General features: G+C 42.3%; 44 protein-coding genes (2 of these 44 cut by a window edge). 18 read left to right on the top strand and 26 right to left on the bottom strand.

Features of this window, described 5'->3' with window-relative positions; all coding sequences use genetic code 11:
* Positions 1-1123, bottom strand: partial view of a serine hydrolase domain-containing protein gene (locus D7Z94_RS00495; protein ID WP_120709559.1) — the 5' portion only. It extends 167 nt beyond the left edge of the window; only the first 1123 of its 1290 coding nucleotides appear in the window; it begins with the start codon at positions 1121-1123; its stop codon lies beyond the left edge, outside the window.
* A gap of 180 nt (positions 1124-1303) precedes the next feature.
* Here D7Z94_RS00495 and D7Z94_RS00490 point away from each other — a divergent pair, with 180 nt between their 5' ends.
* The 9 genes from D7Z94_RS00490 to D7Z94_RS00450 all read left to right on the top strand — a co-directional run bounded on the left by D7Z94_RS00490 (position 1304) and on the right by D7Z94_RS00450 (position 19809).
* On the top strand, positions 1304-2317 hold the full coding sequence (locus D7Z94_RS00490) for a GntR family transcriptional regulator (protein ID WP_120709558.1): 1014 nt from the start codon (positions 1304-1306) through the stop codon (positions 2315-2317).
* 306 nt (positions 2318-2623) lie between these two features.
* Positions 2624-5728: a SusC/RagA family TonB-linked outer membrane protein gene (locus D7Z94_RS00485; protein WP_120709557.1), complete on the top strand. Its 3105-nt coding sequence runs from the start codon at positions 2624-2626 to the stop codon at positions 5726-5728.
* A gap of 34 nt (positions 5729-5762) precedes the next feature.
* Complete coding sequence (locus D7Z94_RS00480; protein ID WP_120709556.1) at positions 5763-7301, top strand: RagB/SusD family nutrient uptake outer membrane protein; 1539 nt, start codon at positions 5763-5765, stop codon at positions 7299-7301.
* Between the two features lie 226 nt (positions 7302-7527).
* Positions 7528-10962, top strand: coding sequence for a VCBS repeat-containing protein (locus tag D7Z94_RS00475; protein ID WP_158594563.1), 3435 nt, complete (start codon positions 7528-7530; stop codon positions 10960-10962).
* Positions 10959-14501, top strand: a complete 3543-nt coding sequence (locus tag D7Z94_RS00470) for a VCBS repeat-containing protein (protein WP_120709554.1) — start codon at positions 10959-10961, stop codon at positions 14499-14501. The genes D7Z94_RS00475 and D7Z94_RS00470 overlap by 4 nt, the downstream gene beginning before the upstream one ends.
* Positions 14482-15816: a vanadium-dependent haloperoxidase gene (locus tag D7Z94_RS00465; RefSeq protein ID WP_211341731.1), complete on the top strand. Its 1335-nt coding sequence runs from the start codon at positions 14482-14484 to the stop codon at positions 15814-15816. The genes D7Z94_RS00470 and D7Z94_RS00465 overlap by 20 nt, the downstream gene beginning before the upstream one ends.
* Positions 15817-15881: 65 nt before the next feature.
* Positions 15882-17636: a glycoside hydrolase family 36 protein gene (locus D7Z94_RS00460; protein ID WP_120710813.1), complete on the top strand. Its 1755-nt coding sequence runs from the start codon at positions 15882-15884 to the stop codon at positions 17634-17636.
* Between the two features lie 26 nt (positions 17637-17662).
* Entirely contained in the window at positions 17663-18205 is a 543-nt protein-coding gene (locus D7Z94_RS00455; RefSeq protein ID WP_245967113.1) for a sugar O-acetyltransferase, read from the top strand.
* A gap of 32 nt (positions 18206-18237) precedes the next feature.
* On the top strand, positions 18238-19809 hold the full coding sequence (locus D7Z94_RS00450; protein WP_120709551.1) for a sodium:solute symporter: 1572 nt from the start codon (positions 18238-18240) through the stop codon (positions 19807-19809).
* 249 nt (positions 19810-20058) lie between these two features.
* On the opposite strand, the gene D7Z94_RS00440 is transcribed toward D7Z94_RS00450, so the two are convergent.
* The 4 genes from D7Z94_RS00440 to D7Z94_RS00425 form a co-directional block, all read right to left on the bottom strand.
* Complete coding sequence (locus D7Z94_RS00440) at positions 20059-20577, bottom strand: ferritin (protein ID WP_120709550.1); 519 nt, start codon at positions 20575-20577, stop codon at positions 20059-20061.
* A gap of 55 nt (positions 20578-20632) precedes the next feature.
* Positions 20633-21376 (bottom strand): phosphatase PAP2 family protein, encoded by a 744-nt coding sequence (locus D7Z94_RS00435; RefSeq protein ID WP_317125754.1) that lies wholly within the window; start codon positions 21374-21376, stop codon positions 20633-20635.
* A 180-nt stretch (positions 21377-21556) separates the two neighbouring features.
* A complete protein-coding gene (locus D7Z94_RS00430) occupies positions 21557-22594 on the bottom strand; it encodes a nucleoside hydrolase (RefSeq protein WP_120709548.1) in 1038 nt (345 codons plus the stop codon).
* Between the two features lie 121 nt (positions 22595-22715).
* Positions 22716-23618 (bottom strand): histone deacetylase family protein, encoded by a 903-nt coding sequence (locus tag D7Z94_RS00425; protein ID WP_120710811.1) that lies wholly within the window; start codon positions 23616-23618, stop codon positions 22716-22718.
* A gap of 125 nt (positions 23619-23743) precedes the next feature.
* Here D7Z94_RS00425 and D7Z94_RS00420 point away from each other — a divergent pair, with 125 nt between their 5' ends.
* A complete protein-coding gene (locus tag D7Z94_RS00420; protein ID WP_245967112.1) occupies positions 23744-24727 on the top strand; it encodes an L-threonylcarbamoyladenylate synthase in 984 nt (327 codons plus the stop codon).
* Here D7Z94_RS00420 and D7Z94_RS00415 read toward each other — a convergent pair.
* The 4 genes from D7Z94_RS00415 to D7Z94_RS00400 all read right to left on the bottom strand — a co-directional run bounded on the left by D7Z94_RS00415 (position 24724) and on the right by D7Z94_RS00400 (position 32289).
* Entirely contained in the window at positions 24724-26865 is a 2142-nt protein-coding gene (locus D7Z94_RS00415) for a Tex family protein (RefSeq protein WP_120709547.1), read from the bottom strand. The genes D7Z94_RS00420 and D7Z94_RS00415 overlap by 4 nt on opposite strands.
* A gap of 18 nt (positions 26866-26883) precedes the next feature.
* Complete coding sequence (gene metG / locus D7Z94_RS00410) at positions 26884-28968, bottom strand: methionine--tRNA ligase (RefSeq protein ID WP_120709546.1); 2085 nt, start codon at positions 28966-28968, stop codon at positions 26884-26886.
* A 124-nt stretch (positions 28969-29092) separates the two neighbouring features.
* Positions 29093-30784, bottom strand: a complete 1692-nt coding sequence (locus D7Z94_RS00405) for a DUF1501 domain-containing protein (RefSeq protein ID WP_120709545.1) — start codon at positions 30782-30784, stop codon at positions 29093-29095.
* Positions 30785-30795: 11 nt separating this feature from the next.
* Entirely contained in the window at positions 30796-32289 is a 1494-nt protein-coding gene (locus tag D7Z94_RS00400; protein WP_120709544.1) for a DUF1800 domain-containing protein, read from the bottom strand.
* Between the two features lie 193 nt (positions 32290-32482).
* On the opposite strand from D7Z94_RS00400, the gene D7Z94_RS00395 reads away from it, so the two are divergent.
* Both D7Z94_RS00395 and D7Z94_RS00390 read left to right on the top strand, forming a co-directional pair.
* On the top strand, positions 32483-32842 hold the full coding sequence (locus tag D7Z94_RS00395; RefSeq protein ID WP_120709543.1) for a YraN family protein: 360 nt from the start codon (positions 32483-32485) through the stop codon (positions 32840-32842).
* 86 nt (positions 32843-32928) lie between these two features.
* Positions 32929-33588 carry an aspartate kinase gene (locus D7Z94_RS00390; protein ID WP_120709542.1) on the top strand — a complete coding sequence of 220 codons (660 nt, stop codon included), beginning with the start codon at positions 32929-32931 and terminating at the stop codon, positions 33586-33588.
* Here the strand turns inward: D7Z94_RS00390 and D7Z94_RS00385 are convergent.
* The 4 genes from D7Z94_RS00385 to pdeM all read right to left on the bottom strand — a co-directional run bounded on the left by D7Z94_RS00385 (position 33585) and on the right by pdeM (position 40631).
* Entirely contained in the window at positions 33585-34907 is a 1323-nt protein-coding gene (locus tag D7Z94_RS00385) for a TlpA family protein disulfide reductase (RefSeq protein WP_120709541.1), read from the bottom strand. The two genes, D7Z94_RS00390 and D7Z94_RS00385, sit on opposite strands and share 4 nt — an antisense overlap.
* A gap of 61 nt (positions 34908-34968) precedes the next feature.
* Positions 34969-36423 carry a Gfo/Idh/MocA family protein gene (locus tag D7Z94_RS00380; protein WP_120709540.1) on the bottom strand — a complete coding sequence of 485 codons (1455 nt, stop codon included), beginning with the start codon at positions 36421-36423 and terminating at the stop codon, positions 34969-34971.
* A gap of 54 nt (positions 36424-36477) precedes the next feature.
* Entirely contained in the window at positions 36478-39894 is a 3417-nt protein-coding gene (gene mfd, locus D7Z94_RS00375; RefSeq protein ID WP_394347387.1) for a transcription-repair coupling factor, read from the bottom strand.
* Positions 39895-39995: 101 nt separating this feature from the next.
* Positions 39996-40631, bottom strand: a complete 636-nt coding sequence (gene pdeM / locus D7Z94_RS00370; protein ID WP_120709538.1) for a ligase-associated DNA damage response endonuclease PdeM — start codon at positions 40629-40631, stop codon at positions 39996-39998.
* Between the two features lie 83 nt (positions 40632-40714).
* Here pdeM and rbsK point away from each other — a divergent pair, with 83 nt between their 5' ends.
* A complete protein-coding gene (gene rbsK / locus D7Z94_RS00365; protein ID WP_120709537.1) occupies positions 40715-41620 on the top strand; it encodes a ribokinase in 906 nt (301 codons plus the stop codon).
* 4 nt (positions 41621-41624) lie between these two features.
* A complete protein-coding gene (locus D7Z94_RS00360) occupies positions 41625-42620 on the top strand; it encodes a GRP family sugar transporter (RefSeq protein ID WP_120709536.1) in 996 nt (331 codons plus the stop codon).
* A 17-nt stretch (positions 42621-42637) separates the two neighbouring features.
* Here D7Z94_RS00360 and D7Z94_RS00355 read toward each other — a convergent pair whose 3' ends face one another.
* From D7Z94_RS00355 to D7Z94_RS00345, 3 genes are all read right to left on the bottom strand, one after another.
* Positions 42638-45106, bottom strand: a complete 2469-nt coding sequence (locus D7Z94_RS00355) for a ligase-associated DNA damage response DEXH box helicase (protein ID WP_120709535.1) — start codon at positions 45104-45106, stop codon at positions 42638-42640.
* A 159-nt stretch (positions 45107-45265) separates the two neighbouring features.
* Entirely contained in the window at positions 45266-46873 is a 1608-nt protein-coding gene (locus D7Z94_RS00350; RefSeq protein ID WP_120709534.1) for an ATP-dependent DNA ligase, read from the bottom strand.
* Positions 46870-47895 (bottom strand): ligase-associated DNA damage response exonuclease, encoded by a 1026-nt coding sequence (locus tag D7Z94_RS00345; protein ID WP_120709533.1) that lies wholly within the window; start codon positions 47893-47895, stop codon positions 46870-46872. Before D7Z94_RS00345 ends, D7Z94_RS00350 begins: the two co-directional genes overlap by 4 nt.
* A gap of 99 nt (positions 47896-47994) precedes the next feature.
* Here D7Z94_RS00345 and D7Z94_RS00340 point away from each other — a divergent pair, with 99 nt between their 5' ends.
* Positions 47995-48417 carry a tellurite resistance TerB family protein gene (locus tag D7Z94_RS00340; RefSeq protein WP_120710809.1) on the top strand — a complete coding sequence of 141 codons (423 nt, stop codon included), beginning with the start codon at positions 47995-47997 and terminating at the stop codon, positions 48415-48417.
* 23 nt (positions 48418-48440) lie between these two features.
* Here D7Z94_RS00340 and fbp read toward each other — a convergent pair whose 3' ends face one another.
* Positions 48441-49448, bottom strand: coding sequence for a class 1 fructose-bisphosphatase (gene fbp / locus D7Z94_RS00335; protein WP_120710808.1), 1008 nt, complete (start codon positions 49446-49448; stop codon positions 48441-48443).
* Between the two features lie 112 nt (positions 49449-49560).
* Between fbp and D7Z94_RS00330 the strand changes: the two genes are divergently transcribed.
* The 3 genes from D7Z94_RS00330 (at position 49561) to D7Z94_RS00320 (ending at position 53288) form a co-directional block, all read left to right on the top strand.
* Positions 49561-50046 carry a GNAT family N-acetyltransferase gene (locus D7Z94_RS00330; protein WP_120709532.1) on the top strand — a complete coding sequence of 162 codons (486 nt, stop codon included), beginning with the start codon at positions 49561-49563 and terminating at the stop codon, positions 50044-50046.
* Positions 50047-50132: 86 nt separating this feature from the next.
* Positions 50133-51383 (top strand): aspartate kinase, encoded by a 1251-nt coding sequence (locus D7Z94_RS00325; protein WP_120709531.1) that lies wholly within the window; start codon positions 50133-50135, stop codon positions 51381-51383.
* An 87-nt stretch (positions 51384-51470) separates the two neighbouring features.
* On the top strand, positions 51471-53288 hold the full coding sequence (locus D7Z94_RS00320) for a GNAT family N-acyltransferase (RefSeq protein ID WP_120709530.1): 1818 nt from the start codon (positions 51471-51473) through the stop codon (positions 53286-53288).
* A gap of 1 nt (position 53289) precedes the next feature.
* On the opposite strand, the gene D7Z94_RS00315 is transcribed toward D7Z94_RS00320, so the two are convergent.
* From D7Z94_RS00315 to D7Z94_RS00275, 9 genes are all read right to left on the bottom strand, one after another.
* Positions 53290-53781: a GNAT family N-acetyltransferase gene (locus D7Z94_RS00315; protein ID WP_120709529.1), complete on the bottom strand. Its 492-nt coding sequence runs from the start codon at positions 53779-53781 to the stop codon at positions 53290-53292.
* Between the two features lie 9 nt (positions 53782-53790).
* Positions 53791-54279: a DUF6428 family protein gene (locus D7Z94_RS00310; protein ID WP_120709528.1), complete on the bottom strand. Its 489-nt coding sequence runs from the start codon at positions 54277-54279 to the stop codon at positions 53791-53793.
* Between the two features lie 16 nt (positions 54280-54295).
* Positions 54296-54619 (bottom strand): ArsR/SmtB family transcription factor, encoded by a 324-nt coding sequence (locus D7Z94_RS00305; RefSeq protein ID WP_120710807.1) that lies wholly within the window; start codon positions 54617-54619, stop codon positions 54296-54298.
* Between the two features lie 83 nt (positions 54620-54702).
* Positions 54703-55149 (bottom strand): TM2 domain-containing protein, encoded by a 447-nt coding sequence (locus D7Z94_RS00300; protein ID WP_120709527.1) that lies wholly within the window; start codon positions 55147-55149, stop codon positions 54703-54705.
* Positions 55150-55202: 53 nt separating this feature from the next.
* On the bottom strand, positions 55203-55589 hold the full coding sequence (locus tag D7Z94_RS00295) for a VOC family protein (RefSeq protein WP_120709526.1): 387 nt from the start codon (positions 55587-55589) through the stop codon (positions 55203-55205).
* Positions 55579-56052 (bottom strand): DUF1801 domain-containing protein, encoded by a 474-nt coding sequence (locus D7Z94_RS00290; protein ID WP_120709525.1) that lies wholly within the window; start codon positions 56050-56052, stop codon positions 55579-55581. The genes D7Z94_RS00295 and D7Z94_RS00290 overlap by 11 nt, the downstream gene beginning before the upstream one ends.
* A 5-nt stretch (positions 56053-56057) precedes the next feature.
* A complete protein-coding gene (locus tag D7Z94_RS00285; protein ID WP_158594562.1) occupies positions 56058-56567 on the bottom strand; it encodes a DUF4199 domain-containing protein in 510 nt (169 codons plus the stop codon).
* 97 nt (positions 56568-56664) lie between these two features.
* Entirely contained in the window at positions 56665-57081 is a 417-nt protein-coding gene (locus D7Z94_RS26120) for a response regulator transcription factor (RefSeq protein WP_120709523.1), read from the bottom strand.
* A 9-nt stretch (positions 57082-57090) separates the two neighbouring features.
* On the bottom strand, positions 57091-57671 hold the 3' portion of the coding sequence (locus D7Z94_RS00275; RefSeq protein WP_120709522.1) for a 2-hydroxyacid dehydrogenase. The gene runs 361 nt beyond the window's last position; only the last 581 of its 942 coding nucleotides appear in the window; its start codon lies off the right edge, out of view; it ends in the stop codon at positions 57091-57093.

The following is a 57671-nucleotide window of genomic DNA, read 5'->3' as shown; positions in this document are numbered from 1 at the left end:
CACCGCCATGGTCCTGGCCTTTTGGGGTTACCACCCCAAAGGCTAACCCATAGTGCTTTATGTCATCGCCCCATAGATCTCCGGTTTGGTTCCCCATAATGCTTCTTACCGTAGTTCTACTTAAAATACGTTTCCCATTAAGTTCGCCATGGTTTAGATACATCTGCAAAAAGGTTGCATAGTCCTTCGCGGTGCTGGACAATCCTGCACCTCCCGAGAAAAACCGTTTGGCGCCTTTTATGGGGTAATCCGGATCGTAAAAAGTTACAGGATATTCTTCCCATTTGCTCCCTTTTTTTTGCTGTACGGTCACTAGCCGATTTTCCTTTTCATTGGGGAGATAAAACCAAGTATCGTCCATGCCCAGAGGGTCAAAAAGTCGTTCTCGAAGAAATTCGTCGAACGGCATTCCGGAAACAACTTCGATAAAATAACCGAGTACGTCCAAGCCTTCGCTATATACAAAGGCCTCTCCCGGATTATGATGCAATGGCAGTTTCGACAATTTTTTTACGCTTTCCCCAATGGATATATTCTTTGTTGTAAAAAGATCGGTAATACCTGCTTTAGCGTATATTTTTTGAAACCTTTCATCGCCATCGATCACGCCGTAACCTAATCCCGAGGTGTGGGTCAAAAGATGGCGAATGGTAATTTGGTTTTCCGCTGGCTTTGTAGTGTAGGTGGAGTCCCTTTCGTTGAAGCTATCCAGAATTTCGGCTTTTCCAAAATCTGGGATGTACATGGAAATAGGATCGTCCAATCGAAATTTTCCTTCTTCCCATAACATCATTACCGCTGTAGAGGTTATGGCCTTGGTCTGGGAGGCGATTCTGAAAATTGTGTTCTTTTCCATATCCTTATTGGACGTGTTATCTGCCATACCATAAGCCTTATGGAATATGATTTTTCCGTTTCTGGCAATCAGGGCGACCGCTCCCGGGATGTTGTTTTTTCCAACAGCTTGGTCCAACATCAAATCTATTCGCTCTAGTCGCTCAGGTGACATCCCCTCATCAATTGGGGAAGCCTCGGAAAGTGGGGAGGAGGATTGTATGGATCGGGTCTGTGCCTGCAAGATCACAGAGGACAAAATGAATAAAAATGCAATTCGGTTTTTCATTATTTCTGATTTTGATTTACAATATATTCATAATGCTTCATTTTTGACATAATCTCCTTGAAAATAGATGTGAAGATCTAAGAATATATGGGATACGAAGTGTGATAAAATAGGGATTCATTGGTATATTTTGTAATATTAGGGCACCATTTTGGTATAACGGAAAAAGTATAGCCTTTTATGTCATTGATAGACAGAATAAAGGATTTGGCCAATATTAATACGCTATCCAAGCATGAACAGTTGGTGCAAGGTACGATGGAATCCATAGATTCGGGTATTTTGGTAACCGGTGACAAACTGCCCTCAATTAACCAGATGGTAGACGAGCTGGGTTTTGCAAGAAAGACTATTGTAAAAGCCTACGAAGAGCTCAAAGATAGAGGCTTGGTGGAATCCAAAAAGCTTAAGGGATATTTCATAATCAGTGAGGAAACCAAGGTTACCCTTAAAATAGCATTGCTATTGTTCTCTTTCCAACGTTTTCAAGAGGAGTTTTATGATACATTTAGAAAGGAATTGGGCAAAAGATTCCAAATCGATGTTTTTTTTCATCACAACAATGTTTCCGTCTTCGAGAGTATCTTCAATACAATTCGAAGTAAATATGGCATGTATGTGGTCGCTCCAATTCCCCATAAAAGTATACGCCCGTTATTGCAATCTATAGAGCCGACCAAGCTATTGATAATAGACAGGTATTTGTCCATGCCCGAAGAGTATTCCTATATATCACAGGAATTTGAGGAAACTACATACATTAAATTGGTTGAGCTACTGCCTCGTATAAGACAGTTTGATAAGTTTGTTCTTTTCTTTAGGAAAGGGTCCGATTATCCAGAGGGAATTTTAAAGGCCTTCAATCGATTTTTGGTGGACTATAAAATTCTTGGGGCCGTAGAAGAGGAATACCGCCTGGGTTCCATCAAAAAGGGACATCTATATTTCTTTATTAGCGATACCTATTTATGGGAGGTTTTAAGAGATTGTCGCAATGGAGAATATGTTGTTGGCAAGGATGTAGGTATCCTATCTCACAACGATCATGTGGTAAAGCAAATTGTCTTTGGAGGCATCACTACCATCTCCACAAACTTTAATGACATGGCCATAAAGGCCGCGAAGCACATTAAACAAAAGGGTAAAACGCAAGTAATTATGCCCTTTAACGTCATTAAGCGTAACTCACTGTAAGTATTCTGACAGATTTTTCAATCAATTTGCTGAATAGGCAATTACGCACTCTTTTATTGTTAAAGTTTCATTTTTCACACAGTATTTTTTTGATATAAGCAAAATTAATTTAGTTTTGTTTAGTAGCATAGACTATCATAGATTACATACTATTTTTACTATTAACTAAATTTTTTTATCATTTTTCAGTAAAAAGTAACTAAATTGGACGAAGAGAACGCTACCCCATGTACTTCTAAGTCCGTTTGGAAATTGTATGTATTGCGCGTCTCTCTGCATGTAAACAACTAACTTAAACTAGTGATTATGAAACAAAATTTTACGAGACCCGGCGGGATATGGGTATTTGCCCTGGCATTCGTAGTTTTAGTATGCTTTGGAATTCAATCGGCATCTGCTCAGAATACCGTTTCGGGTACGGTTACGGATGATGTGGGACCATTATCGGGAGCAAGCGTTGTAGTTAAGGGCACTACGGTTGGAGCTGTGGCCGATTTTGATGGAAACTATACGATTGATGTGCCGGAAGATGCGACAACGCTTGTTTTTTCATATGTAGGCTATTCTGCTCAAGAAGTGCTTATAGAGGGGAGATCTACTATCAATGTTATTTTGACCGAGGACGCACAGGCCTTGAGCGAGGTGGTGGTCGTAGGTTATGGTACCCAACGGAAAGCTGACCTTACGGGAGCGGTAGGCTCTATTGGCGCCGCTGAAATTATATCGAAACCAATAACAAGCCCCGATCAGGTTTTGGCCGGAACAATTTCCGGGGTAAATATAACCAACCGGAGTGGTGATCCTGGAGCACCGATTAGTGTACGAATTCGTGGTATCGGCACCCCTGGGGTCAATGATCCCTTATGGGTAATCGATGGTGTTCCCATTGTTCAGACTACCAACATCACGGTAAATACATCATCTACCACAGATTCCAATCCGCTCGCAGGACTTAATCCCAATGATATTGAATCCATCGATGTATTAAAGGATGCAGCTTCGGCAGCAATTTATGGGGCCAGAGCCGCCAATGGTGTCATTATTGTTACTACAAAGAGAGGGAAATCTGGTGAGGCAAGGGTGACCTATGATGGGTATGCCTCCGTTGCAACGGTAAGGGATAATATAGATGTGCTTAACGTGCAGCAATTTATTGATATTCAAGGGCAATTGGGAAGAGACCTTTCACAATTTAGTGGCCAGCCCAATGTAGATTGGCAGGATGCAATTTTTCGTGATGGCTTTGTGCAAAGTCATAATGTGGCCGTTAGTGGTGGTAATGAAAATGCCAATTACTTTATTTCCGGAGGTTACTTTGACAATGAGGGTATTGAACCATCGCAAGATTTCGAAAGGTTTTCATTCAAAGCCAATTCTGATATTAAGGTAGGGAAACATTTGCGTTTTGGAGAATCCATATTGATAAGCCAAACTGATAGGACAACACAGAGTGAGGGTGCTTTTTTTGCCGGGTTCAATTCGGCGCTAAATGCGCCGTACTTTCAAATCTTCAATCCGGACGGTCCCTTGGGGTATAATCAAGAGACTGCTGAAAATTTAGGAGGTGCCAGAGGCATCAATTATGTTTTTAGGAATGATTTAAGGACACAAAGTACTACGGTAAGGAACCGCAAGGTTTTGGGAAATTTCTATGGAGAGGTCAATATTATTGAAGGCTTAAAGTTCAGGACTTCCTTAGGCTTGGATTATAATGTGGCTCGTGGTGAATATTTGCAATCGGATATATCCTATGATGGCAATGATAGACAATCCCTGTTGGTTTCTTCAAGACCTGAGGAATTGACGTTGACTACTGCCGCAACACTTTCATACGACAAAACCTTTGGTGGAGACCATAATATATCCGCTATTTTCGGATTTGAGCAAACCAAGTTTCGATTTGATAAGGTAAGACTACAGGGCCGTAATCTTTTCAACCCTAACTTTGCCGGTAGTGGTACTACCGTTGCCGGGGCCAATGAAGGTGATATTTGGACGTTACAGGGTTGGTTGGGCCGTTTAAGTTATAATTACAAAGGAAAATACTTGATGACGGCCAATATTCGTAGGGATGCTACTTCGAGGTTTGCCGAAGAAAATAGGGATGGAATTTTCCCGTCAGTTTCTGCAGGTTGGCGAATTTCACAAGAAGACTTTTTTCCTCAAAGCGATGCAATAGATGACATTAAACTTAGGGTAGGTTGGGGACAATCCGGTAACCAATTTACCGGTTTGAATTTTGCTTTCTTAAGTGCCCTGAACAATAACATTTTTTATGTAATTGGGGACGGTCAAACCCCTGTTCTCGCACCGGCACCGACAAGTTTTGCCAATGCCGACCTCAAATGGGAAACCAGTACACAATTGGACATAGGCTTGGATGCGAGCTTTATGAAAGGGAAATTGACCGGTACATTTGATTATTATAAGAAGACTACCGATGATGTATTGCTTGGATTGCCCATTCCATTTGTTTCTGGGTTCTTCTTGCCTGCCGATGCCAACATTGGTCAGATTGAAAACTCGGGTATTGAATTAGCGATCAATTGGAGCGATGAGATTGGGGATTTTAAATATAGCATAGGTGGAAATCTGACTACGGTTAAAAATGAAGTAACAAGTTTGGGTCAAATCCCCGATATTATTTCAGGTATTGGAGGAAACCAAACCCATAGAACGGTTGTTGGCGAAAGCCTTGGACATTTTTATGGATATAAGACGGACGGTCTCTATCAAACCGCTGCTGAAGCTAGTGCGGCCCCGACGGATGCCTTCTCCAGTGGTGCGGAACCCGGGGATATACGTTTTGTGGATGTTAATGGGGATGGACAGATAGACGCCAGTGATAGGACATTTTTGGGAAGCCCGTTCCCAGGGTTCTTCTACGGCTTCAATATTCAGGCTGAATACAAGGGCTTTGATTTTTCAGCCGTATTGCGAGGGGTTGGCGATCAGCAAGTTTATAATTCGGCTAGGATAAATCTTGAAAACCTTAGGGCTTCCAACAATAGCAACTTTAGCACCCAGATTTTTAGTCGTTGGACCGGGGAGGGTACTACCAATTCCAGTTCTAGTCCCAGGCTGACCTTAAGTGATCCGAACGACAATGATCGTTTTTCAGATCGTTGGGTCGAGGATGCCGGTTATTTAAGGATTCAAAATATATCTATTGGCTATAGCATATCTCCCGAAAAACTGAAAAGCTGGACTAATAATTTTGTTACAAGAATGCGCTTTTATATAGGTGCCCAGAACCTGGCGACATTTACCAACTATTCCGGATACGATCCTGAAGTAGGACGTACCCAAAGTTTCCAAAAAGGTGATTTTACCTTGGCCAGTGGTCAGGATGGAGGGCAGTCTCCCTTACCTAGAATAGTTCAGTTGGGATGGTCTGTAAATTTTAATTAGTCCGTAATTTTAATATCTTTATAATAAGCCTATTATGAAAAAAATATATGTATTTATCACAAGTCTTTGCATCCTAGGTACGTTTTCGTGCAATGATGAATTAGACCTCTTGCCTTTAGATAGGGTAACCGCCGATACATTCTACAAAACAAGGGCGGATTTTGATGGAGCCATATTCGCTTCCTATTCTTCCATTCAGGATTTTTGGGGGACCAGTACGGAAACCCTTGCCGAAAACGGTGAGTTTTGGAAAATCACACTAGTAATTACGGATGATGTTGCCGCGGATATTGCCGCCGGTGCGGATGGTAGATCACAAGACGCGGATGCGCTACAAATTAGGGCAAGTGATATTCCTTATGCAGCGATTTATACCCAAATTTATGAGGGTGTTTATAGGGCCAATCTGGTTATTGAAAATTTGCAAAGTGAAACTGAATTGACCGCTGAAGAGACTACTGTTTTGGATGCCGAAGCCAAATTTCTTCGTGCCTGGTTTCATTTTCAGGCCCTAAAAATGTTTGGAACACCCCCCTTGGCTACAGAAGTATTGACCGATATCAATAACCTGGCTTTGCCAAACGCCACTTCGGAAGAGCTTTACACGGCTATCCTAGCTGATTTTGGAGCTGCTGCTGCAGGTTTGCCGGAGTCTTGGGATAGTGGTAATACCGGAAGGGCTACTTCTTGGGCCGCTAGATCCTATATAGGCAAGGTAAATGTGTTCAGGGAAGATTGGCCAGCCGCAATTACGGCCCTGGCCGATGTGGTGGACAATGGTCCTTATTCGCTTGTTCCCAATTATGAGGATGTATTCTCCTTTGCCAATGAGAACAATTCCGAATCCATTTTTGAAGTGCAATATGGAGGTCCCCGTTCCGATGATAACCTTTGGGTATTTGATGATACCCATTCCGAAAACTTCAAGGCTTCCCAAGGAACGGGAAGAGGATGGTATTGGGACGCTCCAAACGCGTCCGGTGCTCCAGGAGGCAAACGGGGTTGGTGGGCGCCGACCCAGAGTTTGGTCGATGCCTTTGAGCCTGGGGACACTAGGGCGGCAACAATATTCTATCAAGATGGGGATACCTATTATACGTATAATCCATCGCAAGTAGAAGTGCCCTATGACCCCGCATGGTCCGAAACCAGTTATACCCTCAAAAAGTACAGAGGGCCCTTGAATACGGTCGATGCAAATCACTCTCCCAATAACCAGGCGGATTTTAACAATGAACGATGGTTCCGGTTCGCAGAGTTAAAATTGTTATATGCTGAGGCACTTATCGAAGGAGGGGGCGACTTGGGAGTTGCGGAACAACAGATAAACGATATACGGCAACGTGCAGGGTTGGCTCCATTGGCAGGTGGTGCGGATTTGACCCAAGCCATGAGACAGGAGAAAAGGGTAGAGCTTGCCTTGGAGCCCCATCGATGGTTCGATATAGTAAGATGGGATTTGGGCCCTACTATCTTCGGCGGTGCATGGGATCCCAGATATGAAGTATTCCCGTTCCCGCAATCCGAGGTAGATCGTTCCAATGGTGTGCTGAATCAGAATTCCGGATACTAAGACTTTTTTTAAGCCTTTGCGTAGGCTAGTTGAGTAGAGTTAGTTTATTTTATTATTTTGCCTTTTCTGGCTGTTTAGGGAATCCAATCACTGCGATTGGATTCCTTTTCTCTAAGGGTTCTTACCAATACATATGTTCCACAAAAAATCAATAGAACACCTCCAAAGCATCTTTATTCTCTTTTTGGCGTTAGGGATAGCAAGTTGCAAAAATTCCGAGGGAACCATGTTTACCGAATTATCCTCAAAGGACACCAATATTGATTTTTCCAATAATCTGGTCTATTCCGATAGTCTTACGGTGCTTGAGTTTGAATATATGTATAATGGTGCCGGGGTGGCTGTGGCCGATTTTGATTTTGATGGTTTACAGGACCTTTATTTTACAGGGAACATGGTCAGTAACCGCCTTTATCGGAATCTGGGAAATTGGAAATTCGAGGATTTGACCGAATCTGCCCAAGTAGGTTCTACCAGTTGGTCCAATGGGGCGGCCATTGTGGATATAAATCAAGATGGTTATCCGGACATCTATGTATCCAGAGGTGGGCCCAGAGGCTCCAAAGGTAAAGATCGGGCCAATTTGCTGTTCGTGAACAATGGAATGAAGGATGGAAAATTATCCTTTACCGAAGAGGCCACAAATTGGGGTTTAGCCGATGAGAGCTATTCCGTACAGGCCGCCTTTTTTGATTATGATAAGGATGGGGATTTGGATATGTACCTTCTAAGCAATGCCTTGGTGGATTTCAACCGAAACACATCCCGTCCCAAAGACCGGACGGGAAAAGCGCCATCGGCCGATAAGCTGTTCCGAAACAATGGAAACCAAACGTTTACGGATGTTTCCAATGAGGCCGGGATTCTAATAGAAGGTTTTGGATTGGGAGTGGAAGTTTGCGATATCAATACCGATGGTTGGCCGGATATTTATATTTCCAATGACTTTCTCACGGATGATTTATTGTACATCAATCAACGGGATGGTACCTTCAAAAACGAAATCACTCAATATTTTAGGCATTTGACCTTTAATGGTATGGGTAATGACATAGCTGATATCAACAATGATGGTCATATGGATGTCGTTGTCCTTGATATGCTTCCGGAGGACAATAAGCGATGGAAATTAACCATGATGGGCAACAACTACGACGAATTCCAAACAGGGCTGTCCTATGGTTATCATCCACAGTATATCCGAAATACATTACAATTGAATAATGGCAATGGCTCGTTTAGCGAAGTTGGTCAATTGATGGGGATATCGGCCACAGAATGGAGTTGGAGTGCATTGTTTGCAGATTTTGATCATGACGGGCTAAAAGACTTATGCATCACCAATGGTTATAGACAGGATATTACCAATTTGGATTTTATGGTCTATGGTAATCGGGTGTTAAGTATGGGCACGGAAGAGGCCAATCAAAAACAGCGTCTGGAGGAATTGAATAAACTGCCCGGGATTAAACTGCCCAATTACTTCTTTAAAAATACGGGCAATCTTAAGTTTGAGGATATTTCTAAAGCTGTAGGGTTCAATAAACCCACCTATTCCAACGGAATGGCCTATGCCGATTTTGACAATGATGGCGATTTGGATCTTGTGATGAACAATTTGGACGACCCCGCCGGAGTTTATAAAAACAATATCGTATTGGACTCGGCAAACAGCTATCTAAAATTCCGGTTCAAGGGAGAAAAACCGAATTTGGAAGGCATTGGCAGTCAAGTTGAATTGCATTATCAAGGAAAGCTTCAAAAACAATATTTCACACCCTTTCGTGGCTATTTGTCCTCCATGGAACCCGCATTACATTTTGGATTGGGCAATATTCAAAAGGTGGATACGGTTTTGGTGAGCTGGCCCAATGGAAAAAAACAACTATTGACCGATGTAACTACAAATCAAGAGATTGTTTTACATCAAAAAGAGGCGGATGAACTTGAAGTACAGGATGAAGTAATGCCTATGTCACCTGTACTTTTTCAAGAAATGGACAGTACCCTTATTCCCTTTAAACATCGGGAAAATGAGTTTGTGGATTTTAAGATACAACCGTTGTTGCCCCATATGCATTCCCGAAATGGCCCCGGCCTGGCCGTTGCCGATGTTAATGGAGATGCTTTGGAGGATGTATATGTGGGAGGAGCTTCTGGACAACCCGGCGTTTTGATGCTGCAAGGAGAAAATCAAAAATTCAAGGAAATCCCGTTTCCTGATGGAATCTCGGAGGACATGGGAACCCTATTTTTTGACGCTGACAATGATGGGGATCGGGATTTATATGTCGTTAGTGGAGGTTCCTCATTTCCGTTGGGCGATAGGGCTTATCAAGACCGTTTGTATGTAAATGATGGTACCGGAGCTTTTACCATGGCAAATGCACTTCCAAAATCCCCAATAAGTGGATCGGTAGTCACCGCAGCCGATTATGACAAGGACGGTAAACTGGATTTGTTTGTTGGGGGTAGAGTAAGACCAGGAGAATATCCGTTGGCCCCGGAGAGTGTTTTGTTAAGGAATAAAAGCAATGGGAATACCCTAAAGTTTGAAAAGGACGATCAACCTATTCACTCCACTTTTAAGGAATTGGGCATGGTGACGGCAGCACTTTGGACAGATTTCAACAACGATACATGGCAGGATTTGATTGTTGTGGGAGAATTTATGTCCGTCCGTGTCTTCCAGAACAATTCCGGAAACTTAGAGGAGATAACCCAACAAGCTGGTCTTGAGGATACGCATGGTTGGTGGAACAGTATCCAAGGAGGGGATTTTGACAATGATGGCGATACCGATTATGTTTTGGGGAACCTTGGGTTGAACAGTAGATATACGGCAAGTAAGGATGAACCCCTTTGTATTTATGCCAACGATTATGATAAAAATGGGTTGATAGATCCCGTGATGTGCTATTACGTTGATGGTGAGAACTATGTAGCACACTCCCGTAACGATTTGATCGAACAGATCAATGCCATGCGGGTCCGTTTCCGCACCTTTTCGGACTATGCCGATGCCACTTTTGAGGAATCATTTTTAAAGGAGGAATTGGCCGATGCCTATGTAGTGAAGAGTCAGACCTTTGCCAATAGTTATCTTGAAAACTTGGGTTCGGGGAAATTCAGAATAAGCGAGTTCCCCCGATCGGTACAGACGGCGCCTATATATGGCATGGTGGTGAAAGACTATAATGCCGATGGAAATTTGGATGTATTGGCCGTAGGCAATTTTTATAACGGAGAGGTTTTTTCGGGTCGATATGATGCCTCTATTGGATGGGTATTGGCCGGTGATGGGAAAGGAGGTTTTAATCCCTTAAAAGTCGAGGAAAGCGGTTTTTTTGTTCAAGGTGATGCCAAAGGTCTGGTAAATCTGTTTACCGAAAAGGGGGAGTTGGTCCTAGCGGGCATTAACGACGATGCTACAAGGGTATTTTCTTTTTCGGAAAATCGGCAACGCTTGTATACACCCGAACCGGATGTTATATCGGCCTTAATCGAATATGCAGATGGGAGGCGGCAAAAAATAGAATTTTACCATGGTGCCGGATATTTGTCCCAACCCTCCCGTAGTTTATCCATTCCTAAGAATGCCGTATCCATAAAAATTATGAATTCCCAAGGTCAACAGACTGAAATCCTTTCCATGCCATGAGGAATGTACTACTATCATTTTTAGTGGTTTGTTGTATGCTGGCTTTGAGTTCCTGTGGGAATGGCGATACACGTTTTAAATTATTGGACAGTTCCCGGACGGGGATTGATTTCAACAATAAAATCAAGGAAAACGACAGCATCAATGTCTTCGAATTTATGAATGTATATACCGGTGCGGGAGTGGCCGTCGGGGATATCAATAATGACGGATTGGTGGATGTTTATTTCAGCGGGAATGCCGTTTCCGGACGATTGTATCTGAACAAGGGCGACCTTGAATTTACGGATATTACCGAGGAGGCCGGAGTACTTAATAGTAGATGGGGTACGGGAGCTACCATGGTAGACATCAATCAGGATGGATGGTTGGATATCTATATTTGTGTTTCGGGCAGTGCAAAGGAGTCCGAGAGGGCAAATCTGCTCTACATCAGCAACGGGCCTTCCGAGGATTCCGGCCAAGTGACGTTCACTGAAAAAGCTGCGGAATACGGTCTGGCCGATACCCGTCAAAGCATGCATGCCGCTTTTTTTGACTACGACAAAGATCAGGATTTGGATATGTACCTTTTGGTAAATCCGGCCGCATTTGAGCATCAGGTAAATTCCAGTCATCCCAGAAAGCTGAATGGTGAATCGGTGAGTAATGACCGACTCTATCGAAACGAGGGTAACGGAAAGTTTGCCGATGTTTCTGAAGAGTCCGGGATTTTGGTAGAAGGGTATGGACTTGGGGTAGGGGTTTCGGACATCAATAATGATTCATGGCCGGATATCTATGTGTCCAATGATTTTATCGGAAATGATATTCTGTACATTAATCAAGGTGATGGAACGTTCAAAGATGAAATAACAGACTATTTGAACCATACCTCCTATGCGGGAATGGGCAATGATATAGGGGATATAAACAATGATGGAAAGCAGGATATTTTAGTCTTGGACATGCGTCCAGAGGACAATAGAAGAAGAAAGCTGATCATATCTTCATTGGGCTACGATCGTTTTCAGACCATGTTGGAAGCAGGTTATAATCCCCAATATACCCGGAACACGCTACAGTTGAACCAGGGAGAAGGTAAATTCAGTGAAATTGGTTTTCTGGCCGGGGTGAGTAGTACGGACTGGAGCTGGAGCGCACTCTTGGCGGACTATGACAATGACGGTCACAAGGACCTGTATATAACCAATGGCTTTCTGAGGGATTTGGGAAATCTGGATTATATCCATTACCAAAATATCTACAATACACCAATGGGGGATACGGAGACCAAAATCGAACAAAAAATGGAATCCATGCACGCCTTGCCCAGTGCCAAATTGCAGAATTATGCTTACCGCAATTCGGGTGGGATTCAATTCGAAAATGTAACAGAATCATGGGGTATCCAGGAGTTAAGCTGCTCCAACGGGGCCGCCTATGCCGATTTGGACAATGATGGGGATTTGGATCTGTTAGTCAACAATATTAATCAGTCGGCTTTCATATATGAGAATCAAAATACGAAAGAATCCCCGAACCATTATTTGAAGATTAGCTTAAAGGGAAAACGGGGCAACCTTCAAGGGATAGGTGCCAAAGTAAAGGTTACTACCGGTTTCACCCATCAGTATTATGAACATTTTCTAAGCCGTGGTTATGAGTCCAGCATAGATCCTACCATTCATTTCGGTTTGGGAAAACATGAAAGAGTAGATGCCGTTGAGGTTCGGTGGCCCAATGGTGACTATCAGGCCATTACCGACATCTCTGCAGATCAGGTATTACACATTGATCAGAATGAAACTACTCCCATGGATTTTGATAAGGAACTAGATCCAACTCAAAATATGTTCATTGATATTACGGACTCCGTAAAGGTTGAATTTCAACATCAAGAAGACCCGATGGTCGATTTTAAGCTACAACCTATTTTACCACATATGCATTCCAAAAATGGTCCCGGGATAGCTATCGCGGATGTCAACGGGGATGGTCTGGAGGATTTTTATGTTGGCGGTGCCAGTGGTCAGGAGGGCCGGCTGTTCCTACAGAATACGGAGGGTTCATTTACCTCTCGAGACTGGACTTTGGATGGGGAATACGAGGATATGGGAGCCTTGTTCTTTGATGCTAATGGGGATGGGTTTTCAGATCTTTACGTGGTTAGTGGTGGGGTTCATGCACTAGCAGATATGGGAATTTACCAAGATCGACTGTATCTCAACGATGGTCTAGGGAATTTTACCAAATCGGATGCACTTCCTCGGATTTCTGCTAGCGGCTCAGTCGTTACGGCATCCGATTTTGATAAAGATGGGGATTTAGATCTTTTTGTGGGAGGACGCATAAAACCAGGCGAATATCCCATGCCGGCCCAAAGCTATCTATTGGAAAACATTACGGACAAGGATTCCGGGAAGGTAAAATTTAAGGATGTAGGGAGTAGCGTTCCCGGATGGGAAGGATTGACTATGGTCACAGGGGCACTTTGGACAGACTTTGATAACGATGGTTGGCAAGACCTTATAGTAGTCGGGGAATTTATGGCCATACAATTTTTCCATAATGAAAAAGGTCAATGGATCCATGCCAATGCAAAAACAGGATTGAAACATACCGAAGGTTGGTGGAACAGCATCTCCGGAGGTGACTTTGATGGTGATGGCGATACGGATTATATTTTGGGCAATCTGGGCCTTAACAACAAGTACCAAGCCACAGAAGAAGAGCCGTTGTGTATCTATGCCGGCGATTATGATAAGGACGGTCGTATAGACCCGGTCATGTGCTATTTTGTAGACGGCGAGAACCATATTGCGCATACCCGTGACGAAATCATAACCCAGATAAATGCCATGCGGGCACGGTTCAAGACCTATGAATCCTATGCCGAAGCTACTTTTGAAACCTCGTTCTTGCCTGAGGAACTCGAAACTGCCTATGTGGTAAAGAGCCATACTTTTACCAGCTCATATTTGGAAAATAAGGGTGGTGGCCAATTCGATCTGCGTGCCTTGCCCTTGGAATATCAAATAGCTCCTATCGAAGGAATTGTAGTGGAAGACATTGATGGCGATGGGCATGAGGATGTTTTGTTGACCGGAAACTCGTATGTTACAGAGGTAGCTTCGGGGAGGTACGATGCCTTAAAGGGTATGGTATTAATGGGCAATGGCGATGGGACTTTTAATAAGCTTTCTTTGGAAAAGAGTGGTTTTGTGAATGATCATGATGGGAGTGGGCTAGGCCTTCTTCGAAATGCCCAAGGGCTGCCATATGTTGTTTCGGCAAATAACGATGGGCCGGTTAGGGTTTTCGGTATGAACAATACCAACGAGACTTATCCCATTTATAAAGCCGATGTAAATAGCGAATCGGCTGAAATCCTTTTCAGGGATGGCAGAAGGCTAAAAAAGGAGTTGAACCACGGGTCCGGCTATCTTTCCCAACAGACCCGGAGTATACGGTTGCATGATAATATCATGGAAATAAAAGTAAAAGACGTTAATGGTGAGACAAAAATTATACATGCCAATGAAGCTACAGATCAATAGCCTGATAATAGTCTTTTTGCTGATGTTGTCCGCTTGTGGGCCGACTCATAATGCAGAAAAACTGGATGTTTATTTTGATGGGGCCTTGATGGAGTACAATCGAAAATTGACCGATGTCATAGTAGCGGACATTTTCACCCCTCCGGTGGCCAGCCGTATCTATGCCTATCCGAACATTGCGGCGTATGAAGGCGCTCGTTTCCTGGAGCCCGCTAGACCTTCATTGGCCGGACAACTCAATGGTTTGGATGTCTTACCAAAACCGGATTCCCTTAAATCGTATTATTATCCATTGGTATCCCTAATTGCCTTTACCAATGTAGCGGAATATTTGGTATATGATCTGGAGCGTATCGATAAGATGGAAATGGAATTGCTGGAAGAGGTACGAGATATCGGGATAGATAGGGAGATATATGATAATTCGGTCGCTTATGGAAAAAATTTAGCCGAGAAAATTTTGGAATGGGCCGTAAAGGATGGTTACCATAGACGTACGGCCTTACCTAGATATAGCGTATCGGACGATCCTGGTCGCTGGCGTCCCACGCCCCCGGACTATATGGAGGCTATAGAGCCCCATTGGAATACGTTGCGACCTTTTATACTGGATTCCGCCGCCCAGTTTGATCCAGGGCTTCCAACATCTTTTGATACAGATGAGGAATCGCAATTCTATAAGGAAGCAAAGGAAGTTTATGAAACTGTCAAAAACTTGGATGATGAACAATTAGCAATTGCCAAGTTTTGGGATTGCAATCCAAATATATCGCATACCAAGGGACATGTTATGTATTTCCAGCAACAGATTTCGCCGGGAGGACATTGGATGCATATTGCAGCGCAGGTGTTGGATGAGCAAAAAGCCAATACGGTAGAGTCCGCGGCTACGTTGGCCCTGACCGGTATTGTTTTGGCAGATGCCTTTATCAGCTGCTGGGACCAAAAATATAAGAGTAGCTTAACCCGTCCTGAGACCTATATCAATAAATATATGGATTCGGATTGGGCACCCATTTTACAAACACCCGCCTTTCCGGAACATACTTCTGGGCACAGCGTAGCCTCTACAGCTGCTGCGACTATGTTGACCCATATTTTTGGTGATGACTATGCATTTGCTGATGCCACTGAAGTACCATATGGGTTACCAATACGAAGCTATCCCTCATTTATACGAGCTTCCCAAGAGGCCGCGATTAGCCGATTATACGGAGGCATACATTATAAACCTGCTATTGAGCTTGGTATTCAACAAGGTGCGGCCGTTGGAAATTACGTAATAAAGAATTTAGACATTAAAGAAAGTAAATAGGCGGATTGTTTCTTCTAGAACATGGGAAGATAAAAAGAAATCAGGGACAGAAGACTGGAAATAGTATGACTATCGATACATATGAAATTTTGATAAAGGGTGTAGAGGCACCTATAAAAACCTCCCTAAACAAAATACGTGGTTCCGAGGAGCTTTCAATTTATGAGTTTGAAGTTCATAGCGACAAAGAAGTATACCCTTCACCGATAACCTTACAATGGAAAATTCCTGCTATTAATATAAAAGGTGTTTGGAAACCCACTACCGATTTTAACAAACGAATCCAGGCTGATTGGGAACTTGATAATATGGAATCCAGAATATCCATCGATGCCCCGGTAATTGCTCTTTTTGGACATGATGACAGTAATGTCCTAACGTTTGCATGCTCCAACGCCATCAATAAATTGGAGATGAATGCCCGCCTTCGTGAAGAGGACAATCATTTTTATTGCCATCTAACCTTTTTTACGGAACAGCATTATTCGTTAAAGGATTTTAAGGTTCAGTTGCGATTGGATCATAGAAAGCTTCATTTCTCCAAAACCTTAGGCGATGTTTCCCGTTGGTGGGAAAGTTTTGATGGGCTCCAGCCTACCCATGTTCCTGATATAGCCAAGAAACCCTTGTATTCTACTTGGTATCAATTCCATCAGAACCTGGATACCAAAGTCCTTTTGAAGGAATGTGAAATCGCTCATGATTTAGGTTATAGGGTCATTATAATCGATGACGGTTGGCAGACCAACGACTCCAATAGGGGATATGATTACACCGGGGATTGGCGACCGGACCGTATACCCGATATGGCCTCATATGTTAAGGAAATACATCGAACAGGGATGAAGGTTGCTTTGTGGTATTCCGTCCCTTTTTGTGGTAAAAAATCGAACGCCTATAAAAAGTTCAAGGGTAAATTTTTGACCGAGGACCATCGTTGGGCACCGGTCTTTGACCCGCGCTATCCAGAAGTCCGTGAATATTTGGTAAACCTCTACACAAATGCACTAAGGAACTGGAACCTGGATGGATTTAAACTAGATTTTATCGATGAGTTCAAGCTATATCCGGATACCCCTTTGAGCCGTAAAGGTGGTCGGGACTATGCCTCGATCAATAAGGCCGTAGATCGACTCTTGACCGATGTCATCAAAGCATTGCAAAAGATAAACCCCGAAGTTATCATAGAATTCCGGCAAAAATATACAGGACCAGCCATGCGGAAATATGGTAATATGTTCCGTGCGTTCGATTGTCCTGGTGATGCCACTATGAACAGGGTGCGCATCGCGGACATCAAAATGCTCTGCGGCAATACGGCCGTACATTCCGATATGGTAACCTGGCATCCGGGCGAACCTCTGGAAATCGCCGCCCTTCAAATGGCGAATACTATGTTTGGGGTACCTCAATTGTCCATTATGTTACAGGAAGCTTCGCCCCAATATTTGGAGATGATCGCTTTTTATACGGGCTATTGGAACCAACATTCCACTATTTTACTTGAGGGTGACTTTGTACCCTTAAAGCCTTTGACCAATTACGCAGTCCAAAGTATAGTTAAGGATGATTTGATGATTATCGGCGTGCACGATGAATATATTGTTTCGTTGGATACGGTAACTGATAAGATTCATTTCCTCAATGCACAGTTGGCACATGAGATGGTGCTCAAATGTTCGAATGATTTTGGAGATTTTTCAGCAACGGTTTACGATTGCAAAGGGAATATAGTAGCGGAGAATACCATATCCCTATCCAAAGGCATAAAGTGTATTCAAGTTCCCCCTTGTGGTATAGTACAAATGATACGTGCTTGATTTTAGTTATGACGGAAAAAGAGAAAATGATAAAAGGCTTGCCATATGACCCTTATGACAAGGAATTGGTTACAGGAAGGAGGAATGCCCATAGATTGCTTCGCGAAATTGCGGGAATTCCTGAGGATAAAGAAAGACAGCGCAAACATTTTTTTAAAGAACTATTTGCTGAAACAGGAAGTAAATTCTTTATTGAAAATCCTTTTATATGCGACTATGGATTCAATATTCATTGGGGTGAGAACGCCTACGCAAATTTTGGCTGTATAATTCTTGACGCCGCTCCGGTATACATTGGCAAGAATGTGATGCTAGCACCTTCGGTAAAAATTTTTACGGCTACCCATCCACTAGAATACAAAGAAAGGAACTCAGGCATCGAATTTGCCAAATCGGTCCGCATTGGTGATAATGTTTGGATCGGTGGAGGCGCCATTATTAATCCAGGGGTCACCATTGGCGAAAACAGTGTAATAGGTTCCGGAGGCGTTGTGGTTAAGGATATTCCTGAAAATGTAGTGGCGGTGGGGAACCCTTGTAAGGTTTTAAAAAGCATAGAAAATCATTGAAATAAAATAACCATTTAAACATCTAAAGAATTATGGAGGGAGCTATACATAATATCGACTTGATAATTATCGGGGTTTATTTCATCGCTGTCATGCTTATTGGACTGTATGTGGCAAGGGGAACAAAAACAGGGGAAGATTTATTTTTGGGGGGAAGAACTTTTGGTTGGGGAATAATTGGACTTTCACTCTTTGCATCCAATATCTCCACAACTACTATAATTGGACTTTCTGGTGCGGCCTATAGCTCAGGAATTGTTCAATCGGTATATGAATGGATGACAGGGATTCCCTTGATTATAGCTGCCCTGATATTTATTCCACTCTATTTAAGATCTAGGATAACGACTATACCGGAGTTTTTGGAATTACGTTTTGACAGGCGTTCCCGAAAATTCTTTTCTGTAGTTACAATTTTTACCAGTATTGTTGTGGACACCGCTGGTGGTCTTTATGCCGGTGCTATCGTACTGAAGGCTTTTTTTCCTGATTTGGTCATTTGGCAAACAACTTTGGTGTTGGCCTTGGTAGCCGGAATTTACACGGCCTTTGGGGGATTAAAAGCAGTAGTGTATACCGATGCCATCCAAGCAATAATATTAATTTTTGGGTGCTCGGTGCTGGCCTATCTTATGTTCGAGAAATTGGATTTTTCTTGGGAAAATGTGCTTGCTGCCGCACCTGATGGACATCTATCCATTATACGACCGGCCGATGATCGTTCCCTTCCTTGGCCTGGATTGATATTGGCCGTGCCTATACTGGGCTTTTGGTACTGGACTACTAACCAGTATATAGTACAACGAATTTTAGGGGCCAGGGACATCAACAATGCGCGCTGGGGTGTTATACTGGCAAGTTTTCTAAAAATAGTGCCCCTCTTTATCATGGTCATTCCCGGTACCATGGCCATTGGCCTTTTCCCTGGATTGGACAATGCGGATCAGGTATTTCCTACTGCAGTAATGAACATATTGCCTGTAGGACTTATAGGGGTTGTCCTGGCCGGTTTGATTTCGGCCATTATGAGCAGTGTGGATTCTACTTTGAACTCGGCTTCCACCCTGTTAGTGGTAGATTTTGTAAAAACTAGGAACCCGGATATTACGGATAAGGAAACGGTGAAATATGGGCGTATGACCACTTTGATTCTCATGGCGGTAGCTGCGATCTGGGCACCGATGATAGAGAATTTTGGAGGCATATGGGCCTATTTGCAACAGATGTTTTCCATAATCGTTCCACCCATTGCCGTGCTTTTCCTCGTGGGGGTATTTTATAAAAGAGGTAATAAAGAAGGTGCTTACGCTACCTTGATTTGGGGTACTATTGGAGGAATTATTCTTTTTGTATTGGGGCAACTCGGATACTGGCCGTTACATTATGTCTATAATGTGGGTATCATGGTCGTGATAAGTGCACTGTTATTCATACTTGTAAGTAGAGCTACACCTGCACCTTCCGGAGAGCAAATAGAATTATACACCTATAAAAAAGATTTGATCAATGCGGGAATGGAAAATGTGCCTTGGTACAAAGACTATCGCTATCAGATCGTACTTTTATTGGTGGTAATAGGCTATTTCACAGTGGTTTTTGCCTAAGCCACCTTTTTCAATAAATCAAAACAAGGACAGCGATTGCAACGTTTGGATTCGCATTTCTTGTATTTAGAGCAACATTTGGTTTTACAGCTCTTTGGTGTTAATTGCCTTAGTGCGGCCTTATGATCTTTTTTCAGCTTTTTCAGCTCCTTTTTTGATACTTTCTTTTTTTTGCCCACCAAAAATCACTTAAGGAATATTCCAAAAGTAATTATTTTAATTAAATCTAAATAAGAAAAATGTAAAAATTTATTCCGTGGTATCCGAAGCGGCACTTTCAACAGTAATTTGTTGAACATCTCGGTCAAAAAGATAAAGGCCTCCTTTATCATTTCCGATAAGGTTTATCTTATCCAAAATAGTTCGGGCCAAGGCTTCTTCCTCAATTTGTTCGGCTACATACCATTGTAGAAAATTATGAGTGGCATAATCTTTTTCCTCCAAAGTGACATGAACCAAATCATTTATGCTTTTCGACACAAATATTTCATGATCGTATAATTCTTGGAACATTTTCTGGAACGTACCAAAATCGGTCTTGGGAGCTTTTAAGTCTGAGATGGTGGCATGTCCGCCTCTTTCGTTTACAAACTTTATCAGTTTTAGCATATGCATCCGTTCTTCATCGGAATGTTTGTACATAAATTGGGAGATGCCCTCAAGGCCCTTTACCTCGGCCCATGAGGCCATGGATAGATACACCTGCGAGGACTCCGCCTCTATCCTAATTTGTCCGTTCAATGCTTTTTCAACCTTCTTGGATAACATAATTTTAAATTTTGCGCAAAGTTACAAATTATACCTATTTCAAAAATGATTTAAATCAGAAGCGTGCTACAATTCCAAGTCTTCCTGGACCTAGATTGAGGTCCCAGCTAATTTTTTTGCTGTTATCGTTATATTTCTTCTCATATTTCGTGTCCAGATAACGGTCAATGGACTCAACGACAAAAATGCTTATCGCTACACTAAAGACTACATCCGAGAGCCAATGTTTGCCCTCCCATAACCTGGAAACCGCCGGAATGGCCCCCAAGGTATAGATGCCTCCCTTTATCCAGGGGCTTTTGAATTGCTTTGCAATGGCGTGGGCATTGGTCATAGCCAAAATGGCATGGCCCGAAGGGAAGGAATGAAAATCCTTGCTTCCACTCCAGAAGGGGTTAAAGGTATCCTTGGTTTTTCCACTCAAAGGTCTTGCTCTGCCGACAACGGATTTTAAGAGATGTTGTAGCAATCCTCCCGCTGAGGCCGATGAAATAAGAAGCACCCCTGTTCTTCGTAACTTTTCATCCTTTATGGCAAGTCCCGTAAGGTACACGGCACCAGTTACGAAGTAATTGTTGGATGGACTCCCATATTCAAACCCGAAGTCCCGGAAGACTTTTGGTATGTCATCCCTAACTTCCTTGAAATACTCGGAGGTGGGGTCGTCTACTAGGTAAGCGACTCCGGTACCTACCATGGTTACGCCAAAATCCGCCCATTGCTCACCTTGCCAATGTAAAGGTCTGGAATACGCATGTCCCATCCCTAAGAAGATATTCCCGATGTCATATTTGAACATATTCCATCTAGTTTCGGTAAAATCCGTATTCAAATCCTGGGACTGCGCGAAACATACAAATACGAGGAAAAAAAATAAAAAAACTCTCTGCATTGCACTGATTTGCGGTGCAAGTTAAGGTTAAGATTTCAATTCCAATACTCTTTTAGAACCAAAATTTCACCTATAAATATGCAGTGACTACCGCGTTGCCGAAACCAAAAGGGGGTTCTCCATAGTTTCGTAGAAATCGGCCAGAACCTCTTCCTTATTAAAGTTTTCCCAAACTATAATTTTTCTTTGGTTCGCGGGGCGTTCTACCCATTCATTATTGATTAGTATGGGCGCGCGAATCAATTTTTGCTCTCCCCATGAACTATCCTTTAAAATGGCCAGGGCGACCATATCAAAAAGGGGACGCGATGGCGGATCGGTATGGTAATGGATATGTTCAAAAAGACTGATGGAATAATCGCCGAAATTTCCAAAGGTTCCTCCATGTCTTCCTGTAATCGACTCTTTTGCTTTGGGCCCCAATCCCGGCATTCTTGAATTTACTTCGGTTTGGGTTACTGCCACAGCGTCGGTTCCCGAGGGTTTTCCATAACGAACGGTTACCATTTCAAAGGGGATTTTGCTGTTCAGTACATAGTTCATGGAAATGGTATCATTATCCTGATTGTATTCCCCGGGTTCGGGATAGTTACTTCCCAACCACACAATTTTGGTCCGCTCGGCAAAAGAAGGGTCTTTTTTAAGAGCCAGGGCAATATTGGTGAGCTTGCCCACCGCCACTATGATTATGGAATCTTTCTTCGTTTCTTCCAGAAGAAAATCCACACCTTCTTTTCCATCATAATTGGAGAGGTCAAAATCTTCAACAATTTCCTCAAAATTCCCATTTGCTCCACTTAAAAGGGGGATAGAATCTTTCAAATTGCTCAATTGCAATACCCTTTCCGCCTCATCATAGTGCCCTTGAATACCACCTCCATTAAACGTTGCATTGACCGTAATCCCCTTTACATCAAAAACATCGCCATTGAACAACATATAGGCCATGGCATGCTGATCGTCCAACTCATTATTGGCATCGGTATCGAAAATGACTTTTATTTTTTGTGACTCAATTTTTGATGATTCCTCTGGGACAGATATGGATTCCTTTTGTTTTTCCTTACAGGAAGTGCAAAGTGAAGTTGATAAGAGGAATAACAATAGGTAGTAAGCCGTTTTCATATAAGAATGAATTTTTGGTTCATAGTGGGTTGGGAAAGTACAAAAAAATGGAAAACTCCTAAAACAGACAAAGGATTGCTTCAAGTTTGATTCGATTTTGGTTACATGCGAAAAGTACTGTTTAAAAAAAGATTTGTTGTGCCGAACGAAAGGTATTGGCATGGGCTTCAACAATTGTTTTGATATCGGTTGAATATCCACCGCCCATACTACATTGAATCGGGATACCTAACCGATGGCAGGTCTCCAATACCATTTCATCCCTCCGCTTGCAACCTTCCAAGCTTACGGCCAATGTTCCCAATTTGTCTGTTTCAATAATGTCTACCCCGCAGAGGTAAAAGATAAAATCAGGTTGGGTTTTATCGATTAGTTTAGATAAATTCTCCTGTAAAATGGACAAATATTCGGCATCACCGGTTCCTTTTTTTAACGGAATATCCATATCAGATATCTCCTTTTTAAAGGGATAGTTATTGGCCCCGTGCATGGAGAAGGTAAAGACCGAATCATCATTCTGAAATATTTCCGCTGTCCCATTCCCTTGATGGACATCCAAATCCACAATCAGAATTTTTTTGGCCAAATTTTTTGCTTGAAGATAACGTGCTCCTATAGCTTGGTCATTTAGCATACAGAAAGCCTCACCTCGGTTGGTATAAGCATGATGTGTGCCCCCGGCGATATTCATGGCAATTCCATTTTCGAGCGCAAATTCACAACCTCTAATAGTCCCATCGGCAATAACACGTTCCCTTTCCACCAAGTCCTCCGTTAAGGGGAAGCCAATTTTTCTGGCCGCTCTAGGAGGTATTTTAATATTCAACAAATCGTAAAAATACTCCGGTTCGTGAACAGCTACGATATACTTGTCATTGGGGATATTTGGTTCAAAAAAGTTTGTATGCGTACAGGTGCCTTCATATAACAGTTGTTGTGGCAACAGTTCATATTTCTCCATCGGAAATCGATGCCCTTTGGGCAGAGGATGTTTATAAATAGGATGATAGGCTATTTTAAGCAAATTCAAGAGATTCTATACCTTATCAAATATCGCTTTTTATCATAAATCACACACAAAATAAATCTTATCCATGTATTCGGCCATTTTTTTTTAACTAGTTTCTTCAAGGGAAATAGCCCGTATAAATGAATGCTGTAATACCTTTGCCAGATATGAGGAATACCATTACTAAGGATATTGCCTATTGCCAAGAATTGTTGAGAAATAATGAGTTGGTGGCCATACCTACCGAAACGGTATATGGACTGGCGGCCAATATTTATAATGATGATGCGGTTCGGAAGATTTTTGAGATGAAGGGGAGGCCCTTGTTCAATCCCTTGATCGTACACATCCATCATTCGGATCAATTATCATCCTTGGCAAAATCGGTTCCAAAGGCAGCTACAAAACTTGCCGCAAGGTTTTGGCCAGGCCCTTTAACTTTAATACTTGAAAAGAATACTTCGGTAAGCGATCTCGTCACCGCAGGGAAATCTACCGTTGCCATACGTATGCCCAACCATCCCTTGACTTTGAAGTTGCTCCAAGGGCTGGATTTTCCAGTTGCTGCTCCGAGCGCCAATCCTTTCACCAGAGTTAGTTCCACTTCGGCACAACATGTGGCCGACTATTTTGGGAATCGGATTCCCGCTATTTTGGATGGTGGTCCCTGTACGGTCGGTTTGGAATCCACTATTGTGGGATTTGATGGTGAAACTGTTGTGGTTTATCGTAAAGGAGGTATTTCCATTGAGGCCATCGAAGCCTGTGTGGGGAAAGTGAGATTGTTCATCAAAAATGAAAATGCCCCACAAGCGCCTGGGATGTTGGCCAAGCACTATTCCCCTCGGACAAAATTGATTTTAAGTGATAATATCTTAAAAGCTATGGAAGGCTTTATTGACCAAAAAATTGGCGTGTTGGCCTTTTACGAGTCTAACTTTTTCAACGCCAAGGTGGTAGAAACCCTTTCTGAAAAACGAGATTTGAATGAGGCCGCTAAAAATCTATTTGCCGCTTTACATCGTTTGGACCAAGAAAGTCTTGATATAATCATTGCCCAACGCTTTCCCAATGAAGGATTGGGAATCAGTATCAATGATCGCTTGGAACGGGCCGGGAATTAATCTTGAATAGGTTTTTTATGAAGTGCCAGCTGAATGCGTTTTCTAGGAATATCAACGGATAGGACTTTCACTATAATCTGTTGGTGCAAATGCACATGCTCGTTGACATCCTTAACGAAGCCCTGCGACAAATTGGACACATGTATCAATCCACTTTCTTTAATTCCCACATCCACAAAACAACCAAAGTTGGTAATGTTGTTCACAATGCCTGGTAGCAGTTGTCCTTCCCTCAGGTCGGTAATACTTTTAATGTTCTGATCAAAAGTAAACACCTTGGCCTTTTCTCTTCGGTCCAGCCCTGGTTTTTCCAATTCTGAAATAATATCCTCTAGGGTAGGTAAACCGACGGTATTGGAAGTATAGTGCTGTAATTCTATCTCCTTGAGCAGTGTTTTGTTGCCGATGAGTTCAGCAAGTGGCACTCTTTTGTCCTTTGCCATGCGTTCCACTAAGGGATAGCTTTCGGGATGCACTGCGGAATCGTCCAAAGGGTTTTCCGCTCCTTTAATACGAAGAAAGGCGGCGCCCTGTTCAAAGGCCTTTCCGCCTAATCTCGCCACGTTTTTAATATCATTCCTGCTTTTGAAGGGACCGGTCTCATTTCTATATGTCACAATATTTTCTGCCAGTTTGGAGCCAATACCAGAGACATAACTCAATAAAGAAACACTGGCAGTATTAATATTTACGCCCACTGTATTTACACAACTTTCTACTATTGTGTCCAATGAATATTTAAGCTTGGTTTGATCTACATCATGCTGATACTGGCCAACACCAATTGATTTTGGGTCTATTTTAACCAGTTCGGCCAAGGGATCCGCCAAACGTCTTCCAATAGATACCGCCCCGCGGACGGTAACATCATAATTGGGGAATTCTTCCCGTGCAATTTTGGAAGCTGAGTAGATGGAAGCTCCCGCCTCGTTTACCACATACACTTCAACGACATTTTTAAAGGCAATACGTTTTACTAATCGTTCTGTTTCACGGGAGGCAGTTCCATTGCCTATGGCTATGGCTTCTATTTTGTAGGCATCGGAAAGAGAGCTGATTTTTTTTATGGCACCCTTGCTATCATTCTGTGGCGCATGCGGATAAATAGTTTCGTTGTGTAGTAAATCGCCCTGGGCATCCAAACAGACCAATTTGCAACCTGTTCTAAAGCCTGGGTCAATGGCCAAGATACGTTTTTCACCTAATGGAGCACCCAGTAACAACTGTTTTAGGTTTTTGGAAAATACCTGTATAGCCGCGTCATCCGCTTTCTCTTTTGTATTTTTGAGCGATTCGTTGGAAAGTGATGGGAACAGCAATCGCTTGTAGGCATCGGCAATGGCCAGTTTTATGTGTCCAGAACAAGCATTGTTGGTTTTTAGGATGCGTTGTTCAATACGTTCCAAGACCTTCCCGTCATCGATTTCGATTTTTACCCGAATGAACTTTTCGGATTCAGCTCTAAGGATGGCCAAGAATCGGTGGGACGGACAGCGATTTAGCGGTTCGTTCCAGTCAAAGTAGTCTCGATATTTTTGGGCCTTTTCGACCTCCTTTTGGGAACCGATGACCTTTGTGGTCAGGATGGCAAATCGCTCCAGTTGGTGCCGCAATAGATTTCTGATGGATGTGCGTTCGTTGATCCATTCCGCAATGATATGCCTTGCCCCTTCCAATGCCTGGTCTTCACTGGTAACATTTTTTCCCAAGTAGTTGGAGGCCAAACTTTGGACGGCATCGCTGCGTTGCGCCATAATAATCTTTGCCAAGGGTTCCAATCCATTTTTACGTGCAGTTTCCGCCTTGGTTTTTTTACGCTTCTTAAAAGGAAGGTAAAGATCCTCCAATTCGATAATATCTGCTGCAAATTCCAACTTTTTTTTCAGTTCTGGGGTCAATACCCCTTGCTCGTCTATGGTTTTTAGAATAGCCTTCCTTCTTTTTTCAAGTGCCTGATATTGCGCTCTGAATTTAACTACTGTCCCGATTTGTACTTCGTCAAGATTTCCCGTACGCTCCTTGCGATAGCGGGCAATAAAGGGTACGGTACATTCTTCATCCAACAGTTCTAGAGTATTTTCAATACCTATTTTGGGAAGTTGGGTATGTTGTAGAACGTAGGTTACTAAGGAAGACATTGAAGATGTTTATTAAAGTTAGCTGATAGTGCTACCATTCCCAACCTCATCTTGATCGGGATTTACGAACACCAATTTACCTTCCGCATCTTCGGTCATTAGAATCATACCTTCACTTTCTACACCTCTTAGTTTTCTTGGAGCTAGATTAATGAGTACCGTGACTTTTTTGCCTACAATGGCATCGGCCTCAAAGCTTTCCGCAATACCTGAGACAATGGTCCGGGTGTCCAGACCTGTGTCCACTTTTAAGACCATCAGTTTTTTGGTCTTGGGCATTTTTTCCGCATCAACGATGGTGCCGACACGCATATCCAGTTTGGTAAAATCATCGAAAGTGATGGTGTCTTTTTGTGGGCTAATTTCTTGTGTGGCGTCCATTGCGGCATTGGTTTTTTTGGTAGCTTCCAGTTTATCCAGTTGCTTTTGGATTTCATCATCCTCTATTTTCCGAAATAGAAGTTCGGCCTTATTGATGGTATGACCAGAGGTTAGTAGTATTTCATTACCCTTAACCTGTTCCCAGCCATTTTGAGCTGTACTTGACCTGATATTGAGGATATTTTTTAGCTTCGCTGAGGTAAAAGGGAGGAAAGGTTCGCTCAAAATAGCCAGTCCCGTTGCAATTTGTAGGGCAACGAACATTACGGCTTTTACTCTTTCTTCATCCTCTTTAATGACCTTCCAAGGCTCTTCATCGGCCAAATATTTATTGCCTAAGCGAGCCAAATTCAATAATTCTTGACTTGCTTCCCGGAATCGGTAACGTTCCAGCGAATTGGAAATAATTTGAGGATACTTTTGCAGTTCGGCAAGGGTTTCTTTATCTATGTTGGAAAACTCCATGGGCTTCGGTACAATCCCTTCATAATACTTCTGGGTCAATACCACAACCCGGTTGATAAAATTCCCAAAAATGGCGACCAATTCATTATTGTTCCTTGCCTGGAAATCCTTCCAAGTAAAATCATTGTCCTTGGTTTCCGGTGCATTTGCCGTTAATGTATAGCGCAGGACATCTTGCATATCCGGGAATTCCTCCAAATATTCGTGCAACCAAACCGCCCAGTTTTTGGAGGTAGATAATTTATTGCCCTCCAAGTTTAGGAACTCGTTGGCAGGGACATTTTCGGGAAGTATGTAATCCCCGTGGGCTTTAAGAATTGCAGGGAAAATAATACAATGAAAGACAATATTGTCCTTTCCGATAAAATGGATCAATTTGGTATTCTCATCCTTCCAGTAGGGCTCCCAATCCTTCCCTTCCCTTTCCGCCCATTCCTTGGTGGAGGAGATATAGCCAATGGGTGCATCGAACCAAACATACAGTACCTTGCCTTCGCCTCCTTTCACTGGGACGGGAATGCCCCAATCCAAATCACGGGTCACTGCGCGAGGTGCCAAACCGCCGTCTATCCAAGATTTGCACTGGCCGTATACATTGGGTTTCCAATCTTCCTTATGGCCCTCTAAAATCCAGTTTCTTAAGAAACCTTCATAACGATCTAAAGGGAGAAACCAATGTTTGGTCTCTTTTAAAGTGGGAACGGCACCTGTAATCGTTGATTTCGGGTTTATTAAATCCGTAGCATTCAAGGAAGAACCGCAATTTTCACATTGATCGCCATAGGCTTCCTCATATCCACAATTGGGACAGGTACCGGTAACAAAGCGATCGGCCAGAAATTGCTCAGCTTCTTCATCGTACAATTGGGCCGTATTTTCCTCAATGAAATCACCCTGTTCATATAGCTTCTTAAAAAAATCCGAAGCAGTTTCATAATGTACCTTTGCCGAAGTCCTGGAGTAATTGTCGAACGAAATGCCAAAATCCACAAAGGACTTTTTAATGATACCGTGGTACTTGTCTATAATCTCATTAGGCGATACGCCTTCCTTTTTGGCCTTCATTGAAATAGCTACCCCATGTTCATCACTGCCACCTACAAAAGCTACCTCATGGCCCGTTAAACGCAAATATCGGGCATAAATATCAGCAGGAACATAAACACCGGCCAAATGTCCAATGTGGATTGGCCCGTTCGTATAGGGTAAAGCTGCCGTAATCGTGTACCTTTTTGGATTCTGTTGATCTTGAGACATCAAAACGCGAATTAAGGCACAAAAATACAGATTTTTGCTAGCGCATTATCGAATGCCACCAAAAAGAAAACCTTCGGCTTACCAATTGGCGCACCGAAGGTCAAGTTGCAAAGTGTGGGGCGTGTTAAGCAACCATTACCGATTTGCTCATTTTTTTATCCTGGATCTGAATACGATAAATGTATTTTCCTGTTGATAAATGTTCGGGCATTCGTTCCCTAATATTAATTTCCGCCGATCCCTCGGTCATCATTTCATTGTAGATCGTGCCCACATTCTGGCCAAGGATGTTGTACAACTGAATATCCACATGAGCTGTGAAAGGCATCTCCAAATAAATATGGGGAGCATTATCCGTGGGATAAAATGGTTTATGGACCACAGCGTTCAACAAATCCGGGTTCGGATCCGTTGGTTCCGGTTGTGTGGGCAAGGTAGGTTCCCCATCACTGTAAACAATATCGGGGAATTCAACACCGCTACAATTAAAGCCTAAATTGACCGGAGCATAAGGGTGATCCAATAAATGTTGTTCTACCAAAGGAATGTCCACGCAGAGCCATTCGGCCAAAACAGTGGCATATAGATCCCTAAAGTCCATGGTATATTCCAAATTACCCCTACCATCCGGATTGTCCAAGGTTGGGTGTTCCCCAACGAACGCACTTCCGTTCAATCCCGATCCGAAAAACAATGTTGGTGCCGCTTTACCATGATCTGTACCATTGGAGCCATTTTCAAAAATTCGTCGCCCGAATTCTGAAAAGGTCATACTCAGTACCTTGTCATCTTGTTGTGTAAAAGCAATGTCATCGTAGAAATTATCGATAGCCACAGAAAGATTTGTCATCAATCGTTCATGGGCCAACGGTTGATTGCCGTGGGTGTCAAAACCACCCATGGAAATCATATATACCTTGGTTCCTAAGTTACCTTTGATCAAACGGGCCAATAATGCCAATTGTCTTGCAAAACCATTGTCCTGATATTCCACCTGGTTTTGCCCACGCTCATAGGCTTCATGGATAAGACCTGCATATTCATAGGTAGTATTCGCAACTCCCCTAAGGAATTTCAATTGGTCACCATACATACAATCACCAAAAAGGGCGTCATCCAATCCATAGACCACTCCAGATTCCGCAATTTCCTCTAACTGGTCGATATTTGAGGTTACAAAAGCGTAATTGGTTTCTTCGCCTTGGAAAACCAAGTTCCCGAACTGACCTATTTGTATGGCCGCCGGTGATGCTGGTGGATTAATCAGATAATCTGGATAGAGGTTCTCAAAGTGTCTTCCCATCCAGCCAGTATCTAATCCGGAAAAACCGGTGGTTGTTAAATCCGTATTGGCATAAATATCCGATCCCGTGAAGTGGGACAAACTTTGGTTTTGATAGCCCACGCCATGTACGGCCTTAAATTGCCCATCGCCCCACATAGGCTCAACGGCCTGCATGTAGGAGGGAACGCCAAATTCGTCCGTTAACTTTAATACTTTACTTTCCGGAATATAGATGTTGGGCCTGGCATTGGCATAACTATCATATTGCTCGATCGGAATTACGGTACTTAAACCATCATTTCCACCGGACAATCTTATTAAAATTAAAATATTGTCCGTTTCCGCAGCTGCAATAGCTGCAGTCAATGGAGAGGGTGCCGATGCCGTTAGCATGTTGCTTCCCAGCATCATGGAACCGGAACCAGCGATTCCTAAAGCTTGGAGAAAGGAACGTCTGCTCCAGGCCTTGTGTTCTAAGTCATGGCCCTCATGTTGAAGACCTTTATAAGGAGTATTGTTGATATTGCACATAGTCGTAGGTTTTATTTTAGTTGAAACTCGGGTTGTCTTGCCAAATATTGTAATAATAGGTATACTTGAAACGGTGCTGTCATCCATGTGGCCAGCGTCCAAGTTTCATCATTCCCACCTTCGTAATAAGTGGGGTCTATATCGCTTCTAAATGCGGCGAATGCCTTTTCGTACTCACCTTCATCCAACAATCCTTTCGGAAGGACAAAGTCAATGATAGGTCTAGCGATAATATCAGGATTATTGCTTGTTAATCCGTCATTTCCGGTTAGGGAGAGGCCAAACGCCCTGAACTGCTCATTATTATTCTGATAGAACGTTTCAAGAATGGTCTCTATGGTTAGCCAGCGACCTATTATGAAATTGGTATTGATCCATGAACGATCTCTTTGCCAACCAGCCACGTCAAAGGGGTCAAACAGTTCTTGCCCTAACAGGCGGGTGTAGTTGTTGATCTCGCTCAAGGTGTTGTCCGTGTAAGCGAAACTAGTCTCTTTTAATGTATTCAGATACATGTCATAGGGACTCTTGATAATAACGCCGATAGCGTTGTCATCAAAAAAGTGTTGACTTCTGAACAATTGAGATAGAACCGGAGCTATTTCAAAATCGTTTGCAATGAACGTATTTGCCATTCCGTCAATAATGACCTGCGCATTTCCGGTATCATCCTTGGAATCTGGATGTACAAAGAATTCGTAAAGTTTTCTACAGATGAACTCCGCAATCTCGTTCGGACGTTGTTGGAAAAGAATATTGATTACATCATCATATCCCCAATTTCCAGTCTGTCCCAGAATGGTTTTACTACCAGTATCATGTCGGGTAGCATCATAGGCTACCGGAGAACAGCCTATTTCGCCTCTTTCCACATAACCGGAAAGAGCCTTGGCCGTTTCAATGATGTCTTCTTCGGTGTAACCGTTTCCTTCGCCCAAAGTGAAAAGTTCGTACAGTTCACGGGCATAGTTTTCGTTAGGATTGTTGCCGTTATTATATACGCCATCCAAATAGTAGAGCATGGCATCGGTCAGTCCTATTTCGCTTACGAAGGTCCGGAAGTTCCCTAATGAATTTCGTTGGAGACAATTAATGTAGTAATAAAGGAATGAATTACAGTCATATACATCGATCTCGGTAACAAAGTGGTTACTCCAAAAGAAGCTCATCCTATCCCTTAGATTATTGTCCAAAAGGGCATTGGTATATGTCAAGCGCCATTCTTCCAACTGTGCTCGACGAACCTGTCTTGCTTGATCATCATCGGCGGGATAATTACTATTGTTCCAATCCGCCCAGGCTGGGGCCGGTGATGGGGGCATGGCTACTGCCTGATTTATCAAATTGTCAACCAGCGTTCCCGCATTTTGATTGACCGCTAGGTCAATAGTCTCTACCGAGGCGCTAAACCCCAGTCTTCTATACAAATGTGCCGCTTTTGTCCTGTCCAAAGGAGTTGTGTACGGCGCTAATGTAGAGGTATTACAATTAACGAAGTATTCCATAGATTTTAGGCTTTAAGAACGTTCATGTGCGTAGGGGCTAATTCTTAACGCTTAAACTTTTTGGATAGTATCTTAATCGTTTTATTTTCGTTGTACTGCGGGCCAATTTACGATGTTGCGGTTAATAATAACGACGAAGTGTTGTTTTTTTCGATGAAATGCACTGTTTTCGTACAATTTTAGGGAGATCTATATGGGGAAGCACAATGAATTTGGAAAGGAGGGGGAGCAGATGGCAGTGGATTTTTTGATGGCAAAAGGTTATGATATCAAGTATCGCAATTACAGATATTTAAAATCCGAAATTGATATTATTGCGCAAAAAGGAAATACCCTGGCAATCATAGAGGTCCGCGCTAGAAGCAATGATCAAATTGTTCCCATTGCGGAAACCATTACCAAGAAAAAAATCGGACTTTTGGTTATGGGTGCAGATTATTATGTAACTGAACAGGGTCTTGATGTAGAGGTTCGATTTGATGTGGTAACAATTCTAAAAAATAGCAAAATATTCAAGATTGAGCATATAAAGGATGCTTTTTATCACTTTTGAATACGTAATTACGCACAAAATTATCTACTGCACAATTTGTTTTATTTGTAACAAAATGTTATTTTTGTACCTCAACTGAACCAAAGATGAAAACAATTTCTTCCGTTGTAGAGCAGTACATCAAAAAAAAGCCTTTTTTACAAAGCGCACTGGCGCAGGGTATCATCAATTTAACTTCGCTATCCCGTATTGTGAAGCCGGAGATCGAGGAGGAATTGGGGAAGGAAATTCGTAATGGAGCCATTGTAATGGCCTTAAAGCGTTTATCCGATGATCTGGAATTTAGGGCAACCCATAAAATAATCAAGGTTTTAAAAAATATCGGGGAGATTACGGTCCGTTCCTCATTGACCGATTATACGTTCCTGGCCTCGGACACCGTCCTTGTGCAACAAGCCAAGCTTTTGGACGAAATCAATGCCAATCAGGATATTTTTTACACTTCCTCTCGCGGTGTAAACGAGATCAATATTGTGATTAGTAGCAGTATGGATGAAATCGTTGAGCGACTTTTCAAAGCGGAAAAGTGTACCCAAAAGGCGGAAAACCTTTCTTCCATTACGGTAAAACTTCCTGCTGAGAACGTCTCCGTTCCTGGAATTTACTATTTTATTTTTCAGCGTTTGGCATGGGAGGGCATTGTTCTCTATGAGGTAATTTCGACTACCAATGAGTTCACCATTCTTGTGGATGACGATCAAGTGGATGTGGCCTTTAGGACCATAAAAGACTTAAAGGCACTTTAATTCTTATCTAGAAATTTGATTACTTCTTGGCTGTCGTCTAGTGTGGCAATTATCCGTTTCCCCTTGTCCAGAATGAAATAGGTAGGGGTTTTTGCTATATCATACAATTTTGCGTATTCATTTTCCCATTTGCCCAAGGCTAGAATGTGTTCGAAATTTTCAAATTTAGCTGATTCAATTTTCCAGCGGATGTCATCATCTTCCAACCCTATGGCAACTACTTTTAGATTTGACCGCTGCTCTAATCCTTCATATAATCCTGGTAGATCTCTGAGACAATGCCCACAGGTACTACTCCAAAAGACCAGCATATAATATTCAGAGCCTTTAAGATCGCTTAACTTTTTAAGTGTATTACCCTTTCCCCATTCAATTTCGGGAGCAATAGCGCCCAAGCGCAAACGATTATAGATCTTGATTTGATCGATAACACTTTGATTGTTGGTCCCTTCTGCCAATGGGGTTAGATAACCTTCATAAATGAAGTCTGACAAGGCATTATAATCGTTTGCCGAGGCCTGTTTCCAAAGTTTATGAAAGACATGAAATTTGAAATCTGCCAGGGTACCTTCCATTTGCCTGCTGACTTCACTTATGTTTTCCTGAATTGCCTTTTCCGTTTCCAATGGATCCATCTGTTGCAACGGGAGGGCGGTAAAAACATAGTTGGAAATTTTATCCATCAAGAACCCAGAAGCCTGTAGCATAGGATTTTTCAAATCAAGCGCGCTAAAATAGTTCACCTTTCTGTTTTTGACATAATCGAATAAGGATTCATTTTCTCGAGGGATGTATGGTGAATTAGCTTTTATAAAATGTTGGATCAGCATACCATTGGATCGCTTTTCATAAGCCATCTGAGTTGCCTTTAATTCCTTTATCACTTTCGTGAATTCGGGTTGACCGGTTTTTCCTTCGGAATACGACCGGACAATTTCACCTGTTAGATTTTGTATTTCCCTAAAATATTTGTTGAAGATTTTATTTTCTTCGGAAACTAAAAAGTTGACCCCTTTGGAGGCGTCAAAATGCAATTGAACATCTTCCTTTCCGTTGTAGATGATATCAAAATAAAATTCATCCTGGGGAAGGGCGTACACCAAGCGGTAGATTCCGGGAGCACTATTTTCGGGAAGTGTTAAGCTGAATTTTCCGTTCTTTACAGCGCCATCCGCCACATAGGATTGCTTGCCAGGACTAAGATGATAGGCTATTAGCCAACTATAATTGTTCGCTGGTGAAAAGGTGCCGGATATGGTATGCCTAGCCATTGCCGATAGGGTCAGGAACAAAAAGGAGAAAAGGATAATTTTTCGCATGCTCAAACCAAATCAAACATCTTACCAAAATAGTACGGAGTAAGAAATCGGATAGGGAGCATCACACCTCCCAACCTTCCCTATAGGTCCTACCTACAAACTGATTGGCCTCTTCCAAGTTTGTTATTCGCATATTCTCCCCATCCCACAACAATTTTTTACGGGCGTAAAAATCCATTTTTCCATCGCTGTTCTCCCTTCGAAGCATATAACTACGAATAGCCAAATTACCCATTAATACGGTCTCGGTCATGGGTCCTGCATAATCGAAAGATGAGGTCAACCCTTTATGTTCCGGGCTATCGAAACCTGCTTTGCAGGCATCCACCCATAACCGCTGATGGCCATATTCTGGCTCTTCGCTACTTTCAACCTCGGGACCAAAATCGGTCGTACCATCATTAAGATATAGTTTAGGGGTAAGTGGGGAACTATCATTTATGTTGGTAGAAATAATCCCTTTTTCCCCGATCATCAATACTCCGTTTTGACTTCCCGGCCCTCCAATATCGTTATTGGCAGGAATGATATCTGGGTGTGAAGGTCGAATGCCCCCATCGCTCCAAGTCATTTCTATAGGAGATTTGCTCTTATCCGTAGCACCAAAATGTAAGGTAATAAAGGACGAGGGAGGGCAGCCTTCAGGATGATAATCCGCCGTCCACATCTGGGTGTACACGGAACTTACACTACATTCTGCATCCGTTGGATATTTGAGGCCCAAGGTCCTAAAGGGAATATCGATCAAGTGGCAGCCTACATCTCCCAAGGCACCGGTACCGTAGTCCCACCAGCCGCGCCAATTGAATGGATGTAAATTGGGTGTAAAGGGTATATTAGGGGCGGGTCCTAACCATAAATCCCAATAGAGGTCTTCGGGTTTTTTACTTTCATCGGGTTCCGGCATAGCATACCCTTGAGGCCATACAGGTCTATTGGTCCATACCTGTACTTTGGAAATGGGCCCAACGGCATCGGTATCCACCCATTTCTGTACCATATCCAACAGCGGGTTGGAACCACCTTGATTTCCCATTTGGCTCACGATTTTTTTGTCCTTTGCCATTTGGGTGAGCTTTCGTGCCTCACTGATATTATGCGTCAAGGGTTTTTGAACATATACATGTTTTCCACGCTCCATGGCAAAAGCTGCGGCCGGACCATGCACGTGATCGGGAGTTGAAATGGTAACGGCGTCGATGCCTTTTTCCTTATCCAACATTTCACGATAATCATTGTACAACTTGGCCTTGGGAAATGATTCGACAGAGCTCTTGGCCGATCCGGAAAAATCCACATCACACAGCGCGACAACTTTTTCCCTTCCTTTGACCGAAGCATTCATAATATCGCTACGGCCCTTTCCTCCGGCACCAATAGCCGCTAAATTAAGTCGGTCGCTAGGGGCTAAATAACCGGGACCTCCAAGGACATGTCTGGGGACAATAAAAATTGAGGAGGCCAAGGCGGTTTTTTTGATAAATGATCTTCTGGAGGTATTTTTTTTGGTTTGCATGAGTGCTTTTTTAGAGGATTTTTTTTAGTGCCCCCTAATATAGCATAAACCTCTTTAAGAAACTACTATTGATTTGTGATCAAGAGGTTGAAGTGCCTCCAACGCCCTATCAACGGAACCAATCTGTTCAAATGCGAGCAATAGTCGGAGTCCGCTTCGGGTTTGCTTTTCCTTGAGCTTAACTTGCTGTGGATGGTTTTGCACAAAATGAAGCACTTTGGTAAAGGCCGAACTTTGATAAAAGTCCGATTGTTGATCGGCTACAAAGTATCCTAGGAGCTTACCTTTTTTCATGACCACTTTTTCCAATCCAATTTGGCTCGCAACCCATTTTACCCGCACGGAGTTCAAAAGATCGGCCACGGTATCCGGCAGTTGACCAAAACGGTCTATTAGTTGGGTTTCGAATTTTTGTAGGCCTTCTTCATCTTTTACCTGATTGAGTTCCGTGTACAGGTTTAGGCGTTCCGTAATATTGTTCACATAATCATCAGGAAAAAGCAATTGAAAATCAGTATCGATTTGGGTATCCTTTACAAATACCTTTTCGTGGTGGCCCTCAACTTCTTCATACAATTCCTTGAACTCATTTTCCTTGAGTTCTTCTATGGCCTCGGCCAATATTTTTTGGTAGGTCTCAAAACCTATTTCGTTGATAAAACCACTTTGTTCTCCGCCCAACAAATCTCCCGCACCCCTAATTTCCAAATCTTTCATTGCGATATGGAACCCGCTGCCCAATTCCGTAAACTGCTCCAGTGCTTGTATACGTTTGCGGGCATCGGGAGTCATTGCGTGATAGGGCGGTGTAATGAAATAACAAAAAGCTTTTTTGTTGCTTCGCCCTACACGACCGCGCATCTGATGCAGATCACTCAATCCAAAATTATTGGCGTTGTTGATAAAAATGGTGTTGGCATTGGTTACATCCAATCCACTTTCTACGATGGTTGTAGAAACTAGAACATCAAACCCACCATTGATGAAAGAGAGCATTAAGGTCTCCAGTTTTTTTCCTTCCATCTGTCCATGACCAATACCCACCTTGGCATCGGGTACCAGCCGTTGTACCATACCGGCCACTTCCTTGATGTTTTCTATCCGATTGTGAATAAAGAATACTTGCCCTCCGCGTTGTATCTCATAGGTGATAGCATCGCGAATGGTTTCCTCGGAGAATCGGATAACCTGACTCTCTATGGGGTATCTGTTGGGCGGGGGTGTATTGATGACCGAGAGATCACGGGCCGCCATTAAACTAAATTGCAACGTACGTGGAATAGGGGTAGCGGTGAGCGTTAGTACATCCACATTTTCTTTAATGGACTTTAGCTTGTCCTTGACAGATACTCCAAATTTTTGCTCTTCATCCACGATCAACAATCCAAGATCTTTGAATTTTACATTCTTGTTAACGAGTTGATGTGTGCCGATAATAATGTCCACTTTTCCCGATTCCAGATTCTCCAAGGTTTCCCTACGTTCCTTTGCGGTCCTAAAACGATTAAGATAATCCACCGTCACGGGCATTTCCTTTAACCGTTCCGTAAAAGTGCGATGGTGCTGAAAAGCCAAAATGGTGGTTGGTACCAGTATAGCCACCTGCTTGCCATTGTCCACGGCCTTGAACGCGGCACGAATGGCCACCTCAGTCTTGCCAAAACCAACATCCCCACAGATAAGACGATCCATGGGACGTTCGCTCTCCATGTCTCTTTTTACATCTTCCGTAGCTGTGCTCTGGTCCGGGGTGTCCTCGTAAATGAAAGAAGCTTCCAGCTCAGTTTGGAGATAACTATCGGGGTCATATTGAAAACCCTTTTCCAATCGTCGTTTTGCATAGACTTTAATCAAGTCAAAGGCAATTTTCTTGACACGCGATTTAGTCTTCTGTTTGAGCTTCTTCCAGGCCGCCGACCCCAATTTGTAGATTTTTGGTACGGCCCCGTCCTTTCCATTGAACTTTGAAATTTTATGGAGTGAATGGATACTAACGTACAAGATATCGCGGTCACCGTACATCAGTTTTATCGCTTCCTGTTTTTTTCCTTCTACGTCAATTTTTTGAAGTCCTCCGAACTTTCCGATACCGTGGTCTATATGCGTAACATAATCCCCAATTTCTAGCTTATTGAGTTCTTTAAGGGTAATGGCCTGCTTCTTGGCATAGCCATTTTTGAGGTGGAATTTGTGATATCGCTCAAAAATCTGGTGATCGGTATAGCAAACTATTTTTAGATCATCATCTATAAATCCTTGGTATAATGGGAATACAAGGGTCTGATAGTTCACTTGTTGGTCTACCTCCTCAAAAATATCATGAAAGCGTTGGGCCTGTTGTTCGCTGGCACAGCATATATAATTGGTATAGCCGTTTTCATACTTTGCATTGAGATCATCAATAAGCAAATTGAATTTTTTATTGAAGGCAGGCTGTGGCCTAGTATTAAAGGATATGGTTCTCTCCTGTTTTGTGACGGCGGGCGATGCTTTATCGTTTGTTAGGCTGGGCGCCGTCGAAGCACCCATTTGAATCAAACCGAAATCTTTTAACTGATTTTGGAATAGTGCAGAGTTTGCAAAAAGTTCCTCAGGAGTGGCATGCTTGATTTCTTGGGATAATTGGGCAAATGCTTCGTTGGCCTTTCCAAAGAAATCGTCCAGCCTCTTGAACAGGAGATCGCTATTTTGAATAAAAATAATGGTCTTCGGTGAGATGTATTTCAGGAAACTTTCCCGCTTTTCCTCTAAGAATTTATTGGCTACATTGGGAATAATACTAATTTTCTTCGCTGTATCCGTTGAGAGCTGGGTTTCAACATCAAAGGTGCGGATGCTGTCTACCTCGTCCCCAAAAAACTCGATACGGTAGGGTTCGTCATGTGAAAATGAAAAAACATCCACAATACCTCCCCGTACCGAAAATTCTCCGGGCTCCGTTACAAAATCAACGCGCTTAAATCGGTATTCAAAAAGTACTTCATTCAGGAAATCCAATGAAAGTGTATCGTCAATTTTAATTTTGAGCGTATTCTTTTCAAGTTCCCTACGAGTGACCACTTTTTCAAAAAGGGCATCAGGATAGGTAACGATAACTGCTGGTTTTTTTCGGGAGTTGATACGGTTAAGTACCTCTGCCCGCAGCAACACATTGGCATTGTCCGTTTCTTCAATTTGGTAAGGTCTTCGATAGCTTCCCGGATAGAAAAGCACATCCTTTTCGCCGATGAGTTGCTCCAAATCGTTGAGGTGGTAGGCCGCTTCTTCCTTATCATTAAAAATCAGTAAAAATGGCCGCTCGGAATTTGAGAAAGCATCGAAAAGGACAAAAGAAAACGAAGACCCGGTAAGGCCTTTAAGAGCGAACTTATTTTGGGATACGGCAATTGCCTCCCGCAGTTTCTGGGCTTGCAGAGACCGTGCATAGCTTTCGGAAATCGGGGTATTGAGCAACCGTAAAACTTTGTGCAAAGATAGATTTATGGGGTAAACAATCCAATTATAAAAACAATTTTGGCCAAGCTATTTCAGAGTATGTGTAAATCAATGGTCCCCGAGCAAATAAAAACGAATTATAGCTTCATAATTTCATCTTCCACAATGGCAAATACCTCATCGGTTTTTTTGGGCTCCAAAACAAAAGTCCCTGTAAACAACCCAAATGCCGGTAGGATCATTTGCCGCTCACTTTTAAAAAAACAAGGTAGCCTGAGGGATTGCCTTCCTCTACCTCGTAATCGTATGGCAGGGTGTATATGACCTGAAAAATTGAAGAACCCGTTTCGTTCTTCCGGATGATGGGTGAGCAGAAAATCATCCCATTGAACCTCAGGGACTACTTCAATACCCAGACCCTCATACTTTAGAGGGGAAATGATATCATGGTTGCCGGCCACAAGAATGATTTTAATGGTCTTTTTTTCGACCCAATTTTCAAAAAGATGCCATTCCTTGTTTAAGGCCGAATGGAAAAGATCTCCCAAAAAACAGATGGTTTTGGGATTAAAACAGTCCAAAGCTTCATCCATTAACTCAAAGTTTTTTTGAACTACATTTTGGGGGACCGCCGCACCGAACTTTCGGAAATGGGACACCTTTCCCAAATGTGCATCACTAATTAATAAAACCGATCTGTCTTGCCAAAATAAGGTGCCGGAAGGATGTAGCGTAAAATTTTGATCTTGTATTTGAATCTGATGCCCGTTCATTGAAATTTCAAAGGTAGAAAAAGCTCCTTGTTTATATGCCTTGATATCCCTACTTTGTCAACGGATAATAAATTGAATCAACCATGTCCAAAATTGTAGTTGTTGGAAGTTCCAATACAGATATGGTCGTTAAGACCGAGAGATTTCCCGAACCGGGAGAGACCATATTAGGAGGTGATTTTTTTATGTTTCCCGGAGGTAAAGGAGCCAACCAAGCCGTGGCAGCGGCCCGAGCAGGAGGTGAGGTAATTTTTGTTTGTTGCTTGGGGGATGATCTTTTTGGTCAAAATGCGCTTAAGGGATATGTAAAGGAAGGGATAGATACAGGCAGTGTGAAAATTGTAGAAAACGAAGCTTCGGGGGTTGCATTGATTACCGTAAATGGAGAGGGAGAGAATGAAATTGTGGTTGCCTCCGGAACCAATGCCCTGCTTTCCCCAAAACACCTTGAGGCACAGATAGGAACTATTTCCAGCGCCCAAATTTTTCTTACCCAACTAGAAATACCCATCGAAACCGTTGCTTTTTTGGCGGGTTACTGCAAGGCAAAAAATCAAAAGCTTATTATTAATCCAGCTCCGGCGCAGGTATTGGACGATACTGTTTTAAACGGGCTTTTTTTGATTACCCCTAATGAAACAGAAACCAAGATTTTGACCGGAATTGAGGTAACGGATGATGCTTCACTTGAGAATGCTGGGAGCGCCTTTTTGGAAAAAGGAGTGCAGAATGTCATTGTTACCATGGGAAGCAAGGGTTCTTTTTTTATGAACGCAACCGAAAACTTTATTGTTCCTGCCCCAAAAGTAAAAGCTGTAGATACAACCGCGGCCGGAGATGTATTTAATGGGGTTTTGACCGTTTGTTTGGCCCAAGGTAAGGGATGGAAGGAGAGTATGGCCTTTGCCAGTAAGGCGGCCGCACTTGCCGTCACAAAAATGGGGGCACAGGACACTGCACCCACATTAGAGGAAATCAACCAATTTTAGGATTATGTTCGTTATAGAAACCTATCAAATAGCTGTACTATTTTGTATTATTACCATGTTCGCCTGGGGTTCGTGGGCCAATACCCAAAAATTGGCAGCAAGCAGTTGGCGCTTTGAACTCTACTATTGGGATTATGTTTTTGGAATTGTTTTGTTTTCCTTGCTTTTTTCCTTAACCGCGGGAAGTACGGGAGAAATGGGCAGGCCCTTTTTAGAGGATATTTCGCAGGGGAGCTCCGAAAATTTCTGGTCCGCCGTCTTGGGCGGCATTCTTTTTAACCTGGCCAATATCCTTTTGGTGGCGGCCATAGCGTTGGCCGGTATGTCCGTTGCGTTTCCTGTGGGTATCGGTTTGGCCTTGGTCATCGGTGTTATTGTAAATTATTTAGATCAGCCCATTGGAAACTCTACTTTTCTTTTTGGCGGCGTCGCCTTAATTGTGGTTGCCATTTTGTTAAATGCCAATGCCTATAGGAAGCTGTCCGCGCAACAGCAAAAAGTACCCACAAAGGGTTTGGTCTTGGCTGTTGTGGCGGGTTTATTAATGGGGTTGTTCTATAAATACGTGGCCAATTCAATGTTTCCCGATTTCACACAGCCCATAGCCGGAAAACTGAGTCCGTATACAGCGGTTTTTCTTTTTGCCTTGGGAATACTGGCGAGCAACTTTTTGTTTAACACCATACTTATGCGCAAACCTGTAGAAGGTGCTGCGGTAAGTTTTAAGGACTATTTTGTAGGAAGCGGGAAGAGTCATCTAATGGGTGTCCTTGGTGGAGTAATCTGGTGTATCGGGATGTCGTTTAGTATTTTGGCATCTGATAAGGCCGGCCCGGCCATTTCATATGGATTAGGTCAGGGAGCTACTGTAGTCGCGGCTTTATGGGGTATTTTTGTTTGGAAGGAATTCAAAGGAGCTCCCAAAGGCGTTACCGGAATGCTGAATGCCATGTTGCTACTTTACATTGTAGGATTGGGACTCATAATTGCAGCTCGTTAAGCAGCCACAATTATAGATTACTTTTTCGTCAAAATTGCGGCCATTCTTTTGATGCGGTCCGCAAGCTTTTCACTGGATAATCTTTCACGACTTAATCTATCGGTAATTATGGGAAAGGAGAAGGGGGTAGGTTGCTCACAATGCTTCCAGACAATTTCCTGCGAGGCCATCCGCTCGAGTGCCATTCGCAAACGGCCTTCCTCCAGTTGATGCTCAAAAGTTTCCCGAAACGCCTGTTGGTACAAAAGATTATTGGGTTCGTAATCCCGGAAGACATCAAATAACAATTGGGAGTTGCTCTGTAAATGTTTCATTTTAATCTGTTTGTAGGGATATCCGGTGAATACCATCCCGCTGATGACCGCAATGTCCCGGAACTTTCTACGTGCCATTTCGGTAGAATTCAGACTTTTTTGCAAATCTTCCAGTAGGTATTCTGCTGTGAATAAATCATTGTCGATGACCTGTTGCATATCTATTTGCTTGTCCGATAATAGTTCAAACCCATAATCATTGAAGGCCAAGGAAAATGTAATTGGTGAGAGCAGGCTTATTCTGTAACCAAAAAGGCTTCCCATGGCCTCATGGACAAAACGACCTTCAAAAGGATAAAAAATGTGATGATATCCTTCCCGGGTCTTAAAGGTTTCGATCAAGAATTCATAGGGTCTGGGAACAATGCTTTCCCTGCCTTGACGTTCAAAAATATGGGCAAGAGACCGAATTTCTTCCGATTGTTCCTTCAAAGGGCTGTAAGCGGAATACAGTTCATTCCGCAACAATTCGGACATGCGAGCGGAAAGGGTCAATCGTCCGCCCATCCAACTGGGAACTTTATTGGTTCTTTTCTTTGAATTACGGACATGGACCTGCATTCCTTTTATTCGGATAAACTCCAGATTACGCCCCGCAAAGGTGAACACATCGCCTTGCGTTAATTTGGAGACAAAATACTCCTCGATAGAACCAATATACCCTCCCCTCTGATAGCGTACGGTAAGGTTGGCATCACCTACAATGGTGCCAATCTGAAAACGATGGCGCATGGCAATACCCTTATTGTTTACCTTAAATTTGCCGTCTTCCGCTACTTCCACCTTTTTATATTCATCATAGGTCTGGAGACTTTGGCTGCCCATAACCAAAAAATTCAACAGCCAGTGCCATTGCTCCAAGGTAATGGCCTGATAGCAAAAGGTCTGTTTGATTTCCAAAAAGATTTCATCAGGATAAAACCCGTTGGATACCGCGAGCGTGGTCAGATATTGCAACAGGACATCGTAGCTGTTCAGATAAGGGATACGGTCTTCTACGGCATTCTGCTTTACCGCCTCTTGTAATGCCGAGGCTTCAATAAGTTCAATGGCATGTGTAGGAAGAAAATGTATAACACTTTCCTTTCCTGGTCGATGCCCACTACGTCCGGCACGTTGCAAAAAACGTGCTACGCCTTTGGGGCCTCCTATTTGAACTACGGTCTCCACAGGGGCAAAGTCCACCCCCAAGTCCAGACTTGACGTACACACCACAGCCTTAAGGCTTTCATTGCGAATGGCCTGTTCTACCCAGGTTCGGGTCTCCTTATTGATACTCCCATGGTGCATGGCAATTTCTCCCGCATATTCCGGATGTTTTTCCAAGATTTTTTGGAACCAGATTTCACATTGGCTTCGTGTATTGGTAAAGAGTAGGGTAGTCCTACTATTGTTAATAATAGGCACTACATCTTCTAAAAGTCGGATACCCAGATGGCCGCGCCATGGGAAAGTTTCCATCTTCTTTGGGATAATGCTCTTCACCGTAATCTTCTTTTTGATATTGGCCCTGATCATTACCGAATTCTTGAGCGCTTCGGTTTCAGGGCCCAAAAGGACTTCTCGGGCCTGTTCCAAATTTCCTATGGTCGCCGATATCCCCCAAATCCGAAGATTTTTGGAGACTGTTTTTAGGCGCGAAAGGGCTAATTCCATCTGTACACCGCGCTTGGTCCCTAAAAGCTCGTGCCACTCATCAACCACTATGGCCGAACAATTCTTGAAGGTTTTGTCATACCCTTTGGAGGCAAGTAAAAGCTGAAGGCTTTCAGGAGTGGTGATCAATAGGTCGGGCATATTTCGTTTTTGCTGAGCCCTTTCATTTGTTGAAGTATCCCCGGTACGGATACCTACGGTCATTTGGGTTTCCAAATCCTTGGTGACCCGCTCCGCGGATTGCCTAATTTCCTGGGATAAGGCTCTGAGAGGGGTTATCCAGATGGCCTTTAGCCCTTTTTTGTGTTTTATACGGTATTCCGGATTTTGTTTGATGTAGTTAAGCACTATAGGAAACCATAAGGCATAAGTTTTACCGCTTCCAGTAGGGGCGTTCAACAGTCCATGTTTGCCTTTTAAAAATGCGCTCCAAGTCTTTTTTTGAAATGGAAAGGGTTTCCAATTTTGTAATTGGAACCAGTTTTCCGCAATTTTATAAAGTTCCTCTTCAGTCATGTTGCTCAGCCAAATTTCCTCTACACCAGAGAAAACTTATTTATTAATTCCTTCCATTATTTAAGGGAAGGTGGATTCCAAACTTGTTTGGAAGACGCAAGGAATTACTTTTTCTCCCCTTTCCGAGTAAGCCCTGGCTTATCCGCCTTATAGAAAGCATCATCGTATCATTTTTTTTAAATCATCCAATGTATTCGCTTCCTCGATTTTTTTATCCTGTCGCCATCTTAGAATTCTAGGAAATCTCGTGGCCACACCACTTTTATGTCGTTTGGAAAGGGCTATACCTTCAAAGGCAATTTCAAAAACATGGTGAGGCGTTACGGAACGTACCGGCCCGAAACGTTCCAGGGTATTCTTCTTGATCCAATTGTCCACTTGCCGAAACTCCGCATCGGTCAACCCGGAATAGGCCTTGGCGAAAGTGACCAACTCTTTTTCGCCATCCTCACGCTCTGACCAAAGGGCAAAGGTATAATCCGTAAAAAGATTACTTCGCCTACCATGCCCCCGCATGGCATAGGTGAGGACCGCATCAACAGTCAAGGGGTCTACCTTCCATTTCCACCAATCGCCCTTTTTTCGTCCTACCAGATAGGGAGAATCCTTGCGTTTTAGCATTAAACCTTCGCTTTGCACTTCCCTGGAACGATTACGTTCTTGGGCCACCTCCTGCCAAGAGCTAAATTGTAATGTTTCGGAAAGATGCAAGGACTCCGTGACTCTCAGAGAATTGACTTTTTCAAACAATCTGTCCAGTAATTTCCTTCGCTTAATGAAAGGCTGCTTTCGAATGTCCTTGCCTTTCCATTCCAGTAGATCATAAGCCTTTAAGATTACGGGGACTTTTTCCAGTAAATTTTTGGAAACTGTTTTTCGACCTATTCGGGTCTGCAGGTCGTTAAACGTTCCGATTTGGCCATTGGGATATGGGAGTATTTCACCGTCTAGCACCGTGCCATTGGGAACAGTATTAATAAAAGCATGGAACTCTGGGTATTTGTCGGTGACCAATTCCTCTCCACGACTCCAAACGAAGACTTCCTTATTTCGGACAATGACTTGGGCCCGTATCCCATCCCATTTATGCTCAACGGACCAGTCTTTTACGTTTCCCAACTCCTCGACTTCGTTTTCAACGGCATAAGCCAAATAAAAAGGGTAGGGTTTTGAAAGATAGTCGCTTTCATTTTCCTCCAAAATCAATTCCTGAAATGAAATGGAATTCGGATCCCAGTTGCCCATTAATTTATAAGCGAGAATATCCTCATCGATTTTAGTTGCTTTGGACAGGGCACGTGTCATCAGTTTTTGGCTCACTCCAATTCGAAAACCACCGGTTATCAATTTGGTAAAGACGAAGCGTTCATAATAATCAAGCACTTTCCAATTCTCATGTAAGTATTGTTTCTTGGCTTCGTCATCCTTCTTTTTAAGGGCGATCATTTCTTCCAAGAATTGGGTTAGACTTTTATCCGTAGAAGTTTTGGAAGAGGGCATGACCAGGGCAATGGTCTCTGCCAAATCCCCAACGATATGATAGCTTTCCTCAAACAACCACAATGGAATATGGGCCAACTCTGATGCCCATTCGCGCAATAAGGTGGTATTGACAGGACGTGGCGGACGCCGATGGGAAAGAATGGCAATAGTCCATACCTTATCTCTAGTATTGGCGGCATTAAAATAATGGGTCAGGGCATTTACCTTTATATTGGTTTTATTGGTGCTGTCCAAAGCTTTTATAAGTTGCGCAAAATTTTTCATGCCTCTGATTCTTCTTTTGAGGCTGGGTTCAATTCTCCCAATTCCCCCTCATATTGCGTTTCTTCGGTCCGTGCATCATATCCTTGCTCCCTCAGATATCTTGAAAATATTTCAGTGTATCCATGTGTGCATATTACCTTTTCGGCTCCAGTGGCGTTGATACTATCCAAAAGCCCCTGCCAATCACAATGGTCGCTAAGGACAAAACCTTTGTCGATCGCCCTCCTTCTTCGTGCCCCGCGAAATGTCATCCAGCCACTTGCCGATGCTGTAACATAAGGAACCATTTTTCGCATCCAGGAACTCCCATGGGCACTAGGAGGGGCAATAACCATATGCCCTAGTAGGTCTTCTTTTTTTGTGTCCGCGGTAATCAAGGTGGTCTTTGGAAAATCCACTAATTGGCGCACCACCTCGGTCATGTTTTCGACCGCTCCGTGCGTGTATATTTTTCCAAGGGACAAATCCAAGTGTTTCAGTAAACGTTGTGCTTTCCCCAAGGTATATCCAAAGAGGACAGATGTTTTGCCTTCTGATTTGTTTTCGGCCCACCAACTATTGATTTCTTGAAAAACCTCTTCTTGTGGCATCCACTTAAAAGGGGGCAAACCAAAGGTGCATTCGGTAATGAAGGTATTACATTTTACGGGCTCATAGGGCGTACAGACTCCGTCATCCTCATTTTTATAGTCTCCGGAAAATACCCATACTTCACCTTTATGCTCAACCCGAATCTGGGAAGAACCAATGATATGACCGGCAGGGTACAAACTAAACTTAACATTGTTCACGATAAAGGATTCACCCCATTCCTTACCCTGTATGTTTATCTTCCCCAATCGATGGGTAACAATAGGAACATTGCGATGATGTGTAATATAGCTTTGATGGCCCCATCGACTGTGATCCGCATGACCATGGGAAATTATGGCATTCTGTACAGGTCGCCAAGGATCTAAATATACATCTGCCTTGCTGCAATAAATACCTTTGTCCGTAAATTCCAAGAGGGGCTTTTTCATAGTGGCAGGAAGTTACGAATTTGGCCAAAAACAAAGTTGGGGATATTATAAAATATGACCTTTAAAAAAATTATATTTGCACCCATTAAAATAGAAAGAATGTCCGTAAAAGATTTGTACGATGCCCATTCGGCGAACAACAATTTGGCGCACTTTGCAAGCATAGCCTCGTTAGCTGCGGTAGATGGTTATATTGATGATGAAGAAATGAAACTTTTGGAGCGATTTGCGCATAAGTTGAATGTTTCCGATGCCCAGTTCAAAGAGGTTATGAAAAAGTCCAACAAGTATCCCATAACTCATCAGGTGAGCTTTGAGAAGAGATTGGAACGTTTTTTTGATTTAGTGAAAATTGTTTTTGCTGATGGTATTTTGGATGACGAAGAAGAATTTCTTTTGGGCAAATATGCCATAGGATTAGGCTTTTCATCCTCACAGTCCGACGAGATTATCGCAAAATCAAAGGCCTTGTTTACGGGAAAAATAGATTTTGAGGATTATCTCTATTTCATGAACAAGTAGTTTCCTAAAGTACTGATGGGCAACTATTGGTATTTTTGTAAAAACTCCTGTAGTTTTTCCACCATTTTCCGACTTCCACAAAAGAAGGGTATCCTTTGATGCAATTCTTCAGGTTTTACATCCAATATTCTGGAACGACCCCCTATGGCCAGGCCATTGGCCTGCTCGGCAAGAAAGGCCATGGGATTACATTCATATAAAAGCCTCAATTTTCCATTTTCCGTGATACTGCTTTTGGGATACATATAGATGCCCCCTTTGATCATATTACGATGAAAATCGGATACGAGAGATCCTATATATCTGGAGGTATAAGGCCTATCTCCTTCTTCCTTTTGACAATATTTTATATAGTCCTTTACTCCTTGATGAAAATGGATGTAATTCCCTTCATTTACCGAATAAATTTTACCCGATTCAGGAAATTGCATGTCCGGATGGGATAGATAGAAGGTGCCGATTGCAGGATTCAACGTAAACCCGTTTACACCATGGCCGGTGGTATAGACCAACATAGTAGATGTGCCGTAAATAATATAGCCTGCGGCGACCTGATTTTTACCGGGCTGAAGAAAATCTTCCAAAGTTACAGGAGTACCCACAGGGGTAATGCGCCTATATACAGAAAAGATGGTGCCCACGGAAACATTGACATCAATATTTGTAGATCCGTCCAAAGGATCGATCAGTACAACATATTTGTTCCGGTGTTTCTCATCATTACTGTTGATACTTATAAAATCGTCTTCTTCTTCAGAGGCAATCCCACATACAATTTCACGATTCTTCAGAGTCTGTATAAATTTTTCATTGGCAAGCACATCCAATTTTTGTTGGTTTTCACCTTGGATGTTCATTTCTCCTGCAGTCCCTAGAATATCAACCAACCCTGCTTTGTTCACCTCATGGTTTACTACTTTTGCAGCTAGACGTATGGCATTTATCAGTTTGGATAATTCACCTGAGGAATACTGAAATGCAGCTTGATTCTCTATGATGAATTCGCCTAAAGTCTTATTTTTTTTGTTCAGCATGGGAGTGTTATTTTCTGGTGCAAAGTTCGTTTATTTTGTTAAACTACAACGTTTTCGTACCTTTTTAGTTTTTTAAATTTATAACTTTGTGTTTTATTTGTAACAAATTATGGAATATATAATTCGGGAGGCAGCGGAAAAAGATATGGTCCAGGTATGGGGCCTTATTAAGGAATTGGCCATTTTTGAAAATGAAGGAAATGCTGTTGAGGTTACAGCTGAAGATTTGGTGAAACATGGATTTGGGGATATAAAGCATTTTCATTGTTTCGTAGCCGAAACCAAGGAAGGAATCATGGGAATTGCCCTGATATTTCATAGATTCTCCACATGGAAAGGGCCTATTATCCATTTGGAAGATCTGATTGTTTCGGAAAAGGCAAGAGGTTATGGACTAGGTTCGGCACTTTTACATAAAGTAGTGGAATATGGTCATAAATTGGGCGTAAAGCGTATTAACTGGGAAGTACTGGATTGGAATGAACCTGCCATTGCCTTCTATGAAAGTAAAGGTGCCAAAGTCCTGCGGGATTGGGACGTGGTCCAATTGGACGAGAAAGGAATACGTAATTTTTTGGAAAAAAGTCGTACTTAAGATTTCGGGGAAGACCATTTAGTAAACAATACGATTCTTATAAAAGGTTTCCCTTGCATTAGGGATGGAATAAATACAGTGATTACATGAGAATTTTCAAATTTGGAGGAGCATCGGTCAAGAATGCCGAAGGAGTCAAAAATCTGGTCAATGTACTTAAGGAAGTTGGCTATGATAATACATTGCTCGTCATTTCGGCAATGGGCAAGACTACCAATTCCATGGAGGAGGTTGTAGATTCTTATTTTAATGAAAAAGAAAGACTTCCCTTTAAAGTACAGGAAGTCGTCGATTTTCATAACAAGATTTTATCCAATCTTTTCCCTAACGAGCAACATCCTGTTTTTAAAAAGGTAAAATCCTTGTTCGATGAAATTCAAGGCTTTCTGGTATGGAACAAATCACCCAATTATAACTTTGTTTACGACCAACTGGTCGGGTATGGTGAGTTGATCTGTACCACAATAGTAAGCGCCTATTTGGATGAAGTTGGGATGAAGAATACGTGGTTGGATGTACGCAACTTCATAAAGACCGATAATAGCTATCGGGACACGAATGTGAATTGGGAGAGAACCCAGGAAAAAATATCCAAGGGTATTGATCGGAAAGTACTTAATGTAACCCAAGGATTTTTGGGCAGTGATGACAACAATTTCACCACCACCTTGGGAAGGGAGGGGTCTGACTATACAGCGGCTATTTTGGCCTATTGCCTCAATGCAGATTCCGTTACTATCTGGAAGGATGTACCGGGTGTGCTTAATGCGGACCCCAGACATTTTAAGGAAACACAATTATTGAACAAAATATCGTACACGGAAGCCATAGAGTTGGCTTTTTATGGAGCGTCCGTTATACATCCCAAAACGCTTCAACCCTTGCAACGGAAAGAGATTCCGCTCCATGTGAAATCGTTCATCAATCCTAAGGATTCTGGTACTACGGTTGGAAGAGGTATCGGTATAGAGCCATTAGTTCCTTGTTTCATCGTTAAAAAGAATCAAGTATTGGTAAAACTCTCCTCCTTGGATTTCTCCTTTATTGTTGAGCATAGTATCAGCGAACTGTTCAAACTACTTCATGAACACAAAATGAAAGTGGACCTCATACAAAACTCGGCCATTAGTTTTTCGGTTTGTGTGGATAACAAATTTGGAGGCCTTAATGGACTTTTGGAACTTCTTAAAAGTAGATTCAAGGTAGTTTGCCATGAAGAAGTTTCATTATATACCATACGGCATTTCAATGAAACGGCAGTAGAATCATTTTTGAACGGGTATGATGTGCTTCTTGAGCAACGAGGGAAGGAAACCTTACAATTGGTGGTGAAATAGGAGTACATACTCTATTTCCTAAATGTTAAAATAAATCGCTCAACTCGTGATTTCCCTATATTTACGGTTACCTAAATTTTTTATGATATGGGTTTAGTGACCGCGAAGGAGGTGGCCAAGGCAGTCAATTTGGATAAATATGGATTCTTGGGCACTTTTATGGGGTGGGTCTTAATGAAGGTCACAAGAATTTCAAGTATCAACTCTTTTTATAATAAAAATCGGCATTTGGAAGGATTAGAATTTCTAGATGCGGTCCTTCAACACTATGAGATAGATTTTGATATTCCAGAAGAAGATTTTAAACGCTTACCCAAAGAAGGTCCCTATATTACCATTAGTAATCATCCGTTGGGTGCCATTGATGGTGTATTATTGTTGAAATTAATGGTCGCACATCGCCCGGATTTTAAGATAATTGCAAACTTTCTTTTGCATCGAATCAAACCCATGGAACCCTATATTTTACCGGTCAATCCTTTTGAAAATCGTAAGGACGCCAAAAGCAGTATTATGGGATTTAAAAGTTCCATGGTACATTTGGGAAATGGGCACCCTCTGGGCATTTTTCCCGCAGGTGAAGTGTCAACCTATAAGGACGAGAAACTAATTGTTGACCGTCCATGGGAGGAAGCGGCCGTAAAATTGATACGTAAGGCCAAAGTACCGGTTGTCCCTATTTATTTTCATGCTAGGAATAGCAAGCTTTTCTATCGACTTTCAAAAATCAATGATGTCTTTCGGACGGCGAAATTACCCTCCGAAGTGTATTCCCAGCACAATCGTCCAATAAAAATACGAATTGGACAGCCTATATCGGTCGAATCTCAAAAGGAACAGGAGACTTTGGAAGAGTTTTCCCAACTTTTGCGCAAAAAGACCTACATCCTTTCACATGCCTATGAGAAGGAACGTCTAATCGATCAAATCCCTACTACACTAAAAATCCCTAAACCACCAAAACGTATTGCCACAGCCGTTAGGACCGAGGTAATACTAGGGGAAATAGAAAGACTTCGAGAGAAGGATTGTAGGATGCTCCAGAGCAAGAATTATGAGGTGTTTTTGGCAAAGGCCCAGGATATGCCGTTTATCCTTCAGGAAATTGGCAGACAACGGGAGGTTACCTTTCGTGCCATAGGTGAGGGAACCAATAATTCCATAGACCTGGATGAGTTTGATGCCTATTACCACCACCTATTTTTATGGGACTGTGAAGAAAAAACCATAGTTGGGGCCTACCGTATGGGTATGGGTACCGAGATTTTTTCTAAATACGGTATTGATGGCTTTTATCTGCAAGATCTTTTTAGGTTTGAACCGGAGCTTTTTGCCATGATGCAACAATCTATAGAGATGGGAAGGGCCTATATTGTAAAGGCCTATCAACAAAAACCCATGCCTTTGTTCCTTTTGTGGAAAGGCATTGTACATACCACCTTGAGACATCCGGAGCATAAATATTTGATTGGAGGGGTAAGTATCAGCAATCAGTTTTCCAACTTTTCCAAATCCCTGATGATCGAGTTTATGAAAAGTAATTATTGGGATCCTTACGTGGCACAGTACGTTCGCCCTAAAAAAGAGTTCAAGGTAAAATTGAAGGATGCGGATAAAGAATTTGTTTTTGATGAAACAGAGGCCGATCTCAATAAGTTTGATCGTTTGATCAATGAGGTAGAGCCCGGGGATTTGCGATTACCAGTACTCATCAAGAAATATATCAAACAAAACGCTAAAGTGGTCGCGTTCAATGTGGATCCACTGTTCAATAATTCGGTAGACGGTCTAATGTATATTAAAATTGCAGACCTGCCTGAAAGTACGGTGAAACCGGTAATGGAAGAGTTTCAGGCAGAACTGGAACGAAAACTTACCGAGGCCAATTCTACAGAGGTTCCCTAATTCAATCTACCCCAATAATCTTGCTCCTTCGTTCGAACAAAAGATTGTCTTTCCAATGCCCATTTAACTTCCCGACCCGTTCCCGCCTACCGATATATCGAAATCCCATTTTTTCATGGAGCTTAACGCTGCCTTGATTTTCTGGAAAAATCCCGGATTGTAGAGTCCAAAGGCCCATCTCTTCACTTTGTTGTATTAAAGTTTGCATCAATAGTGTTCCTAAACCCGAACCTCTGAATTTTTTACCTATGTAAACACTTATTTCCGCTACACCACCATAAACGCATCTGCTGGATACGGGCGAAAGTGCGGCCCAGCCCAAAATATCCTCTTTTTTCCAGGCGACCAATCTGCATTGTTCCAGATGGGCCTTGTCCCAATCCAAATAGGAAGGGATAGTGGTTTCAAATGTAGCATAGCCCGTAGCGATTCCATCGGCGTAGATTTCCGAAACCTTGGGCCAATCGGCCTCTATCATTTTCCTAATCTCCATGTTTGGGGACTAACAACATCCGCTTTCAGGGGCGCAACAAGTCTCTTCTTTGGTGTTTGCTTCAACAGGTACCCCACAGGTCTCCTGAGCCTTGCAATTTGTCTTTTCAACCACTAGCCTAACCAAAAGGTGTTCGTTAGCAACGTCCACATCATCAACAAAAAGCTGGGCCGTATGGAAATCCGGATTGCTATATTCAAATTTTATTTCCGCATCGGGTTGCATCCGTTTCATACCGCTTACTTTTTTAAAAATATCAGTGGCTTTCTGAGCCGTCATATATTGCAAGCTGTCTTTTTCTTTTGGGCTTTCCCAAAGTTGGACCACGGTTTCCCTCCAAAAATCGGTACCTGCCCCACAGTCTACGGCATCTATGATTACGTTCTTTACTTCGGTTATGTGGTAATTTGGTGCAATGGTTTTTCCTTTTGCGTATTCAAACAGTAAACTTTGAGTTGGATGTGCCTCTAAAAGCTCTAGAAATTCTTGTGTCTTCATAGATCTAAATTTTAGTTTAACAACAGTTTTGATTTATTGTAGTAAAAAATGCATGGAAAAGCTGCTGTAGCTCGGCCCATTTTTCCTTATGTATACAATAGCATAGATTTTTCCCTTCAAACGTTCCTTTTAACAGGCCAATTTTCTTTATCTCGTTCAGATGTTGCGAAATGGTAGGTTGGGAAAGACCAATGACATCTACCAAATCGTTACAAATACACCCTTCTTGTTTGCTTATGTATTGTAGAATGGCCACCCGCGCCGGATGGGCCAAAACCTTGGCCACGGAGGCAAGTTCGTTTTGGGTAGGATTGAATATCTCGGTTTTTGTGGCTCCCATACGATTATAAAAGTAATATTGCAATATTACGATGATATGTTGAAATAAAAAAGCCAAATCAAAAAAATTTGGCCTTTCGATTTTTAGAACCACGGTTTTTTCCCCGCCTGATAGGTGTTATAGAACTCCTCATCGGATTTGGTCAAATATATGATACCTTCTATGAGTCCTACTATGGCAGTAGCCATAACAACGAAACTTCCTATGACAAAGCACATGGTGGCATAACCTATTATAGTTGCCACCAATAGAATAATACCCTCCTTTTGATAGCCTAGGATAAATTTATGGACTCCCAAAGACCCGAATATAATAGCCAATACCCCGGCGAGTATTTTTTTATTGTCCCCACTAACGTTGTTCATAGCTTCTTTGGCACCATCGGCAAATTCATTGGCCGTTTTTTTGGCTTCATCGGCAAAATCACCAGCTGCTTCTTTGGTATCCTCTGCGAATTCATTGGCCTTTTCTTTGGCGTCGTCGAAAGCATCTTCGGCCTTGTCGCCCAAATCCTTATTTTCTTCTGACATCTCTATTGTTTTTGGTGGTTAATATAACCTTAAATGTAGCGATTATTTAGAAATCAGAGAAATACTTTATCTACAGGCTCCCAAAGTTCAATTTTGTTTCCTTCGGGATCTAGTATCCACCCGAATTTTCCATAATCGTATTCTTCTATTTTACCAACAATTTGAACGCCTTCATTTTTCAGTTCTTCTAAAAGTTCTTTCAGATTTTCGACCCTAAAGTTCATCATAAAAGATTTCTTGCTTGGAGCAAAATAGGTCGTATCTTCCTTAAAAGGGCTCCATTGTGTGGAACAATCATTTCCTTCCTTATCTTTCCACCAAAACGTACAACCGTATTGATCGGTTGCCAATCCCAAATGGTTTTTATACCATTCCTTGGTAGTCTCGGGATTTTTAGACTTAAAAAAGAACCCTCCAATACCGGTAACTCTATTTTTCATTTTTTCTATTATTTTTTATTGCGTTTTCATAAAAGTCGATCCATTGTTCAACTGTAATTTTTTGACATAACTCGCCAATTAGGCCATAGGGTATAGCATCTATTTTCTTGAATCGGATGCAACTTTTGCCCATATCCAATTTTGTGCTTGCTGTTTTTGAATATTCTTCCTTGAACCAATCCAGGAGTTCTTGTTTGGAATATATGCCCATATGGTATACGGCTATATAATGCTTTTGCGAAGCTAAATTCATAAAAGGCAACGGCATTTTAGAATCACAATGATAGCCGCTGGGATAAATGGAATGGGGGACTACATATCCCAACATGCCGTAGTTCATTTGTTCCTCAAAACCTTTGGGAAGGTTCTTAAGAATGATTTTTCGCAATTTAGAGACGGCTGCTTGTCTTTCAATCGGAAGTTGTGCTATATAGTCTTCTGGAGAGTTGGCCTTGTATTGCATTGGTGTTAACTTTTTCGTTGAAGAATCAAGGAAGAAATTAATGAAATGATAAAACCGATGACAAATACGGTAAGGAACATAATCAAAAAATTCATCATCGGATTGGCAAAGAGTTGTTTTTCCGACTCCATCCGGGTCTGTTCCAGTTTGAATTCTTCGGCCGGAAGGGTTTCCTTCATTTCATTTAGGACTACTTCATAATACTCCGTTAAGAAATCGGGATTTATAAATTTTACATAGATCACATCCAAAACGCCAAAGGCAAGGGCCGTAATCAGACTGATCAGAATGCCAATGATAAGCCCTTTTTTAAAGGTGACCTTACCTTGGTTCTCCTGGTCCCTAAAATGTTTAATGCCAAAATAGACGAAGGATAGAGAGATAATCATAGAAGCATAACCCAAGATTTCCTGGGTAGACATATCAGCTCCTTTCAATACAAACCAACTAAAAAGGAATAGGGCACATATGGTAATACTTCCAAAGAGCCCATAGCGTAAAACTGATTTTTTCATTTTCAGGGAGTTTAAAGTTTTGGCCAAAGTAGTCTTTAAGACAAAATGGAGTGTCATACTAAAGTACCAAAATCATTCTATTTTGCCGTATAGGATGCTAAAGATGAATAATCTGAAGCTCCTTCGCCTTTTGTATGGCCTGTGTTCTGCGTTTGGCGTCTAATTTTAGCAGTACTTTGGAGACATGGGTCTTTATGGTACTTTCCGAAACAAAAAGCTTATCTGCAATTTCTTTGTTGGATAACCCTTTGGATACTTCCAGAAGTACCTCGTACTCCCTTTTGCTCAATCCCAGTTGTGCTATTCTGGATGGATCCACTTCTTTTGATAGGTTGTTCTTTTCAGTGAAGCTTCGTTTATTGAAGAACACGCCAACGGCAAAAAATACCATAGCGATAAGGGCTATTATCATTTCAATGGAAGTGCTTCCGGAAAGATAGGAATACTTGCTTAGTTGAAAGAGACTAAGCAGTGCTATAATCAAGGCCGAAAAGATAAAAACCGTACGCTTCACGTACTAAATTTAGCAAAATCTTTCCTTTATTTTGTCCACTATGGTCTGGGCCAGTTTTTCTTTACTCTCGATGGTCCAACCAGCGACATGCGGAGATAGGATTACGTTTTCTGATTTAATAAGATATTGAAAAGCTTCGGGAAGTTGATTATCCATAAACATGTCTTCAAAAGAAGTTTTTTCATATTCCAGTACATCTAGCCCCGCTCCCAAGATTTTACCGGATTTTAAAGCCGTTACCAAATCTTCGGTAACTACACATTTCCCGCGTGCCGTATTCAACAACCAAAATGGGTTATGGAAGGCATTGATGAATTCAGTATTGACCATACCCGTAGTGAGCTTGGTTTGCGGTACGTGAAGACTTACCACATCTGCCTTTTGTTGAAACTCCATAATACCCACTTGTCGTGCATTGTCATCTCCCACACCCCCAACGATATCATAACAGATGACTTCATCAACATCAAAACCTCTTAGTTTTTTGGCAAAGGCCTTTCCCATATTGCCATATCCGATAATACCAACGGTCTTTTCTTCCAATTCCACACCTCTATTACCTTCTCTATCCCAATTACCGTTCCGGACTT

The sequence above is a fragment of the Ulvibacterium marinum genome (genome assembly GCF_003626755.1).
GTDB classification, from domain to species: Bacteria; Bacteroidota; Bacteroidia; order Flavobacteriales; family Flavobacteriaceae; genus Ulvibacterium; species Ulvibacterium marinum.
The sequence above is the reverse complement of the archived record's forward strand: the minus strand, read 5'-3'. Positions and strand labels throughout refer to the sequence as shown.

Excerpts from the sequence above, each read along its gene's own strand:
- D7Z94_RS00400 (WP_120709544.1), bottom strand. The coding sequence starts at position 32,289 with ATGGAATACTTCGTTAATTGTAATACCTCTACATTAGCGCCGTACACA.
- D7Z94_RS00440 (WP_120709550.1), bottom strand. The coding sequence starts at position 20,577 with ATGTTATCCAAGAAGGTTGAAAAAGCATTGAACGGACAAATTAGGATA.
- D7Z94_RS00290 (WP_120709525.1), bottom strand. The coding sequence starts at position 56,052 with ATGCAATACAAGGCCAACTCTCCAGAAGACTATATAGCACAACTTCCG.
- D7Z94_RS00380 (WP_120709540.1), bottom strand. The coding sequence starts at position 36,423 with ATGCAAACCAAAAAAAATACCTCCAGAAGATCATTTATCAAAAAAACC.
- D7Z94_RS00315 (WP_120709529.1), bottom strand. The coding sequence starts at position 53,781 with ATGGAGATTAGGAAAATGATAGAGGCCGATTGGCCCAAGGTTTCGGAA.
- D7Z94_RS00455 (WP_245967113.1), top strand. The coding sequence starts at position 17,663 with ATGATAAAAGGCTTGCCATATGACCCTTATGACAAGGAATTGGTTACA.
- D7Z94_RS00360 (WP_120709536.1), top strand. The coding sequence starts at position 41,625 with ATGTTCGTTATAGAAACCTATCAAATAGCTGTACTATTTTGTATTATT.
- D7Z94_RS00285 (WP_158594562.1), bottom strand. The coding sequence starts at position 56,567 with ATGAAAAAATCAGTTTTACGCTATGGGCTCTTTGGAAGTATTACCATA.
- D7Z94_RS00345 (WP_120709533.1), bottom strand. The coding sequence starts at position 47,895 with ATGAAAAAGCCCCTCTTGGAATTTACGGACAAAGGTATTTATTGCAGC.
- D7Z94_RS00450 (WP_120709551.1), top strand. The coding sequence starts at position 18,238 with ATGGAGGGAGCTATACATAATATCGACTTGATAATTATCGGGGTTTAT.
- D7Z94_RS00320 (WP_120709530.1), top strand. The coding sequence starts at position 51,471 with ATGGGTTTAGTGACCGCGAAGGAGGTGGCCAAGGCAGTCAATTTGGAT.
- D7Z94_RS00340 (WP_120710809.1), top strand. The coding sequence starts at position 47,995 with ATGTCCGTAAAAGATTTGTACGATGCCCATTCGGCGAACAACAATTTG.
- pdeM (WP_120709538.1), bottom strand. The coding sequence starts at position 40,631 with ATGAACGGGCATCAGATTCAAATACAAGATCAAAATTTTACGCTACAT.
- D7Z94_RS00395 (WP_120709543.1), top strand. The coding sequence starts at position 32,483 with ATGGGGAAGCACAATGAATTTGGAAAGGAGGGGGAGCAGATGGCAGTG.
- D7Z94_RS00490 (WP_120709558.1), top strand. The coding sequence starts at position 1,304 with ATGTCATTGATAGACAGAATAAAGGATTTGGCCAATATTAATACGCTA.
- D7Z94_RS00405 (WP_120709545.1), bottom strand. The coding sequence starts at position 30,784 with ATGTGCAATATCAACAATACTCCTTATAAAGGTCTTCAACATGAGGGC.
- D7Z94_RS00470 (WP_120709554.1), top strand. The coding sequence starts at position 10,959 with ATGAGGAATGTACTACTATCATTTTTAGTGGTTTGTTGTATGCTGGCT.
- D7Z94_RS00330 (WP_120709532.1), top strand. The coding sequence starts at position 49,561 with ATGGAATATATAATTCGGGAGGCAGCGGAAAAAGATATGGTCCAGGTA.
- D7Z94_RS00435 (WP_317125754.1), bottom strand. The coding sequence starts at position 21,376 with ATGTTCAAATATGACATCGGGAATATCTTCTTAGGGATGGGACATGCG.
- D7Z94_RS00325 (WP_120709531.1), top strand. The coding sequence starts at position 50,133 with ATGAGAATTTTCAAATTTGGAGGAGCATCGGTCAAGAATGCCGAAGGA.
- D7Z94_RS00300 (WP_120709527.1), bottom strand. The coding sequence starts at position 55,149 with ATGTCAGAAGAAAATAAGGATTTGGGCGACAAGGCCGAAGATGCTTTC.
- D7Z94_RS00420 (WP_245967112.1), top strand. The coding sequence starts at position 23,744 with ATGAATGCTGTAATACCTTTGCCAGATATGAGGAATACCATTACTAAG.
- D7Z94_RS00475 (WP_158594563.1), top strand. The coding sequence starts at position 7,528 with ATGTTTACCGAATTATCCTCAAAGGACACCAATATTGATTTTTCCAAT.
- D7Z94_RS00465 (WP_211341731.1), top strand. The coding sequence starts at position 14,482 with ATGAAGCTACAGATCAATAGCCTGATAATAGTCTTTTTGCTGATGTTG.
- D7Z94_RS00430 (WP_120709548.1), bottom strand. The coding sequence starts at position 22,594 with ATGAAAACGGCTTACTACCTATTGTTATTCCTCTTATCAACTTCACTT.
- D7Z94_RS00355 (WP_120709535.1), bottom strand. The coding sequence starts at position 45,106 with ATGACTGAAGAGGAACTTTATAAAATTGCGGAAAACTGGTTCCAATTA.
- D7Z94_RS00480 (WP_120709556.1), top strand. The coding sequence starts at position 5,763 with ATGAAAAAAATATATGTATTTATCACAAGTCTTTGCATCCTAGGTACG.
- D7Z94_RS00485 (WP_120709557.1), top strand. The coding sequence starts at position 2,624 with ATGAAACAAAATTTTACGAGACCCGGCGGGATATGGGTATTTGCCCTG.
- D7Z94_RS00295 (WP_120709526.1), bottom strand. The coding sequence starts at position 55,589 with ATGAAAAATAGAGTTACCGGTATTGGAGGGTTCTTTTTTAAGTCTAAA.
- rbsK (WP_120709537.1), top strand. The coding sequence starts at position 40,715 with ATGTCCAAAATTGTAGTTGTTGGAAGTTCCAATACAGATATGGTCGTT.
- D7Z94_RS00460 (WP_120710813.1), top strand. The coding sequence starts at position 15,882 with ATGACTATCGATACATATGAAATTTTGATAAAGGGTGTAGAGGCACCT.
- D7Z94_RS00415 (WP_120709547.1), bottom strand. The coding sequence starts at position 26,865 with ATGTCTTCCTTAGTAACCTACGTTCTACAACATACCCAACTTCCCAAA.
- D7Z94_RS00310 (WP_120709528.1), bottom strand. The coding sequence starts at position 54,279 with ATGAAGACACAAGAATTTCTAGAGCTTTTAGAGGCACATCCAACTCAA.
- D7Z94_RS00385 (WP_120709541.1), bottom strand. The coding sequence starts at position 34,907 with ATGCGAAAAATTATCCTTTTCTCCTTTTTGTTCCTGACCCTATCGGCA.
- D7Z94_RS00390 (WP_120709542.1), top strand. The coding sequence starts at position 32,929 with ATGAAAACAATTTCTTCCGTTGTAGAGCAGTACATCAAAAAAAAGCCT.
- metG (WP_120709546.1), bottom strand. The coding sequence starts at position 28,968 with ATGTCTCAAGATCAACAGAATCCAAAAAGGTACACGATTACGGCAGCT.
- D7Z94_RS00350 (WP_120709534.1), bottom strand. The coding sequence starts at position 46,873 with ATGAAAAATTTTGCGCAACTTATAAAAGCTTTGGACAGCACCAATAAA.
- D7Z94_RS00305 (WP_120710807.1), bottom strand. The coding sequence starts at position 54,619 with ATGGGAGCCACAAAAACCGAGATATTCAATCCTACCCAAAACGAACTT.